The organism is Phycisphaerales bacterium (assembly GCA_040217175.1).
In the GTDB taxonomy this organism is placed as follows: domain Bacteria; phylum Planctomycetota; class Phycisphaerae; order Phycisphaerales; family UBA1924; genus JAHCJI01.
Genome location: JAVJNT010000002.1, coordinates 1,547,095 through 1,604,765, shown reverse-complemented (window position 1 = coordinate 1,604,765; position 57,671 = coordinate 1,547,095). Strand labels below are relative to the sequence as shown.

48 protein-coding genes and 1 pseudogene (2 of these 49 only partly in view) are annotated in these 57,671 nt (G+C 69.4%); 20 read left to right on the top strand and 29 right to left on the bottom strand.

Annotated features, from left to right (window positions below):
• The 6 genes from RIA68_14070 to RIA68_14045 form a co-directional block, all read right to left on the bottom strand.
• Positions 1–1,547 carry the 5' portion of a GC-type dockerin domain-anchored protein gene (locus RIA68_14070; protein MEQ8318568.1) on the bottom strand. The gene continues 742 nt to the left of window position 1, outside the view, so only the first 1,547 of its 2,289 coding nucleotides appear in the window; its start codon is at positions 1,545–1,547; the stop codon falls past the left edge of the window.
• 142 nt (positions 1,548–1,689) lie between these two features.
• Positions 1,690–3,024 (bottom strand): GC-type dockerin domain-anchored protein, encoded by a 1,335-nt coding sequence (locus RIA68_14065; GenBank protein ID MEQ8318567.1) that lies wholly within the window; start codon positions 3,022–3,024, stop codon positions 1,690–1,692.
• Positions 3,025–3,167: 143 nt separating this feature from the next.
• Complete coding sequence (locus tag RIA68_14060; GenBank protein ID MEQ8318566.1) at positions 3,168–4,046, bottom strand: PhzF family phenazine biosynthesis protein; 879 nt, start codon at positions 4,044–4,046, stop codon at positions 3,168–3,170.
• A gap of 30 nt (positions 4,047–4,076) precedes the next feature.
• Complete coding sequence (locus tag RIA68_14055) at positions 4,077–4,622, bottom strand: DinB family protein (GenBank protein ID MEQ8318565.1); 546 nt, start codon at positions 4,620–4,622, stop codon at positions 4,077–4,079.
• 9 nt (positions 4,623–4,631) lie between these two features.
• On the bottom strand, positions 4,632–5,954 hold the full coding sequence (locus RIA68_14050) for an ABC transporter permease (protein ID MEQ8318564.1): 1,323 nt from the start codon (positions 5,952–5,954) through the stop codon (positions 4,632–4,634).
• 5 nt (positions 5,955–5,959) lie between these two features.
• Positions 5,960–6,823: an ABC transporter ATP-binding protein gene (locus tag RIA68_14045; GenBank protein MEQ8318563.1), complete on the bottom strand. Its 864-nt coding sequence runs from the start codon at positions 6,821–6,823 to the stop codon at positions 5,960–5,962.
• A 33-nt stretch (positions 6,824–6,856) separates the two neighbouring features.
• Between RIA68_14045 and kdsA the strand changes: the two genes are divergently transcribed.
• The 3 genes from kdsA (at position 6,857) to lgt (ending at position 10,051) form a co-directional block, all read left to right on the top strand.
• The gene (kdsA, locus tag RIA68_14040; protein ID MEQ8318562.1) at positions 6,857–7,762 is read left to right on the top strand and encodes a 3-deoxy-8-phosphooctulonate synthase; all 906 of its coding nucleotides are present in this window, start codon (positions 6,857–6,859) and stop codon (positions 7,760–7,762) included.
• A 57-nt stretch (positions 7,763–7,819) separates the two neighbouring features.
• Positions 7,820–8,500, top strand: coding sequence for a GC-type dockerin domain-anchored protein (locus RIA68_14035; GenBank protein ID MEQ8318561.1), 681 nt, complete (start codon positions 7,820–7,822; stop codon positions 8,498–8,500).
• Positions 8,501–8,830: 330 nt separating this feature from the next.
• Positions 8,831–10,051, top strand: coding sequence for a prolipoprotein diacylglyceryl transferase (gene lgt / locus RIA68_14030; protein MEQ8318560.1), 1,221 nt, complete (start codon positions 8,831–8,833; stop codon positions 10,049–10,051).
• Here lgt and RIA68_14025 read toward each other — a convergent pair.
• Complete coding sequence (locus RIA68_14025; GenBank protein MEQ8318559.1) at positions 9,947–10,966, bottom strand: DUF368 domain-containing protein; 1,020 nt, start codon at positions 10,964–10,966, stop codon at positions 9,947–9,949. The two genes, lgt and RIA68_14025, sit on opposite strands and share 105 nt — an antisense overlap.
• A gap of 75 nt (positions 10,967–11,041) precedes the next feature.
• Between RIA68_14025 and galE the strand changes: the two genes are divergently transcribed.
• From galE to RIA68_14005, 4 genes are read left to right on the top strand one after another with little or no spacing between them, the layout of a single operon-like run.
• Positions 11,042–12,058 (top strand): UDP-glucose 4-epimerase GalE, encoded by a 1,017-nt coding sequence (galE, locus tag RIA68_14020; GenBank protein MEQ8318558.1) that lies wholly within the window; start codon positions 11,042–11,044, stop codon positions 12,056–12,058.
• Positions 12,055–13,293 (top strand): prolyl oligopeptidase family serine peptidase, encoded by a 1,239-nt coding sequence (locus tag RIA68_14015; protein MEQ8318557.1) that lies wholly within the window; start codon positions 12,055–12,057, stop codon positions 13,291–13,293. The genes galE and RIA68_14015 overlap by 4 nt, the downstream gene beginning before the upstream one ends.
• A gap of 11 nt (positions 13,294–13,304) precedes the next feature.
• Positions 13,305–14,297, top strand: coding sequence for a hypothetical protein (locus tag RIA68_14010; GenBank protein ID MEQ8318556.1), 993 nt, complete (start codon positions 13,305–13,307; stop codon positions 14,295–14,297).
• The gene (locus tag RIA68_14005; GenBank protein ID MEQ8318555.1) at positions 14,287–16,641 is read left to right on the top strand and encodes a DUF255 domain-containing protein; all 2,355 of its coding nucleotides are present in this window, start codon (positions 14,287–14,289) and stop codon (positions 16,639–16,641) included. Before RIA68_14010 ends, RIA68_14005 begins: the two co-directional genes overlap by 11 nt.
• Here the strand turns inward: RIA68_14005 and RIA68_14000 are convergent.
• Together RIA68_14000 and RIA68_13995 are read right to left on the bottom strand one after the other, a co-directional pair.
• Entirely contained in the window at positions 16,638–17,468 is an 831-nt protein-coding gene (locus tag RIA68_14000) for a M48 family metalloprotease (GenBank protein MEQ8318554.1), read from the bottom strand. The two genes, RIA68_14005 and RIA68_14000, sit on opposite strands and share 4 nt — an antisense overlap.
• 80 nt (positions 17,469–17,548) lie before the next feature.
• A complete protein-coding gene (locus tag RIA68_13995) occupies positions 17,549–18,424 on the bottom strand; it encodes a sulfite exporter TauE/SafE family protein (GenBank protein MEQ8318553.1) in 876 nt (291 codons plus the stop codon).
• 285 nt (positions 18,425–18,709) lie between these two features.
• Between RIA68_13995 and RIA68_13990 the strand changes: the two genes are divergently transcribed.
• Positions 18,710–19,438 carry a 3D domain-containing protein gene (locus tag RIA68_13990; GenBank protein ID MEQ8318552.1) on the top strand — a complete coding sequence of 243 codons (729 nt, stop codon included), beginning with the start codon at positions 18,710–18,712 and terminating at the stop codon, positions 19,436–19,438.
• Between the two features lie 73 nt (positions 19,439–19,511).
• Here RIA68_13990 and floA read toward each other — a convergent pair whose 3' ends face one another.
• The 4 genes from floA to RIA68_13970 all read right to left on the bottom strand — a co-directional run bounded on the left by floA (position 19,512) and on the right by RIA68_13970 (position 23,657).
• On the bottom strand, positions 19,512–20,534 hold the full coding sequence (gene floA / locus RIA68_13985) for a flotillin-like protein FloA (GenBank protein ID MEQ8318551.1): 1,023 nt from the start codon (positions 20,532–20,534) through the stop codon (positions 19,512–19,514).
• Positions 20,535–20,672: 138 nt separating this feature from the next.
• Positions 20,673–21,173 carry an NfeD family protein gene (locus RIA68_13980; protein MEQ8318550.1) on the bottom strand — a complete coding sequence of 167 codons (501 nt, stop codon included), beginning with the start codon at positions 21,171–21,173 and terminating at the stop codon, positions 20,673–20,675.
• Complete coding sequence (locus RIA68_13975; protein ID MEQ8318549.1) at positions 21,173–23,053, bottom strand: NfeD family protein; 1,881 nt, start codon at positions 23,051–23,053, stop codon at positions 21,173–21,175. The genes RIA68_13980 and RIA68_13975 overlap by 1 nt, the downstream gene beginning before the upstream one ends.
• 46 nt (positions 23,054–23,099) lie before the next feature.
• Positions 23,100–23,657: an NUDIX domain-containing protein gene (locus tag RIA68_13970; protein ID MEQ8318548.1), complete on the bottom strand. Its 558-nt coding sequence runs from the start codon at positions 23,655–23,657 to the stop codon at positions 23,100–23,102.
• Positions 23,658–23,714: 57 nt separating this feature from the next.
• Between RIA68_13970 and RIA68_13965 the strand changes: the two genes are divergently transcribed.
• Positions 23,715–23,999, top strand: a complete 285-nt coding sequence (locus RIA68_13965; protein ID MEQ8318547.1) for a DUF427 domain-containing protein — start codon at positions 23,715–23,717, stop codon at positions 23,997–23,999.
• Between the two features lie 441 nt (positions 24,000–24,440).
• Here the strand turns inward: RIA68_13965 and RIA68_13960 are convergent, their stop codons facing one another.
• Positions 24,441–24,896: a hypothetical protein gene (locus RIA68_13960; protein ID MEQ8318546.1), complete on the bottom strand. Its 456-nt coding sequence runs from the start codon at positions 24,894–24,896 to the stop codon at positions 24,441–24,443.
• A gap of 210 nt (positions 24,897–25,106) precedes the next feature.
• Between RIA68_13960 and RIA68_13955 the strand changes: the two genes are divergently transcribed.
• Positions 25,107–25,619, top strand: coding sequence for a flavin reductase family protein (locus RIA68_13955; protein ID MEQ8318545.1), 513 nt, complete (start codon positions 25,107–25,109; stop codon positions 25,617–25,619).
• A gap of 3 nt (positions 25,620–25,622) precedes the next feature.
• Here RIA68_13955 and RIA68_13950 read toward each other — a convergent pair whose 3' ends face one another.
• The 3 genes and pseudogenes from RIA68_13950 to RIA68_13940 all read right to left on the bottom strand — a co-directional run bounded on the left by RIA68_13950 (position 25,623) and on the right by RIA68_13940 (position 27,351).
• Entirely contained in the window at positions 25,623–26,015 is a 393-nt protein-coding gene (locus tag RIA68_13950) for a PEGA domain-containing protein (GenBank protein MEQ8318544.1), read from the bottom strand.
• A gap of 86 nt (positions 26,016–26,101) precedes the next feature.
• Positions 26,102–26,818 (bottom strand): annotated as a pseudogene (lptB, locus tag RIA68_13945) (LPS export ABC transporter ATP-binding protein).
• Positions 26,819–26,865: 47 nt separating this feature from the next.
• Entirely contained in the window at positions 26,866–27,351 is a 486-nt protein-coding gene (locus tag RIA68_13940) for a DUF4870 domain-containing protein (protein MEQ8318543.1), read from the bottom strand.
• 147 nt (positions 27,352–27,498) lie between these two features.
• Here RIA68_13940 and RIA68_13935 point away from each other — a divergent pair, with 147 nt between their 5' ends.
• From RIA68_13935 to RIA68_13910, 6 genes are all read left to right on the top strand, one after another.
• The gene (locus tag RIA68_13935; protein ID MEQ8318542.1) at positions 27,499–28,329 is read left to right on the top strand and encodes a hypothetical protein; all 831 of its coding nucleotides are present in this window, start codon (positions 27,499–27,501) and stop codon (positions 28,327–28,329) included.
• Positions 28,326–30,356 carry a hypothetical protein gene (locus tag RIA68_13930; GenBank protein ID MEQ8318541.1) on the top strand — a complete coding sequence of 677 codons (2,031 nt, stop codon included), beginning with the start codon at positions 28,326–28,328 and terminating at the stop codon, positions 30,354–30,356. The genes RIA68_13935 and RIA68_13930 overlap by 4 nt, the downstream gene beginning before the upstream one ends.
• Before the next feature lie 12 nt (positions 30,357–30,368).
• Entirely contained in the window at positions 30,369–31,424 is a 1,056-nt protein-coding gene (locus RIA68_13925; GenBank protein MEQ8318540.1) for a lysylphosphatidylglycerol synthase domain-containing protein, read from the top strand.
• 9 nt (positions 31,425–31,433) lie between these two features.
• Positions 31,434–33,137, top strand: coding sequence for an NAD+ synthase (locus RIA68_13920; GenBank protein ID MEQ8318539.1), 1,704 nt, complete (start codon positions 31,434–31,436; stop codon positions 33,135–33,137).
• Between the two features lie 9 nt (positions 33,138–33,146).
• Positions 33,147–33,989: a 3-methyl-2-oxobutanoate hydroxymethyltransferase gene (gene panB, locus RIA68_13915; protein MEQ8318538.1), complete on the top strand. Its 843-nt coding sequence runs from the start codon at positions 33,147–33,149 to the stop codon at positions 33,987–33,989.
• Between the two features lie 96 nt (positions 33,990–34,085).
• Positions 34,086–35,501: a trypsin-like peptidase domain-containing protein gene (locus RIA68_13910; protein MEQ8318537.1), complete on the top strand. Its 1,416-nt coding sequence runs from the start codon at positions 34,086–34,088 to the stop codon at positions 35,499–35,501.
• Here the strand turns inward: RIA68_13910 and RIA68_13905 are convergent.
• The 7 genes from RIA68_13905 to RIA68_13875 form a co-directional block, all read right to left on the bottom strand.
• Positions 35,498–36,241: a YdjY domain-containing protein gene (locus RIA68_13905; GenBank protein ID MEQ8318536.1), complete on the bottom strand. Its 744-nt coding sequence runs from the start codon at positions 36,239–36,241 to the stop codon at positions 35,498–35,500. The genes RIA68_13910 and RIA68_13905 overlap by 4 nt on opposite strands.
• On the bottom strand, positions 36,207–37,538 hold the full coding sequence (murD, locus tag RIA68_13900; protein MEQ8318535.1) for a UDP-N-acetylmuramoyl-L-alanine--D-glutamate ligase: 1,332 nt from the start codon (positions 37,536–37,538) through the stop codon (positions 36,207–36,209). The genes RIA68_13905 and murD overlap by 35 nt, the downstream gene beginning before the upstream one ends.
• On the bottom strand, positions 37,538–38,422 hold the full coding sequence (locus tag RIA68_13895; GenBank protein MEQ8318534.1) for an aminotransferase class IV: 885 nt from the start codon (positions 38,420–38,422) through the stop codon (positions 37,538–37,540). Before RIA68_13895 ends, murD begins: the two co-directional genes overlap by 1 nt.
• Before the next feature lie 63 nt (positions 38,423–38,485).
• On the bottom strand, positions 38,486–40,813 hold the full coding sequence (gene priA, locus RIA68_13890) for a primosomal protein N' (protein ID MEQ8318533.1): 2,328 nt from the start codon (positions 40,811–40,813) through the stop codon (positions 38,486–38,488).
• A gap of 28 nt (positions 40,814–40,841) precedes the next feature.
• On the bottom strand, positions 40,842–43,619 hold the full coding sequence (locus RIA68_13885; protein ID MEQ8318532.1) for a M12 family metallo-peptidase: 2,778 nt from the start codon (positions 43,617–43,619) through the stop codon (positions 40,842–40,844).
• Positions 43,620–43,651: 32 nt separating this feature from the next.
• Positions 43,652–46,414 (bottom strand): M12 family metallo-peptidase, encoded by a 2,763-nt coding sequence (locus RIA68_13880; GenBank protein MEQ8318531.1) that lies wholly within the window; start codon positions 46,412–46,414, stop codon positions 43,652–43,654.
• Positions 46,415–46,509: 95 nt separating this feature from the next.
• Entirely contained in the window at positions 46,510–47,016 is a 507-nt protein-coding gene (locus RIA68_13875; GenBank protein ID MEQ8318530.1) for an MgtC/SapB family protein, read from the bottom strand.
• Positions 47,017–47,113: 97 nt separating this feature from the next.
• On the opposite strand from RIA68_13875, the gene carA reads away from it, so the two are divergent.
• Positions 47,114–48,313: a glutamine-hydrolyzing carbamoyl-phosphate synthase small subunit gene (carA, locus tag RIA68_13870; GenBank protein MEQ8318529.1), complete on the top strand. Its 1,200-nt coding sequence runs from the start codon at positions 47,114–47,116 to the stop codon at positions 48,311–48,313.
• Positions 48,314–48,316: 3 nt separating this feature from the next.
• Here the strand turns inward: carA and RIA68_13865 are convergent, their stop codons facing one another.
• Positions 48,317–49,303 carry a hypothetical protein gene (locus tag RIA68_13865; GenBank protein MEQ8318528.1) on the bottom strand — a complete coding sequence of 329 codons (987 nt, stop codon included), beginning with the start codon at positions 49,301–49,303 and terminating at the stop codon, positions 48,317–48,319.
• Positions 49,304–49,475: 172 nt separating this feature from the next.
• Between RIA68_13865 and RIA68_13860 the strand changes: the two genes are divergently transcribed.
• Positions 49,476–50,114 (top strand): hypothetical protein, encoded by a 639-nt coding sequence (locus RIA68_13860; GenBank protein MEQ8318527.1) that lies wholly within the window; start codon positions 49,476–49,478, stop codon positions 50,112–50,114.
• Between the two features lie 13 nt (positions 50,115–50,127).
• Here the strand turns inward: RIA68_13860 and RIA68_13855 are convergent, their stop codons facing one another.
• The 3 genes from RIA68_13855 to RIA68_13845 all read right to left on the bottom strand — a co-directional run bounded on the left by RIA68_13855 (position 50,128) and on the right by RIA68_13845 (position 53,868).
• Positions 50,128–51,258 carry a zinc metalloprotease gene (locus tag RIA68_13855; GenBank protein MEQ8318526.1) on the bottom strand — a complete coding sequence of 377 codons (1,131 nt, stop codon included), beginning with the start codon at positions 51,256–51,258 and terminating at the stop codon, positions 50,128–50,130.
• A gap of 131 nt (positions 51,259–51,389) precedes the next feature.
• On the bottom strand, positions 51,390–52,901 hold the full coding sequence (locus RIA68_13850) for a hypothetical protein (GenBank protein ID MEQ8318525.1): 1,512 nt from the start codon (positions 52,899–52,901) through the stop codon (positions 51,390–51,392).
• Positions 52,902–52,932: 31 nt separating this feature from the next.
• Positions 52,933–53,868: a phosphodiester glycosidase family protein gene (locus tag RIA68_13845; GenBank protein MEQ8318524.1), complete on the bottom strand. Its 936-nt coding sequence runs from the start codon at positions 53,866–53,868 to the stop codon at positions 52,933–52,935.
• A gap of 140 nt (positions 53,869–54,008) precedes the next feature.
• Here RIA68_13845 and uvrA point away from each other — a divergent pair, with 140 nt between their 5' ends.
• The gene (gene uvrA / locus RIA68_13840) at positions 54,009–57,122 is read left to right on the top strand and encodes an excinuclease ABC subunit UvrA (GenBank protein MEQ8318523.1); all 3,114 of its coding nucleotides are present in this window, start codon (positions 54,009–54,011) and stop codon (positions 57,120–57,122) included.
• A 20-nt stretch (positions 57,123–57,142) separates the two neighbouring features.
• Here the strand turns inward: uvrA and RIA68_13835 are convergent, their stop codons facing one another.
• Positions 57,143–57,475 carry a hypothetical protein gene (locus RIA68_13835; GenBank protein MEQ8318522.1) on the bottom strand — a complete coding sequence of 111 codons (333 nt, stop codon included), beginning with the start codon at positions 57,473–57,475 and terminating at the stop codon, positions 57,143–57,145.
• Positions 57,476–57,613: 138 nt separating this feature from the next.
• On the opposite strand from RIA68_13835, the gene RIA68_13830 reads away from it, so the two are divergent.
• Positions 57,614–57,671, top strand: partial view of an ABC transporter permease gene (locus RIA68_13830; GenBank protein MEQ8318521.1) — the start only. Its footprint extends 1,268 nt past the window's final position; 58 of the gene's 1,326 nt are visible here — the first part of the coding sequence; the start codon lies at positions 57,614–57,616; its stop codon lies off the right edge, out of view.

Here is a 57,671-nt window from a genome sequence, read left to right as displayed (position 1 = left end):
TCGCCGGTGACGTCGGTGGCGTAGATGGAGCCTCCCGACTGCACGCCACCGGTGTTGATGGCCTTGAAGGGAACGCCGATCCGCGAGACAACGTCATCGCCGACCACTCTTGGATCGGTGCTTGCGTCGCCGATGAAGACCGAAGGCGTGCGCTCCAGCGCGTCGAACGCGATACCCGTCGAGCCGGTAGTGAGAATGCTCACGCTAAGCGGAGGCTCGGGGGAAATCGTGACCGATGCCGGCTGGATCCAGATCTCGTCGCCTCGAAGGCCCGCCCCGCCTCCGGAGGGTCGCACCATGCTGAAGCCGATCGATCCCCCGTAGTCCCAGCTCTTTGTCACGCCGGTCTCGAAGTTTTCTCCCGCGCAGGAAAACCGGGCGAAGAAATTGAACATCTTTTTGAGCCACTTCCACTCCCGACCATCGCCCGGGTCGGTGAACAGCACCGAACCCGATGTCTGGTCTTCGAGCGTACCGACGAAGTTTCCTTCATGGAACACGAGCACGTTGAACAGGTCGAGGTCCGGGTTGTCCGAGATCACCTCGAGCACTGCTTCGTTGGGTGTAGCCGGGTTGTTGCGGAACACGAGACGATCCGTCGTCGTCGCTCCATGAAACGCGATCTCGACCGTTGGATCGACCTCGTCGCCGGTCGACAGCACCCGGAAACTCGCCGCACCGCCCATCGTGAGATCGCCCAGCTCGATCGACAGCCCCCCATCGCCGTACGCGATGACCTCGTCGCTTTCGGTGCTCACCACCACGTCCCCGATGGGCGTGATCGCGAACCCGCCCAGCGTCGGAAGCCCGAACCCCGACTCGGTACCCAGCGACATCGCCACATGGCTGTCGGGGAAGCCGATGCTCGCGAGTTCGAGGAATTCCGTCTCGATCCCGCACAGCGGCGCGCGCAAGTACGTCGGCGCCGACTGACCAAGACCGTTGAATCCGAGAGACAGCAACGCATCGTCACCGCCAGCGCTCGCCCGTCGCGAGGGCGTATCTAGCTCGACCGTGAATGCCGTGCCCTCGGGCACGAACACGTCGGGTAGCTCGGCCGTGAAGAACTCCCTGCGAGCCCCCGCCGGAACCAGCACCGTCTTCTCGGCCAGCACCGTGCGGCCCGCGTAAGGATCGGTCGGGCTGCCCGCGACGATCCGTACGTGGCACGGCCACTCGCCGCCCGTGTTGCGGGTCACGCCGAACGTCACGCACGAGATGGTCAGGTCGTGGGACGCGATAAAGCCGCGCGCGATCTGGGTATCAACGTTCGACGAAAGATCGCCGCACCACACGGCCGAGCCGTCCTCGATCACGTCGGGTTCGGTCGACTGGGTCAGCACCTGGGTGCCGCACTGCGCGTTCGCGTGCTGACCGGCCACCATGATGACCGACGCACCCGCAAGCACGCCCACCGGGCATGCCGACCCTGCAAGGGCGACGAACGCCCCCATCGCCACGCCGCCACGCCGGGCATGGCGTCCGATCGCTCGATCCACGAATGAGCCGGTTCCCCGGCTCGCCGACAGGTTCGTTGCCTTCTTCACGTGAAAACTCCCGAGTAGTCCATCCTCCGGCGGTGCGGACTGCACTGCCTCTCACGAAGGACTTGCCGGCTCGGGAGCGGATCTAACGGGTTGGTCGAAGATTTTTCTGGCGGGCCCTGGGCGCTCTCGTGGCGGGCGTTTCCTACTCGCACCCCGCATCGAACTCGTTCTGGAACGCAAGGAAATCGAACAGCGTCAGATCGCCGTCGCCGTCGAAGTCGGCGGCCGGGTCGCCGGCATCGAACAGGTTCTGGAATGCCAGGAAGTCGAACAGCGTGAGCTCGCCGTCACCGTCGAGGTCGGCGCGGCAGTCGTCGCCGCCGGGCTGCCACACGACGAAGCCGTCGGGCTGGCTGCCCGGGGTCATCACGATGTCACCGATCTGCGTGATGTCGCCCGTGTCCTCGATGCGGAAGCTGTAGATGCCGCTCATGCCGTCGAACACCGTCGAGTTGTCCGTGACGAACAGGAAGTTGCCCGCCGGCAGCGCCAGCGTGCCGACCGTGCCGAGCGTGCCCTGGCTGCCCACGTCGAACGACACGCCCAGCGCCGTCAGCGCCCCCGTCTCGCTGTCGGTCGAGAAGCCCTGCACCGTCGCGTCGCGGCCGTGGCCGGCGTACACGAACCGGTTGTCGGGGCTCACCGTCACCCAAGCGGGCGAGTCGCCCGGGCTGGCGAACGGCGCACCGGGCATGAAGCTCAGGTCGCCCCCCGGCCCCACGCGGAAGCCAAGCACGTCGCTACCCGTGCCGCTGATGCCACCGCCGGCGTACAGCCACTCGCCGTTGGGCGCCAGCCACATGTCCAGCGCAAAGTTCGGCGCGGTGAACACGAAGCCAACCTCCGCAAGCGCGCCAGCCGCGTCGACCTCGTACGCCGTCACGTTGGCCGAGCCGCCGCCGAAGTCCGAGTCCTGCACGAAGAGACGCCGCCGCTCGTGGTCGGCCTCGATGTTCGTGATGAACGTGCCTTCGGCGGTGATGTCGGTCTGCACGAGCGAGCCGGTCATGGGCGAGGCCCCCGGCGTATACCGGTAGACGCGGGCGAACGAGTCGCCCAGGCTCGACTCGGCCACCGCGATGTACTCGTCGTCGATCCACGCCATCCCCAGCGGCGCGTTGGGCACGCTGAAGGTATCCAGGATCTGCATCGTGCCGTCGACGTCGATCTCGATGATCGTGAGCTGCTCGGGGTCGAGCGCCGTCGCGTGGCCCGTCGCCAGGAACCGGCCGCCGGCCGAGAGCGCGATGCCCTCGATGTTCGTGCCCGGCAGCGAGCCCGAACCCGCCGGCCGCTCGTCGATGACGAGATAGTCAACCTGCACCAGTGCGCCCGAGGCATCAGGCTGCAGGCTGGTGACGGCGCCGAGCAAGTTGCCGTTGTTGCCGACGAAGACCGTCGGGTCGGCGGCCTGGCCAAGCGCGGCCGAGCCGCAGGCGAGCAGGAGCGAAACAGTCGAGAGGCGTCCGGTGGGCATGGGTCGAGTCTCCTTGGATGGGGTCACGCTACAGCGTACCCAGGCGCGTGGAATCGGCCGCCCAACGTCAGCCGAATACCGCTCCAAGATTCTTGTTCGTTCCCGGATTTACCGCTATCGGACGTCGAACGTCGCGGCGACGACTACCCGACCGCCTCAGCCACGTCCGCGGGCTCGCCCACCGGCGCGATGATCTCCCCCACGCTGTACGTCACGGCCTTGCCCGCCAGCAGGACACGCTCGCCCTGGTCGGTGGTCGCCACGTCGCAGCGCAGCTCGCCCCCGCGCTTGGAGACCTGCCGCGCAGCAAGCCGGCTCTTGCCGAGCCGCTTCGCCCAGTACGGCGCGAGCGCGCAATGCGCACTGCCGGTCACCGGGTCCTCGTCGACGCCCGCCCGAGGAGCAAAGAACCGGGACACGAAGTCGTGGCTCGCGCCCGGCGCCGTCGCGATCACGCCGTGGGCCTCGATCGCCGCCAGCTTCTTCATGTCGGGCTCGAGCTCGTGCACGTCCCGCTTGGTGTCGTACACCGCGATGTACAGCGGGTGAGCGTCGTCTCCCACGCCGATGTTCTCCGTCGTACGCAGCAGCTCCGCCGGGCTAGCGCCGAGCGCCTCCACGATCGCCGCGTGCCCATCACAAGCCACCGTCCGCCGCGCCGGGAAGTCCATCACGATCAGGTCGTCGTCGTTCTGTTTCTCGTGCCACACGGTCAAGGGCCCGCTCAGGCTCTCGAACGTCAGCCGCTCCACGACCTCGTCGAGATGGTTCCACAGCACGTGCGCCGCCGCCAGCGTCGCATGGCCGCACAGGGGCACCTCGACGGTCGGCGTGAACCAACGCAGCCGCCGATCTGCTTCGTCGTCGCTCGCCGGCCCCACGAACACCGTCTCGCTCAGGTTCTGCTCGGCGGCCACCCGCTTCATGACCGCTTCGCTCGGCCATTGCTCGATGGGCACGACCACGGCCGGATTGCCGCCGAACACGCTGGCAGTAAAGGCATCGACGTGGAAGATCTTCATGCGGGCCTCCTCTCGTTCGTCTCTTGCAGGCTAGCGCTTCCCGAGCACCGGCTCGAACCCCAGCCCCCGCCGCAGGTCGACGACCTGGCCGCAGTGCGTGGCGATGTGGAACCCCATCCGCAACGCCAGGTCCGAGACCGTCGTGTGCCCGGCGCCCCAGGGCGTCTGCCGCGCAAGCGCCGCCGCATCGGCCTTTCGCAATTCCGCCGCCAGCCGCTGGTGCGCCCCGTGCATGATCTCGACCGAGCGCGACAGCGTCGGGTAGCGGTCGGGGTCGTCGGTCGGGACCGAACCGAACGACACGCTCTCCGTCGCGACGCGCTGCGCATCGCCCCGTTCGCCCACCACGAACGCGTCGGGCGGCAGTTCGCCCGGCTCGTTCATCCCGAGCACGCGGTCCACGCATCGGTGGGCCGTGAGCGCCAGGTGCCCGAGCGTCCACGCCGCATGGTTGGGCATGGCGGGAGCCTGCCTCGTTCGATTCCCTTCGTCGAAGCCAACGAGGAAGCGCTCGAAGAGCGCCTCGCACTGCAACACGTTGTGGGCCAGGAACTCACCGGGTGCCGGTTGCGTCATGCCTCGATCCTACCTGTTCTCTCGCTTGGCGAACACCACGGCACCGACCGCAAAGGCGCTCGCTCCGATGCCCGCGAGCATTCCCACTGGCAGCAGCATCTCCGAGACGCTGAGCCCACGCCAGAGCCCGCCCTCGATCGCCAGGATGCCCCACTTCACCGGGCTCACGTGCCCGATCTCCCGCAGCCACGGCGGCATGAACGCGAGCGGGATCGCCCCGCCCCCGATCATCGCGAGCACCAGCAGGCACGCCCAGCCGATGCCGCTCGCGGCTGCCTCGGTCCGCGCGATCACCGAGAGCAGCATCATCACGCCCACGAAGCACATCGCCACCGCCAGCACGCCGACCACCAGCGTTCCGGGCGCTACCGGGCGCACGCCGAAGGCGATCCACGCCACCGCCAGCATCGCCGCGCACACGGCCAGCGTCGTCGCCAGGCACGCAACCGCCTTGCCCAGCACGATGTGCCACCGGCCGATGGGCGCCACACGCAGCCGCGTCAGCGTGCCACCGGTCCGCTCGCCCACGAGCGACACGCCGAACACCGCCGCGCAGCCCATGACGCCCCAGAGCATCGCCTGCGGAAAGCTGATCGCAAACGAGCTGACCACCGCCGCGTCGGCGCCCGCCGTAACCTCGACCTCGTCGATGTCGACGATGTTGAAGCCACCGCCCGCATCCTCGCCTCCAACTTCGTCACCACCTTCGCCAATTTCGGCGGGCGACTGCGCGATCGCACCCTCGGCCGCGCTCAGCAACGCTTGGACCGCAAGCCGCTGCGCCGGATCCATGCCTTCGGCCTCCGCCAGCACGGAGCGCGCTTCGCGCACCATCTCCCTCGACCGTTCGGGGTCGAGCATGGCCTCGCCGAATTGCTCGAACACCGCCTGCGTGGCAATGCCAGTGAGCATCGCCCGCGTGCCGCGGCCGCTCGGCCCGCTGCCGACCTCGATGCGCATTGGCGAGCCGCCAAACGGCATGGTCGCCGCCTCGCCGAAGCCCTCGGGAAACACGAAGTACGCCTCGACCGCCCCCGTGCGCACCAGCTCGCGCGCCTCGTCCGCCGTCTCGGCGTCCACTGGCGCAAGCTGGCCGTCCGCGCTTAGCCGGGCGATGACCCCGCGCGAGTCGCCCGAGTCATCGAGATCGACGATGGCCACGTCGAGCGCCTGCGGCCCATCGCCCGCCGCCGACCCACTGAACACCGCCCCAAAGAGGATGCCGAACAGCAGCGGGAATACCAGCGTGAAGAAGAGCGCCACGCGGTCGCGCGACAGCAGCCGGACGTCCTTGGCCGCCAGCACCAGCACGACACGCACGCCCGACGCCACGCCCCTCAATGCCGGTGCTCCCGCCCGGTCAGGCTCAGGAACACGGCCTCGAGATCGGGCTTCTCGATCCGCAGCTCGGCGATCGTCGGTCCTTTCTCGGCGATCAGTCGCGACAACTCGTCCAGCGGCGTGCTCGTCGCGGTGCGCTCCTCGTCCTGCCCGTGGCGACGCACCACCACCATGCTCGGCCCACCGTGCGTCTCGATGAGCTCGCCCACCGTGCCCAGCGCCAGCAGCCGCCCGTGGTCGACGATCGCCACGCGGTCGCACAGCCTCGCGGCCTCTTCCATGTAGTGCGTGCTGAAGAGCACCGTGACGCCCGCGTCCTTGAGCCGGGCAACGATGTCGAAGATGGCGTTGCGAGACTGCGGATCGACGCCCGCCGTCGGCTCGTCGAGCAGCACGAGCTTCGGCTCGCCCACCAGCGCGGCGGCCAGGTTCAGTCGCCGCTTCATGCCGCCCGAAAAGCCCGACACGCGATGGTGGGCCCGGTCCGCCAGCCCGATGCCGTCGAGCAGTTCGCCCGCGCGGCGCTTGGCGTCGTGGCGGCCCAGTCCGTGCAGCCGCGCGAACAACACCAGGTTCTCGCGAGCCGTCATGGCCTCGTACAGCGCGATCTCCTGCGGCGCCACGCCGATGAGCATCCGCATCCGCGGGTCGGCCGGGCTGCCGAGGCCAGTTCCTTCGCCCAGCGTGACCGTTCCGGCGTCGGGGTGCAGCAGGCCGACGGCCATGCCGATCGTCGTCGTCTTGCCCGCGCCATTGGGCCCCAGCAGGCCCATGACCTCCCCGGCGGCAACGTCCAGCGACAGGCCATCCACCGCGGTGACGCGGCCGAAGCGCTTGCGGACGTCGGTGAGGCGGAGCACGGGCCAGTGTACGGGCAGGCCGTACCATCCGCGATGGCATCCGGACAAGCCCCCCACGCCCCCCACTCGACCCCTTGCGTCGTACCAAACCCGCACGGCCCGCCGATCCCCGTCGGCCCCGACCACCCGCTCCTGGTCATCGCCGGGCCGTGCACGCTGGAGTCCAAGGACCTCGGCCTGGCCGTCGGCAGCGCGTTGAAGCAGGCCTGCGACGCGGCGGGCCTTCCGTACGTCTTCAAGGCCAGCTTCGACAAGGCCAACCGCTCGAGCGCCGGCTCGCCGCGCGGCCCGGGCATCGACGAGGGCCTGCGGTGGCTCGCCGACATCGGCGCCGAGCTCGGCTGCCCGGTCACCACAGACGTCCACCTGCCCGAGCAGGCGGCCCCTGTCGCCGAAGTCGCCGGCATCATCCAGATCCCCGCGTTCCTGTGCCGCCAGAGCGACCTGCTCGAAGCGGCCGCCCGCGCCGCGACGCCCAAGGGCGCCGTCGTCAACGTCAAGAAGGGCCAGTTCTTGAGCCCCAGGGAGATGATGGGCCCGATCAAGAAGCTCCACGAGGCCGGCTGCGACAACGCCATGCTCACCGAGCGCGGCACCTTCTTTGGGTACCACCGCCTCGTCAACGACTTCGTCGGCATCGGCGACATGATGGCGCTCGACCGCTCGGCGTTCAGTGGTCTCGGCCCCGCGCCCGTCTGCTTCGACGCCACGCACAGCACGCAGCTTCCCGGCTCGGGCGAGCAGACCGGCGGCCGCCCCGAACGCAGCGGCATGCTCGCGCTGGCCGCCGTCGCCGCGGGCGTGCACGCGCTGTTCATCGAGAGCCACCCCGACCCGGAGCACGCCTGGAGCGACGGCGCCACCCAGCTCACGCCCGACGCCGCCGCCTCGGTCATCGCCCGCTGCGCACGGCTCCGTGTGGCCATGTCGGAAGATTGACGTTGAGATTCGCGGACGCCGCGGTATGCTGGAGCCAGGCACGAGGAGGTCCCCGCCATGCGCACCGCCGCGTCGATCGCAATCCTGGCCGCAACCAGCGCCGCCGTGGCCCAGGGCTCGCCCTACTTCATCGAGATCCGCGTCGATCCGCCGGTGATCGAGCCGGGGGAGACCGCGCTCGTGTCCATGCTCGGCGCGTTCGATCCGGATGCGTACTACGCCATCGGCACGATCCGCAATACGCTGCTCATGAGTGATGGCAGCGAGGGAATGGCGGACTTCGTCGGCTACGGCTGGCGCATCGCCTGCACCCAGCCCTACGTAGCTCCTTCAGGCGTCAAGGGGCCATGCATCGGCCAGTATTCGTCGGCCGGCTCGGGCATCTACGCCGACCCGGCGAACCCCATCCTGTACTTCACCGCCGAGTTTACCGCGAGCGCCCACATGGACCCGGTCGTCGAGCTCACGAGCGCGACCACGCACTTCAGTTGCATCTTCGAACGCAGCTCGCCGTCGAGAGAGAGTCGCTTGGACGACCTGATCGAGGGCAGCGCCACCATCACCATCGTCGCCTGCCGCGCCGACATCAACGAAGACGGCGTGCTCGACATCTTCGACTTCCTCGCCTTCTTCAACGCCTTCGACGCGGGCGAGGCCATCGCCGACTTCGACTTCGACGGCGAGCTGACCGTGTTCGACTTCCTGGCGTTCCAGAACCGGTTCGACGCGGGCTGCTGAGGGGGATCGGGGCCGCGTTGCCCGCAGCGCGTACCGCGATGACCGGACCGAGGACCGCGTTGCCCGGGGCGCGCACCGCGATGCACGGCTCGGGTACCGCGGTGCGCGGGCCAGGTATCGCGGTGCACGGCCCGAGCACCGCGGTAACAGGCCCGTGCACCGCGGTGACAGGCCCGTGTACCGCGTGCGCAAGAGCATGCACCGCGGTGCATGGAGCTGAGTCACCGGGTTCTCGGACTAAAGTCAGGCATTCTTCCGTTCAAACACCGATCAGAGGGCCCGCTCCGCCGCCCGGGCCGGGCCGGGCCCGATCGCCTCTACACTCCGCCCATGACGCCCGCCTCCGCCGCCTGGCTGCCCCTCTGGCTGCACGACCTCGACCCCGTCGCGCTGCGGCTGGGCCCGGCGACCATCTACTGGTACGGCGTCTCCTACGTGCTGGGCTTCGCCCTGGCCTACGTCCTGCTCCGCCTCGCCGCCCGGCGGGGGCTGACGCCCATCCCCGGGGCGGCGATCGGCGACGTCGTGCTCTTCGGCGGCATCGGCGGGGTGATCGGTGGAAGAGTCGGCTACCTGCTGCTGTACCAGCCGTCGCTGCTGGCCGAGTTCTCGGGGAGCTTCCCCTGGTGGGCGGCCCTGAACATCGCGCGCGGGGGCATGGCCAGCCACGGCGGCATGGTCGGCGTGGTGCTCGGGCTCATGCTGCTGGGCCGGCTGCTCCGCAAGCGCGCCGCCAAGGAAGACCTCCCCGAGCTCGCGCGCGTGCCGACGCTGCACCTCGTTGACCTCGCCTGCGCCGCCGCGCCCATCGGCCTGGTGTGCGGGCGGCTGGCCAACTTCGTGAATGGTGAACTGCTTGGCAAGGTCGTCGCCAGCCCGCCGTACGAGGACGGCGGCGCGCTTCCGTGGTGGAGCGTGCAGTTCCCCCAGGAGATCCTCTCGCGCGCGGGCACGGGCGAGGTGAGCGACCGGCAGATGCAGATGGCCGCCGAGGCCGTGGGCATGAGCTACCTCGAGCTGCTCAACCCCGAGGGCATGCAGCGCTTCGAGCTTGCCTACCAGAACATGCTGGCCGACCTGCGCGGTGGTGGGGGCGGCGGCCCGGCCGCCCAGCAGGCGAGCAACTTCATGCAGGGCTTCCTCAACGCCCGCCACCCCAGCCAGCTCTACCAGGCCCTGGCCGAAGGCCCGCTGCTGCTCGTCGCCCTGCTGGTCGTGTGGGCGAAGCCGCGACTCGCCGGCGTCGTGACGGCGTGGCTGATGATCCTCTACGGCCTGGGCCGCATCGCGACGGAGTTCTATCGCCTGCCCGACACGCAGTTCGCCGTCGCACGCCCGCTGGGCCTCAGCCGCGGGCAATGGCTGAGCGTCGCGCTGGTCGTCGGCGGCTTCGGGTTGCTGGGTTTCGTCGTCGCACGCGCGAAGAAGAAGCACAAGCTCGGCGAGTCAGTCCCGCGCTTCGGCGGCTGGCTCGCGCCGGCGTTCGCCGCGACGCCCCAATCGAGCCACGCCCATCGTGGCCGCGCAGCCGACGACGACCAGCCCAAATGACGCGGCGATCTGAACGACCCCAGGCGTGAACGCCCGCGTCGGCCAGTCCTCGCGCTCCACGTCGCCCACGGTCTGCTCGGTCAGCACGACGCCCTTGATCGTGTCGCCCGGCTTCGGCTCGACCGCCTCGCGGAACGGATACAGCCCCGCCGGCGCGCCGATGAGCAGCCCCAGCAGCACCGCCAGCGTCGCCTTTTCATACCGGTGCAGCAGCCAGCGGAGCGCGTTGCTCACCACGACGATGCCGACGAGCACGCCCACGCCGACGGGGATGACGGTTGCCAGCGCCGACACGTCGCCGCGGGCCAGGTCCTTGACCGCCGTCACGACGGCCTCGTACTGGCCGAGCAACAAGAGCAGGTACGCCCCGCTCACGCCCGGCAGCACCATCGCCGCCGCGCCGGCCGCGCCGGCGATGCCGAGCATGAGCCAATTCGACCGGGCCGGCCCGCCCGCGCCCGCCTGGGTCTCCTGCACGAACACGACGGTGAGCATCAAGGCCAGCCCCAGCACCATGAACACGATCAGACGCGGCGTGAGCGGGCGGACCAGCACGTACAGCGACGGCACGCCCCCGATCGTCAGCCCGATGAAGAGCGCATACATCGCCCACCGCGCGTGCTCGAGTCCGGAGGCGACCGGCCGTGCTCCCAGCACGACGGCGGCCCCCGCGCCGACGACGATGATCGCGAGCGTCACGATCGTGGCCATCGAAAGCCGCAGCCGCGTCGCGTCGCTCACGGCGTCGACGAAGCGTCGGTACACCCCCACGGCCACCAGCATCGTGCCCCCGCTGATGCCCGGCACCAGGTTCGCCAGCCCCATGAGCGCCCCGCCCACCAGCAGCCGCAGGGCGGGCAGGCGGGCCGCGGGCGTGTTGCCGTCGTTGGGGGTCGCCGATGAGTCGTCGTTCATGCTGAGCTTCGCGGAGGCCGAGCGCAATCGGGCTCTACCATCGGCCCGACGACGAAGTCGACGATAGGAGGCACGATGGCGATTCTGGTGACCGGGGCGGCGGGGTACATTGGCTCCCACGCGGTGCAGCGACTCCTGAAGGACGGGCAGACCGTCGTCGGGCTGGACAACATGCAGCGCGGCAACCGCGGCGCCGTGCGGGCCCTGGAAGAACTCGGCGGGAAGCAATTCTCGTTCGAGGAAGGCGATACCACCGACCGCAGCCACCTCGAACGCCTGATGATGCACCACCACGTCGACGCGGTGCTGCACTTTGCCGCCCTCAGCCTGGTGGGCGAGAGCGTCATCCGCCCGCTCGAGTACCACCGCAACAACAGCCTCGTGCCCCTTCTGGAAGCGGCGCGCGATGCACGCGTCAAGCGACTGGTCTTCTCCAGCACCTGCGCCGTCTATGGCCAGCCCCCGAGCATGCCCGTCACCGAGGACGCCCCCTTCGCCCCGGTCAGCCCCTACGGCGCCAGCAAGCTGCACGGCGAGCGCGTGCTCGAAGACTTCCTCGAGGCCCGCATGCGGCAGAAGTCGCCGTTCGCCTTCGCCGCCTTGCGGTACTTCAACGTCGCCGGCTGCGACCGCACGGGCGTGCTGGGCGAAGACCACGACCCCCACAGCCACATCATTCCCATCGTGCTCGAGGTCGCCCTGGGCAAGCGCGACTCGATCACCATCTTCGGCGACGACTACGACACGCCCGACGGTACGTGCATCCGCGACTACATCCACGTCGAGGACCTCGTCGACGCGCACGTCCGCGTGCTCGGCGCCCTCGAGGACGGCCAGGCCCGCCGATACAACCTGGGCATCGGCAAGGGCTACTCGGTGAAGGACATCGTCGAGAGCTGCCGCCGCGTGACAGGCCACGCCATCCCCGCCGAGATCGGCCCCCGCCGCCCGGGCGACCCGCCCGCCCTCTACGCCGACCCGGCCAAGGTGCAGCAGGAACTGGGCTGGAAGGCCGAAATCACCGACCTGGACGCCATCATCGAGTCGGCCTGGAAATGGATGAAGGCCAACCCCGAAGGATACGGATCATGAGCCGCCTGCTTGCAGTCCTCGCCATTCTTGCATCCGCTGCCGCAGCGCTGTCGAAGCCAGATCCGGACGTCGCAACCCTCGCGCCATCGTGGCCCGCCCGCGCGTTCGAACAGGAGCTTGGTGCCAAGGGCATCGTCATCCCGCTGGGTGGCGATCCGCGTCGTTACCAGTCGTTCCAGGTCGGCTTCTTCATGGATCGCCCGATCGTGCCCGGTGCAAGGGAGCACGCCGCCGCGTTGCTGGAGCGCGTCGGCGACGCAGCAAGAGGCGTGTCGGCCAGCGACGTCGAGCCCGAGCAGCGTAACGCGCTCGTGTTCGAGATCTCGCCCGCCCAAGCCGCCGCGCAGCCCGAGGGCGGCGTCCACACCATCGCCTTCGTTTCGCTGCGGCCGGACTCGTTCGGACTCGAGCGCACCTGGATGGCCTGCGAGCCCGCCACCACCGAAGAGGTGCGCGGCATCGCGGTCATCATCCCCGGCACTTTCGGCTACCCACCCGAGCTCTACGAGAAGTGGTCGCAGGACCTGCGCAGCCGCGGCTGGAGCGTACTACGCCTGCTCAGCCAGCCGTCGCGCTTCACCGAGCAGATCATGATCAACGTCGCGGCCGGCGATGGCGCCGCGGAAGGCCGCGCCTTCGCCGCCCATGCCGACGACCGCACCGCCGAGTGCGCCTTCGCCATCGAAGCGGGCGTTGCGCACATGATCGCACGCGACGGCCGGCTGGAAGGCACACCGCGCGCCATCCTGGGCTTCAGCGGCGGGGCCATCCTGCTGCCCGCCGTCGTCGCGCGCAATCCCGGGGCCTACGAGACCGCCGTCCTCGTCGCCGGCGGGGCCAACGCCGCGAGCATCAGCATCGACAGCACCTTCATGAAGCAGTTCATCCGATCGGTCTTCTTCGATTTCGAAGACGCAGCCGATCGCGCCGACTTCGAGCACGCCTACCTGCGGCACGCCTCGCTCGACGGCTACCACGCCGCCGCGCAGTTCGACGGCGATACGCGGGTGCTCGTCGTCGACGGCTCCTTCGACAAGGCCGTGCCCTTCGCCAGCAGCACGCTCATGATCGAACGCTTCGAAGACAGCGGGATCACCCCCGTCCGACGCACGTATCCCACCAACCACGTCATGCTCTTCATGTCCTTGAGCGAGATGATCGGCCAGGTCAACGAGTGGGTCGACGGCGGCGAACTCGGCCTGCCGCCGGGGGAGGAAGCGAAGGACTCGCCCTAAGATCCGGCGTCATGGACGCACTGGTCAGCCCATACCACTTCACCACGCGCGAGGCCCCCGTCATGACCGCCGTGCTGCTGGCAGACCAGGTCTATACGCTGCTGCCCTCGCCCCAGGGCGTGAGCCCCACCGCCGCCCGCTCGGCCGCCGACCGCGTGCCCGAGTACCTCGACATGATCCGCAGCTGGCGCTGGAGCCAGCCGCTCTGGGAGGCCGGCGTCGTACTGCCCTCGGTCGACGAGCTCGCCCACCCCGCCGCCGAGATGGCCAGCGCCTGGAAGCGCCTGACGACCGACCCCGCCTGCGCCTCGCTCGGCCCGCTCATGCGGCTCGATCTCTTCGGCGACGAGGACGACTACCTCCAGGCCGTCGCCCGAGACGTGCTACGGGCCGGCCCCGATCCAGGCGTCAGCGTGCCCGTCATGCTGGGCCTCGACCGCTATGCGGCGCGCCACGCGCTGACGGTCGTGCGCCCCGAGCCCAGCAGCGTGGTGCAGAAGGCCGAGCAGCGCCTGAGCAAGCAGCGCGACCGCCTGGCGCTCGTGATGCCCGTGCTCTTGCAGGCCGACGCCGACAGCATCGTCATCGCCCGCGACATGCTCGAGCCCGAGCTCGAGGCCCTGCGCGCCGCGATGGACGCCGTCGTCGAGGGCCTCAACACCACGCCGATGCGCCATCCTGGCCCCGGGCCGGAGCGCGAGGCCTGGTGCACCCGGGCCCGCGAGGCCGCCGCCCGGTACGCGGACGCGTTCGACGAGCACCTGCCCGAGATCGTCGCCTGCCAGGACGAGGACGCGCCCGCCCTCATGCGCGGCCTGGTCAGCATCACCCTGAGCACGCTGCCCGTCGACGTCGTCCTCCACGCCAGCACGATGGCCACCGAACGCCTGGGCACGCGGGCTCGCGGCGCGCGCTCGCCGGGCGAGCTCGCCCCCGTCGACGAGCTCGCCAACGCGAACGTGTCGTCGATGGTCGTCCGCGTGATGAGCAAAGATGCCGCCTGAGACCAGAGAAGCCAACGCACTCGTCCACGAGCACAGCCCCTACCTGCTGCAGCACGCGCACAACCCCGTGCCGTGGATGCCCTGGGGCGACGCCGCCTTCGAAGAAGCCCGCCGCCGCGACGTGCCCATCTTCCTGAGCATCGGCTACGCCACCTGCTACTGGTGCCACGTGATGGAGCGCGAGAGCTTCGAAGACCACGCCGTCGCGCAGGCCATGGCCGAACGCTTCGTGTGCGTCAAGGTCGACCGCGAAGAACGCCCCGACATCGACGAGGCCTACATGGCCGCTACGCAGATCATGACCGGCAGCGGTGGATGGCCCATGAGCGTCTTCCTCGAGCCATCGGCGGGCAAGCCCTTCTGGGCCGGCACCTACTTCCCGCCCCAGCCCATGCACGGCCGCCCGAGCTTCCTCGACGTGCTCCAGGGCGTGTCGCAGGCCTGGCGTGAGCAGCGCGACGAAGTCATGGAGCAGGCCGGCAGGCTCGCCGATGCCGTCAGCGACGGCCTGAGCGCCGCAGCCGGCGAACGCATCGACGTCGGCCCGCAGGCGATCGCCCAGGCCGTGCGCACGCTGCTGACGATGGTCGACCGGACCAACGGTGGCTTCGGCGGCGCGCCCAAGTTTCCCCAGCCGGTGTACCTCGACCTGCTGCTCACCGCGCGCGACGCGGTCGACGACGAGACGCGCCGGGCAACGGACGTCGCGCTCCGCCATGCCCTCGACCGCATGATGGTCGGCGGCATCCACGACCACGCCGGCGGAGGCTTCCACCGATACGCCGTCGACGCGAACTGGACGGTGCCGCATTTCGAGAAGATGCTGTATGACAACGCGCAGCTCCTGACCGCATATGCGAGAGCCTCGCGCACCTTTGACGACGCCGGCTATGCCCACGCCGCCCGACGCATCGTCGGGTGGACCGAGCGCGAGATGCGACTCGAAAGCGGCGGCCTTGCCAGCGCGCTCGATGCCGAGGTCGATGGTCGCGAGGGCCTGAACTACCTCTGGACCGCCGAGCAGGTGCACGCCGCGATTTCCGAGGACGACGCCGAACTGGCCGTCTCCCTTTACGGCCTCGACCGCGGCCCAAACTTCCAGGACCCCCACCATCGCGACGCCCCGCCTGCCAGCGTGCTCCGCCTAGACGACCGCCTCGAAAAGCACGCCAGCGAGCACGATCTCGACGCCGCCGACCTCCGCGAGCGCCTCGACCACATCAACAAATCGCTCCTCGAGGCCCGCGACCAGCGCAAGGCGCCGCTGCGGGACGACAAGTGCCTGGCCGCCTGGAACGCGATGATGCTGCACGCCTACGCCTCGGCGGCCGTCGACTTGCAGGACGCCGCGCTGCTCGAGCACGCCGACCGGACCGCCGCGTTCCTGCGCGAGCACATGGTCGCCAACGACGGCCTTCCGGTCCGGAGCTGGCGCGACGGCGATCGATCCGACGCCGGCTTCCTCGAAGACGCCGCCTGGTGCATCGGCGGGCTTGCCGAGCTCGCCCGCGCCCGCATCGTGCTTGGTATGGGCGATCCGCAAGAGTTGATCGCGCAAGCGGTCGCGATGCTCGAAGCCACGATCGAAACGTTCGGCGACCCCGACCAGCCCGGCGTCCTCTACGACACCCGCGCGGCCGAGTTGTTCGTCCGCGGCCGCAGCACCTACGACGGCGCCACGCCCTGCGCCCACTCCGTGCTGCTCAACGCCCTGGCCACCTTGCACGAGATCGCCCCCGAGAGCGGCGCGTTGGACCACGCGGCCGACATCCTCCGCGCCATCTCGCCCGCGATCGCGGATTCACCCCTCGGCACCGCGAACTCCACCGCCGCCTTGCTCCGCTTCATGCGGCAGGACCACGCCTTCGCCGAGCGCGTCATCGACGCCGAGCTGGAACGCCTCCGCTCCATGCCCGAACCCGTCGACGATTCGTTCACGCCCGTCGAGATCTACGCCAGCGGCGACCGCGTCACGCTCGGCCCCGACCTGCCGGCCCAGTTCCATTTGGTGGTTCGCATCATGCCGGGCTGGCACGTCTACGCCGCCGAACCGGGCAACGCCGACCTGCCGCCCCTGCGGGTGGGCGTCCGCGGCGGCTCGGGCGTGCGTGTGTACGCCGACTATCCCAAGGGCACGCCCTGGTCGCACGACGAGGCCGTGCTCGTGCACGATGGGGAGATCGAGTTCCCCGTCGCGCTCGAGCTCGAGGGCGAGTGGTCGGGCCGCCCCATCCTCGTCGTCAGCTACCAGGCGTGCGACGACCAGCGCTGCCTGCCCATCCGCACCGTCGAGCTCGACGTCGCGATCGACCGCCAGGGCGAGGGCGAACTCGGCGTCGACTAGCGGGCCTTCATCAGCGCCGCCACGCGCTTCTCGGTGGGCGGGTGCGTCGCGAACAGGTCGCTCAGCGTCTTGCCGCCCGTGAGCGGCTCGATGATGAACAGGTTGTTCTGCGCCGGGTTCGGGTTGTGCATCGGGATGCGCTTGGCATACGTCTCGAGCTTGCGCAGCGCTCCGATGAGCCCATCGGGCGAGCCAGCGATTTTTGCGCCATCCGCGTCGGCCACGAATTCGCGCGACCGGCTGATCATCGAGCGAATGATCGCGGCACCCACGGCACCGGCCAGCACGGCCACGATCGCCAGCAGCGGGTTGCCGCCCTGCCGATTCCCGCCGAACAGGAAGAGGCCGTACGCCAGCATGCCCATGAGGCCGCCCACCGTCGCGGCGATGGTGCTGATGAGCGTGTCGCGGTTCTTCACGTGCGCCAACTCGTGGGCCATCACGCCTTCCAACTCATCTCGAGACAGCAACTGCAAGGCGCCCTCGGTCACCGCGACCGCCGCGTGCTTCGGGCTGCGGCCCGTGGCGAACGCGTTGGGCGCCTGGTGCGGGCAGACGTAGACCTTGGGCATCGGCAGGCCCCCTCGCTGCCTCAGCTCATCGACCATCTCGTAGAGCTTCCCGCCCGTGACCTCGCGGCCGCGCATCGACTTGATCGCGATCGTTCCCGAGAAGAAGAACGCCACGAAGTTCATCACGACGGCGATGACGACGGCCGGCAGGATCGCGTTCGGCCCGCCCAGCGCGTAACCCACGCCGATCACCAGGCCCATCAGGGCGCCCAGTAACAAAACGGTCTTGGCGTTGTTCACGAAACCAATCGACATGGCACGCAACTCCTTTGCACGGGACGAACCGAGAATCCTTCCTGCTTGTTCATGCATTCGGCGGGCCGGTAAGGGATTTCTCACTCAGGCCCTGACGCGGCATCCTCGAGGGCCCGCGGGGCATCGACCGGCTTGGCTTGCTCGCCTCCCTGACGCTTGCTCCACGCGTCGGCCGCCATTCTGGCAGCGACCACCAGCAGCGCCAGCGACACCACCAATCGCACGGCTTGCAGTGGTAGCTTGTGCGTGAGCGTCGCCCCCAATCGCGCGCCGAAGAACGCCGTGGGCGAGATGGCCGCGGCGATGATGAGCGCGTCTACGACGCTTCGGCCATGCTCGGGCAGCGTCGCCAGCTTGAGCGACGCCCCCACGATCGCCGTCAGCACCATCACCGCCGAACTCGTGGCGATGGCGTTCTTGATGGGCATCTTGCAGAAGACCTGCAGCATGGGCACCATCAGCACGCCCCCGCCGATGCCCAGCAGCCCGGCGACCATGCCGGTCGCGATGCCGATGACCGTCAGACGAACGGCGTGCACGCCCTTGGCGTCAAGCTCGGGCTCGTCGCTCTTCTTGAAAAAGCGGTAGATCGTCATGAGCGCGTACGCCGCGATGAATCCCGCCAGGATCTTGCGCAGCGTCAGGCCCTCGATCTGGTTCGAGATCAGGACGCCCGCGACGATCGAGATCGCCATCGCCGGCAAGATGACACGCAGGGCGCCGTAGTGGATCGCCTTGGCCTTCTTGTGCCGCAGCGCTGCGGGGAAGCTCACCACCGCGTTGACCACCATGGCCGAGGCCATGAACAGGTGGTGGGCGCTGTCGGGGTCGGGGTCGGCCACGAACAGGGCCAGCGCGGGCAGCATGATCATCGATCCGCCGATGCCCGCGAGCCCGCCCAGCACGCCGGCGAAGGCCCCGATAACCAGGCAGATCACGATCTCGGTAGGGGTCATGCGGGCCAACGGTAGGGAAAAAGGCCCGCCGCGGATGCCCGTGGCTCGCATTCGGGCCGAGCCGGGGCACTTTGCCTTCAGCCGCGGACGCGGAATGCCGACCTCGTCCGAGAACGGGAACTGACCGTTGGCTGACCGGATCGCCGGTGGACCCTATCGTGGGCCAGCACGCGAGCCGGTCGGTCCCCAGGGGGTGGTGCCCCAGGGACCGCAAGTGAAGATCGGGTGGAGCCTCGGGGCGTGGTGGCCCCGTTCGCCCGGTCGGCCGGCAAGCGGAGACCGGTGGTGGTCTTGAAAAACGAAGACATGAACGTGCGCGTCGAGCGCGAGGCGGGGGCCTGCGTGGCCCCGATCCAGGACATGACCGCCCTCGTCGCGCCCTCGCGCGGCCGGCGGCCCTCAGCGGGCTTCCTCTGGCTGGGCGGTGCGGTCCTGACCGTGGCCACGGCCATCATCGCCAAGCAGCTCGGCCCGGTCAGCCCGATGGCCTCGATCACGCCGCCGCAAGCGGCGACGGTGGAGGCTCCGGAGGTGCAAGTCGAAGCCCAGGCGCCGGCCGTCCAGCCCGCCGCGCTCGCGACCCCCGCCTTCGCGTCGCTGGCCGGCGAAGTCGAGCCCGATACCAGCCTGCGCTGGTTCAACGGCCGGCCCGTCCGCCCGGCCCGCACCATCACGATGAAGGTCACGGCCTACTCGGCCGACGCGGCCTCGTGCTATCCCTTCGCCGACGGCCAGACCGCGACGCTGCACTCGGTCGACGCCAACGGCGGGTTCCTTGTCGCCGCCGACACCGACCTGCTGCCCTTCGGCACCATGCTCAGCATCGACGGCTACAACGACGGCAAGGTCGTGCCGGTCCTCGACCGCGGCGGGGCCATCAAGGGCAACCGCCTCGACCTGCTCTTTCCCAGCCACGAGGCGGCCCTCCAGTGGGGCGTCAAGACCCTCGACGTGGTGATCTGGGAGTACGCCGACGGCAAGCCCGCCATCGACCCCCGCAAGCAGCGGTCGTAGGCACGCCAAACGTAGAATGAAAAACGCCCACGGATTCCGCGTGGGCGTCTCGCCTTTACCTCGATGACTTACATCAATCGTTGCCTTGGCGATCCTTGGCGTTGTCCTCGCCCGCTATCGAGCCGCGCATCGAGGTGTCGGCCTGGATGTTCTGCATGCGGTAATAGTCCATCACGCCCAGGTTGCCGCCGCGGAAGGCCTCGGCCATCGCCTTGGGCACCTCCGCCTCGGCCAGCACGACCAGCGCCCGGTTCTTCTGCTCCTCGGCGCGGAACTCCTGCTCGGCCGCCACGGCCATCGCGCGGCGCTTCTCGGCCTCGGCCTGGGCACGCTTCTTGTCGGCCTCGGCCTGGTCGGTCTGCAGGCGGGCGCCGATGTTCTCGCCCACGTCGATGTCGGCGATGTCGATCGAGAGGATTTCGAACGCCGTGCCCGCGTCGAGCCCGCGCTGCATCACCACCTTCGAGATGTTGTCGGGGTTCTCGAGCACGGCCTTGTGGTCCAGGGCCGAGCCGATGGTCGTCACGATGCCCTCGCCCACGCGGGCGATGATCGTCTCTTCGGTCGCACCACCAACGAGGCGGGCCAGGTTGGTCCGCACCGTCACGCGGGCCTTGGCCTTGAGCTGGATGCCGTCCTGGGCGACGGCGTCGATGGTCGGCCGCGGCTGGTTGGGGCCCGGGCAATCGATGACCTTGGGGTTCACGCTGGTGTTCACGGCGTCGAGGATGTCGCGGCCGGCCAGGTCGATCGCCGTCGCCACGCCCCACGGCAGCTCGATCTTCGCGTTGCTCGCAGCGATCATCGCGCTAATCACGTTTGGCACGCGGCCGCCCGCGAGGTAGTGGGTCTCGAGCTCATCGGTCGAGATGTTCAGCTTCGCCTTCACCGCGCGGATGCGGCTGAAGACGATCACGTTCATGTCGACCTTCCGCAGCCACATGCCGATCAGCGCACCGAAGCTGACCTTGGCCTCCGAGACAAACGCCTGGATCCACAGCTTGATGAAGCGGCCGAGGATCGCCACGATGACGATCACGATGATCAGCAGGACGACGCCGATCGCGATCCAGACACCCGGGGGAATACTGCCCATTCCTGACACCTCCTGGAGCCGGCTGGGGCCCTCGTGGCCCGCGCCGACGGATGAGGGCGGACTATAAGCCCATGCCCGGCCGCTGCAAGCGGGGCATCACGAACGCGGGGCCTCCCCTTCGATGTCGCTGGCTGGTCCTTACGCCTGGATCTGGCGGACCTTGAGCTGGATGCCGTCGGCCGAGATGACCTTTACGCGCGAGCCGCCGGGGATGTAGCCGCTCTCGGCGACGGCGTCGTGCCGCTGGCCCTCGATCTTGACCACGCCGATGGGCCGCAGGTCGGTCTGGGCCATGCCCTCCTGGCCGACGAGCGCGATGCGCAGCGCGTGCGAGGCGTTGGACGCGTCGCCGGACGGGTCGTCCGGGTCGGGATTGCTGAGAATGAGTCCCTTGCCGATGGGCGTGTACGGCAGGACCTTGAACCCGAAGTACGTCGCCGTCGGCGCGATGACCAGGACGCCCAGCATGCCCGTGATGCCCCACGCGGTCTCGTAGCTCCACAAGCAGACCACGCCGGCGATCGCCACCACGAGCGCCACGATGCCGATGATGCCCGCGCTGGGCACGAAGAACTCCAGCAGCCCCAGGAAGGCCGAGATGCCCAGCAGCAGCAGTCCCCATACCAGCAGCGGATCCATCAGGCGTCCTCCCGGCCATCGTCGACGCCGTCTTCATCGGCATCTTCGGGGGACGACTCCGGCTCGGGGGCCCGCTCGACGACCACGCTGAACGCCGTCGCCTCGATGACGCGGACGCGCTCTCCGCTTTCGATGATCGGCCCCACCGATACGACGTCGACCAGGTCCTCACCGAACTTGGCCCGGCCGGAGGGACGCAGCACGCCCACGGCCTCGCCGATGGCTCCGACGGTCAGCGTGGTCGAGGCCGTTGTCGACGTCGGGACCATCGCGTCGAAGAACGACGGTGCATCATCGTCGTCGGCGGGAACGCTCTTGAGGATCAGCCTGTTGAGTCCCGGGATGCTTCCGAGATTTCGCGCAATCAAGAAGATGATGACGCCCGCCGTCGCCAGCGAAAGCAGAAGAACGACCACGCCCGTGAGCAACTCGCCCTGGGTCTGGAAGCTGCTGCCGCCGGTGAACGTGCCGAGCAGCCCGACGAAGACCAAGACGGCGCCGATCACCCCAGGCACCCCGAGCCCCGGCACGACGAACACCTCGACGAGCACCAGCACCGCGCCCAGGCCCAGCGCGACGAACTCCCACCAGCCCGCCATGCCGACCATGGCCGCCGGCGCAAGCAGACCGACCAGTGCCAGCAGGCCGATGGCGCCGAACACGCCCAGCCCCGGGCTAGCCATCTCGATGAAGAAGCCCACGACGACGCACACGAGGAGGAGGCCCTGGATCAGCGGATTCGACAGGAAGCGTGCGATGACGAACCAGAAGTTCTCCTCGTATCGCTGCAAGGACGTCGCACCGAAGTAGGCCCGCAGGTCCGCATCGCTCTGCACCACGCGGTTGGCCACGTCGTATCGCACGAGCTGGTCGCTGGTCATGGTGACCGGGGCCCGGCCGTCCGTCACGTAGGCCACCACCCGCCAACCGCCCCGATCCGCCTCGCTGAGCGTCGGACGCGTCGTCGGCACCGCGAGCCCCTGGCTCACGCTTGTCTCGGGCTTTTCTTCGAGAGCAGCTAGCCCGGGCGATGCCGGCCGGAAAGCGGTCGCGTCGCCCGGCTCGACCGACCCGGGAGCCTGCGCCTCGTCGGCTCGCGCCGTCTTGGTGAGCCCGGTGCCCGCCGACGGAATCTGGGGCGTGCGCACTTCCGGCGGTTCGCCGAAGAGCAGGCGATACTCGGCAAGGTCAACGAACATCCGCTCGCCCGCGGGCTGACCCTCCGGGCCGGGACGCGTGCGCTCGATCATCCAGAGCTCGACGCCCAGCGACACGAAGCCCTGGACGAGCTTCTCGTCGTAGCCGTTCCGCCGGGCCGAATCGACGAGGTCGACGAGCAGCGGCGCGAGGATCTTCTGCTTCTGATCCTCGCTCATCTGCTGCAATCCGAAGAGCTGCGACACCTGGATCGGGATGGCGTCGCCCAGCGTCCCCGGATCAGCCGTCACGATCTCGTCGCAGGCCATCGCGATGATCGCGCCGCCGCTGAACGCGGTGTAGTTCACCCAGGCGACGATCGTCGGTACCTGGCTCGTCTTGAGCAGGTTGCTGATCTCGAGCACCGCGCCGACCTCGCCGCCGGGCGTGTCGAGCTCGATCACCACCGCCTGCGCGCCGTCGTCCTCGGCCCGCTGCAGGCGCTGCTCGAGGCTCTTCATCGTGAACCGGTCGATCGCCGTTCGGATCGGGAGCACGATGACTTCCTGGGCCTGCCTCGACGCGGGCACCGAGGCCGTTGGTGCGGGGCCGGCTTCGCTGCCGGCCCCGTCCTGGGCCACGCCAGCCTCGACGACCACGAGGCACGTCGCGATCAGCGAAAGCACGACCAGCCGGAAGGCCCGCCAGGGATGGAAGGAGGTTGTTCGCAGCGGATTGGTCATGCGTGGAAGTATATTGCGATCGAACGGGGCGCCCGCCATGGTCACCTTACGTTTGGGAAGCCCGACCGGTTTGTTCCACCGACCATGCCAGCCGATCATCGCGGCAGTCGATGTGCACCGCGAACAGGCCCGGCAGGCCCGGCCGGTGGGCGTCCGGACGCGCCAGGTGCTCGTGGTCATGGTCATCCACCAGGGGCCAGATGACCGAGCGATCGGTCTCGGGCAGCGGGAGGTCCGAAAGCTGTCCGGGCTCGAACCACCGCAGCCGGCCCTCGCTGATGTCCTGCTCTGGCACCTCGACCGGCCCTAGCACGCGGAAGTAGAACATCAGCCAGTGGCCCTTGCCTTCGAACGCACGCTCGCTCACGAGCCCCTGCAGGTGCAGCCGCTCGATGGGCACGTCGATGCCGGCCTCTTCCTGGATCTCTCGCCGGGCGCACTGGTGGGGAGATTCACCGAGCGCCGTATCGAGCTTCCCGCCGATCGGCGAGCACAGGCCTTGATTGGGCGACTTGCGACGTTCGATCAGCAGGACGCGGCCCCGGCGGTCACGGAGATCGCAGAGGCACGCGAGTCGATACGGTAACGCGTCGTGGTCGGGCATCGGGGCCGGAAGGCTAGCCGGTCCTGCGTCCGAACGGAGGCGCTCAGGAGAAACGTCATGGCGCGAGCAGTGTTCAACGGGACCGTGGTGGCCGAGTCGGACAAGACCGAAGTCGTCGAGGGCAACCACTACTTTCCGCCCGATTCGATCAAGCGTGAGTACTTCCAGGACAACGCCCTGACCACCAACTGCCCCTGGAAGGGGGAGGCCAGGTACTACGACGTCGTAGTCGACGGCAAGACCGCCGAGCACGCCGCGTGGTACTACCCCGAAGCAAAGCCCCAGGCCAAGAACTTCGAGGGCTACGTGGCGTTCTGGCGCGGGGTTGAGGTCGAGGGCTGATCCCATCCGAGCCCGGAGCTTCCGAGCCCAAAATGAGATCCGCCCCGGGTGGTGCCGGGGCGGATCGAGTGGCTCGCAGCATGATGGTGGTGGTGGGAACTGCCGCGGAGCCGGTGGTGTCCTGGGTGAGCCGTCGGGATCGCCCCGAGGGCCCTTCGAGCAAGAGCGGAATCGACGATCGAGGGGGACCACGCCGGGGCTCGTCCATGAGCCCCTCGCACGACTGCGTGTGTCACCCGCTGCCTTGCGGGCCCCTCGAAATGCGCTCGCCGCCGATCAGGACGGGTCGCGCCGCGAAGCGTCAGCCGTGGCCGGCGCCCCTCTCTCTCCGACTTCCGATGGCATCCATTGGCTGGACGCCGTGATTCGCCTTGACCCGAGCCCCGGCTGCCTCGCGTCCTGCGAAGCGGCTGAAGGCCCGTGTCTCGTCCAGGGTTGCGATCACTTCGAATCGACCTTTCGGACCAGGTTGGGCAAGTCGGCGAAGCGCCTTGCTCGATCCGCTTGCCAACCGTCCTGGTCGTGGATCTCCAGCCGGTTCCGCACGCCGACGACCACTACCGCACGCCCGAGCCCGGTCATCTCCAGGTGCTCCTTGGGCAGCATGATCCGGCCTTGGCCGTCGACCGTCAGCATCTCGGCCAGGCCATACAGCGTGGCCTCGAGCTCGCCCTCGTCCTCGTTGGGCGTCAGGCTCTCGGCGCTGAGCTGCGCGAGCCGCTCGAACGTCTTGGCCGGATACAGCCTCAGGATGCCGTTGGGCCAGGGCACGCAATACCACTGGTCGCCCTGCTCCTCGGGGTCCCACTGGTTCCGATGCTTCTTGGGTAGCGAAAGACGCAGCTTGGCGTCGATGCTGTGCTCGGCATGTCCGGTGAAGAGCATCGATAGGGGCACTCACGGAGGGCATTACGTGGGATTATGACCCACTTCACCCCACAATGCAACACAATCTGTGCCCGATTTCGGCGATTCTTCACAATTCGATCCAATCAATCTCCGAATATGGTAGATCTGATCGGGTTGTGTTCACAAGTGACGTGCTGGGGATCCGCAACGGCCCGATATCCGTACACTCGGGCCCGACCCCCAACTCCGGGAGATCGCGTGACCGAGACGAATTTCGATCCCGCTCGGCAGCGGCTCATCGCCGAAGCCTGTGACCGACTGCCGACCGGCCTCTACTTGCTCTTGGCCCGCCACGACGGCGATCGGGCCGGCATCCTCGCCCTTGGCGTGCACCTGTGCGCGACCGAGCCGCTGCTCGTCTGCGTGCCCGTGCGTCGCGGCCACCGCATCGAGCCGCTCATCCGCGACTCGAGGACCTTCGCGATCTCGAGCGTGTCACCCGAGGACCGCATCATGCGGCGACGCTTCGAGCGCTATCCCTCGGCCGAGGAGTACCACGATCCGTTCGACGCGCTCTCGGTGGTGACGCTGGAAACCGGCGCGCCAATCCTTGAGTCGAGCGCGCTTGCCTTCGACTGCGAGGTGGTTCGGCACGTGGACATGGACGCCGATCACGAGCTGTACATCGGTCGCGTGGTGGCCGCGCGGCTGAACGGCGACGCGCCAGCGACGACGCGGCCCTCGGAGATCGGCCAGCTCCATCTCGACTGACGCCTACGCGCCCGGTTCGACGGCCCGACGCATCTGCTCGCCGCGCTCGATCAGCGCGCCGGCCGCGTCCTGCTCGACCGACACGGGCTCGAGCTCGTAGTGCCACTTCACCCGGGTCTCGATCGGGAAGGGCAGCAGCACGAAGTCGATGGGCGGGTACTCGTACCACGGCGCGTTTGCCCAGGGCGCGGCGCTCAGCGGCTGGTAGCCGTCCTTGCGGAGGCGCAGGTCGTACTGGCCGTAGTAGCGAAAGCCGACCTCCAGCGGCGTCGCCCCGACCTCGACGCCATTGAGCGTAACGAGGGCCCCGGGCGGCTCGCTGGTCACCACGATCGTGCGCGAGGTGCAGCCGGCGAGGAACGCCAGTGCGATGACCACAGCCGTGCGCGCGATCACGGCCTTGGCTCCGTCGAGGTGCCGCCGCCCGGCCGGCGACGCCGGCGGATCGAGGGCGGCGCGTCGGGCGTATCGAACTCGTCGCCGCGGAACAGCCCGCCCAGGTAGGTCTGGCGGACGAGCTCGTTCTTGATGAGCGGGCCCGGGGCGCCCTCGGCGAAAACCTTGCCGTCATTGATGATGTACGCCCGGTCGCAGACCTTCAGCGTCTGGTGGACGTTGTGGTCGGTGATGAGGCACGCGATGCCCGCGTCGCGCAGCATGCGGATCTCCTGCTGCAGGTCTTCGACGGCGATGGGGTCGACCCCGCTGAAGGGCTCGTCGAGCAGGATGATCCGTGGGTTGGTGACCAGGGCCCGCGCGATCTCGAGCTTGCGACGCTCGCCGCCCGAGCAGGTCCGCGCCTTCTCCTTGGCCTTCTTGGTCAGGCCGAAGCGGTCGAGCAGCTCGGCGGCCTTTTGCTTGCGCTCGCTGCGAGAGAGCGACAGCGTCTCGAGGATGGCCAGCAGGTTTTGCTCGCACGTGAGCCGCTGGAAGACGCTGGGCTCCTGGCTGAGGTAGCCCATGCCCAGGCGAGCCCGCTTGTACATGGGCAGGGGCGCCACGTCCTGGCCGTCGAAGTGCACGTTGCCCTCGTCAGCGGCGAGCATGCCGATGGTCATGCGGAAGCTGGTGGTCTTGCCCGCGCCATTTCGGCCCAGCAGGCCCACGATCTCGGCCCGACCGACGGAAAAGCTGACGCCGCGCACGACCTCGCGCCCGTTGAAGCTCTTGTGCAGGTTGGTCGCTTCGAGCAGGGGCACGCCGGCCAGAGTTTAGCCGCACCCCGGGCCCAGCCCGTCCAACTGGGTCAGGCCGCGCTGGCGGCGGCCCGCTCCTCGGCGGACTTCATGAACCGGAAGCACATCGGGTAGCGGTAGTAGCGACCCTTCGCCCCGGCGATGCTGGCCTGGATCGTGCCGACGAGGCCCAGGACGATCAGGGCGGGCATGAACACGACCAGGCCCGCGCCGAACGTCACGATGCCCACCGCGATGGTGCCCACCGTCCAATAGAGCGTGTAGCTCAGGGCGAAGTTGAACATCTCCCGCCCGTGGTCGGCCACGAACGGACGGTTCTTGCCCGGCACGTGCATCACGTACAGCCCCCAGGCGATGGCCAGCGGCGCGATGGCACCCGTGGTGACGACGGCCGCCAGCAGCGGACCCAGGTGCGTCCAAAGCCCCCACTGGCAGTCTTCGTCGGAAGCCATGGGCTCGACGTATTCCTTGCCGTCGGTCGCGGGCGGGTTGTCGTCGGTCTTTCCGATGTTCATGGCGAAGGCTGCGGCGTACATGGGGCGGCTCCGGGACCGGCTCCGGTGGTCTCGCCGGGGCGGGGGCTTCGGGGGAGGACTCTCGATTGTTGGGCGGGGCCGCCGCCGGGTTTCAGGGCCCCGGGCCCATTACAAAGCCCGGGGGGCCGAGAACCCGAAGAATGGGCCGTGCGAGGATTCTTCGCTGGCTGGCTCTGGTTCTGCGTTCTCATGGGCTGCGGCTGCGCGATGAAGCCCGAGACGGTGAGCCGCTGGCCCGACGCCTCGGGCCGGGTCGAGTCGACGCCGGGCCGCGGACTGGTCGCCGTGAGCGTCGCCGTCGACCCGGTGCTCGCCCCGTTGGCGCGGCGGCTCGAGCCGCTGTATGAGGGCGCGAGGCCCGGCGTCGATCTCTTGCTCTATGAGGGAGCTCGAACGGCCCGAATGGACCAAGCCGACTGGCTGGCCATGCGGCTCGACCGCGGGGCCGAGGCCGACGCCTACCTGAGCGAGAGCGTGCACCAGGTCGCCGACCTGACGCGGACGCCCATGGGCGAGGGACCCTGGCTCGGCAACACCCTGGCGGTCGTGGTGGCCAAGGGCTCGACCCTCGATCGCCGCGAACTGGCCCAGGGGCGGGCCCCGGTGCACGTGGCCCTCGAGCGGACGGCCCTGGGCCGCTGGACGCGGGCGTCGCTGCGCGAGAGCGGCCTGTGGGGCGAGGTCGCGCTGGCTTCGGGCAACTTCGATGGCGGCGAGATGATCGTCGAGCGCGTCTCGTACTTCGCGAAGCGATCGCCGCCCGAGCAGTCGTTCGGCGTGGTCTTCGGCAGCGACGCCGACGCGAGCCGCGTGCGCATTGTGGGCTACCTCGACCAGCCGCGCGGCGACGCAACGGTCCACCACGCCGCGTGGTTTACCGATGCCGGCGCGGAATTCGTGCAGTGGCTGGTGCAGGACGGCGACGCGCTGCGGACGGCGGCCCGCATGGGCTTCGTCGTACCCGAGGACGGGCGGTGAGCTCGAAGCAGCTGGCGGGGCTGCTCGTGGTGGCGCTGCTTGTGGCCGTCGCGAGCGTTTCGGCGATCGGCGTGGTGTCGTGGCCGGCGACGATCGTCGCCGTCGCGAGCGTGTGGGCCACGGCGGGCGTGCTGGCCGGGGCGTACCTGGCGGGGGCGTGGGGATGGGGCTCCCTGGCGTTGCGATGGATGGAAGACCGGACGGCGGCGGCCTGGCTCGCGCCGGCGGTCGGGCTGGGCATCTTGCTGGCGATCAGCCATGCGATGGGCATGCTCGGGGCGTTCGAGCTGTTCGGGGCAGGCGGGCGGCGGTTCGTCGCGGGCGGGCCGGTGGTGCTGGGGTTGGTGCTGCTGGCCGCCGACCTACTGAAGCGCCGCGGCGACGACGGCGCGAGCGTGCATCCTGCGGCGCTGGCGCTCGTGCCGGGCGTCGCGGTGCTGGTGGTGGCGTCGGCCAGCCCGCCCGGGTGGCTGTGGGCCACCGAGGGGCTGGGCTACGACACGCGGAGCTACCACGCCCAGCTCCCGGCCGAGTGGCTGGCCGGCGGCCGGCTGGGGCCGCTCGAGCACAACGTGTACTCGCACCTGCCGGGATACGTGGAGGCGGCGTTCTACCACCTCGCGGCCATCGCGGGCGAGCACCCGGCGGCGGGCTCGGGCGTGGGGCTCATGGCCTTCCAGTGCCTGAGCGCGGTCGTGCTGCTGCTGGCGGTCGTACTCGTCGGGCGCGCCTGCTGGCTGGTCATCCCGCAGGATCACGCCTCGCGCGCGGGCGTCGCGACGTGCGTGGCCGCCATCGTGCTCGCGACGCCTTGGATGGTCGTGACGGGGAGCCTGGCGTACAACGAGCCGGCGGTGCTGGCCCTCGGAGCGGGAGCGTTGCTGGCGACGCTCTCGACCGGCTCGAACATGGTCCGGTGGGCGCTCGCGGCTTTTCTCGTCGGATCGGCCTGCGCGGCCAAGCCCACGGCATTGTTCATGGTCGGGCCGGTCGTCGGCGCGGTACTCGTCGTGACCACGCCCGTGCGCGCGTGGTGGAAGTGCGGCGGGCTCGGCGTGCTCGTGGGCATCGCGACGCTGCTGCCCTGGCTCGTGCGGAACGGAATCGCGACGGGCAACCCGGTGTTCCCGCAGCTCGCTGGCGTGCTGGGCGAAGGCCACTGGACCGCCGAGCAGCACTCTCGATGGGCCCGCGGGCACGCCTTCGACGGCACGATGGTTGATCGCGTGAAGTTGATGTTCCTGCCCGATCCGAACGGACCATTCCCCGGCGGGTCGTCGATGCGCGGACTCTTGCATCCGCACTGGGGCGTGTTCGCCGCGGCGTGCGTGCTCGCTGCGGTCATCGCGCCGTTCGTGCGCCGGCACCGGGTGGTCTTCGCGCTCGCGGTCGGGCTGGGCTTGCAGTTGCTCGCGTGGCTAGCGCTGACGCACATCCAGAGCCGGTTCCTCGTGCCGATCGTGCTGGCGGGCGGGCCGCTCGTCGCGGTCGTGCTCGCGCGGTTCGGGAGGGCGGGGTTGTGGGCGGCCGTGGCCTTCGCGGTCGTGCAGTCGGGCTGGCTGGCGTGGTCGTACTCGAAGGAAGGCCAGGGGCAGCCGGGCATCTTCATCGCGCCCGGGCCGGCGTGGTTCACGGGCGAGCTCGAGCCCGAGGCCTCGCCCCACGGCGTGGTGAACTTCCGCCTGCCCGAGGGCTCGGGCCGGGTGCTGCTGATCGGAGACGGCGCGCCGCTCTACTACCTGGGCGATCCCGCGTACGCGACGACGTGGGACGCGGGGCTGCTCGTACGGGTCGTGCGAGACCACCCCGACGATCCGGCGGCGCAGGCGCGGGCGCTGAAGGACGCCGACGTCCGTTGGCTCGTCATCGACGAGATGGAGCTGAGCCGGCTGCGCGACTCGGGCTGGCTCGATCCGGTGCTCACCCCCCGCGCCGTCGGCGAGCTTGCCTCGCGGGGGACGCCTTCGGGCTACTGGCCCGGCCCCGGGCCGCTGGGGCGTATCCTGATCGACCTCGGTCCGCCGTAACGCCCGCCGCGCATGGATGACGACGCACAGCAATCGCAAGAGTCAGCCTTGCCCCCGAGGTCCGGGACCCGGATCGCGTTGCAGGTGGCGGGCTTCCTCATCGGCATTGCGCTGCTGGGCTGGTGCGTGCGGCTGGCGCTGAGCGAGGAGAATCGCGAATCTCTCAAGCAACTGGCCGACGCACCGCCGGGCGCACTGGCGTCGCTCATCGGCCTGAGCGTCGTGGGCGTGGTCGCCAACGGATTGATCTTCTGGGCGGCGCTCCGGCCGGTCCGTCGGATCGCGCCGCTGGACGTCATCGCCACGAACGCGCTCGCAACGTTCCTGGCGAACCTGCCGTTCAAGATTGGACTGCTGGCGCGCATCGCGATCCACAATCACCGCGACAAGGTACCGATGGCGATGATCTTCGGATGGTTTGGCGCGGTGACGGCGACGCTGCTGCTCGTGAGCGCGTCGCTCATCGCGGCCGGCCTGCTGCGCGGCGTACTGGGTGCGTGGACGGTGCCGCTGGCCTTGGCGCTGATGGTCGTGCTGTCGGTTGTCACCGTGTTCGTTGCCAAGCGGCTGAGCGGCAAGCGCGGGCACCGCCGGCTGGCCCGGCTCATCGGCCGCGTCGGCGGCAGGCGCGCCCTGAAGCTCGCACGCACGCAGGTCATCCGCGAGCTGCACATGGGACTGGACATGCTTGCGAGCGGACGGTGGATCGCGGTGGTCGTCTTGATGCGCGGCGTCGATTTCGCCGCGCAGGCGTGGCGATGGGTCGTGGCCGGTGAGCTGGTGGGCGCCGACGTCTCCCCCACCGACGGGCTGCTCATCTCGGGCGGGCACTTCCTGGCCGGGGCGCTCTCGCCCGTGGGCATGCTGGGCTTCCGAGAGGGCGCGGCGATGGGCACGGCCGAGCTGCTGGGGCTCGACGCGCGGGGCTTCGCGCCCATTGCGTTGCTGACGGCCGGGGCCGAGCTCGTCGTCGTCATCGCCGGCGCGGGGCTGGCCATCGCCTGGCTGCGGCTCGATCGGGTGCTGAGAGCCCGATTGGGCCGCACGACCACCCCACGGGGGGCGTAGCCTCGGCAGATGCGCGTCGCCCTGGCCCCCGTTAACCCGACGATCGGCGACCTTCCGGGCAACGCCGCGCTGATCGAGCGGGCCGTGCGTACATCGGGCGATGTTGATCTGGTGGTGCTGCCCGAGCTGGCGGTGTGCGGGTATCCGCCGCGAGACTTACTGTACGAGCGTGGATTCGTCGCGGCGTGCTACGAGCGGGCGATGTCGCTGGCGTCGCTGAGCGCCTCGGGGCCGACCATCGTCGTCGGGTGCCCGATCCATATCGGCCAGGGCGTGCGCAACGGGCTGCTGGTGTTCCAAGAAGGCAAGCTCGCGGCCACGTACGCCAAGCGTTTGCTGCCAACATACGACGTGTTCGACGAGGACCGCTACTTCGTGGCGGGCGACGCGACCTGCGTCGTTGAGGTTGGTGGCGAGCGTGTGGGGCTTGCGATCTGCGAAGACCTGTGGATGGGCGACGACGCCGGCCAGCACTGGCGGTACCAGGACAAGGCCGACCCGGTGGCGGCCCTCGCCGCGGCAGGGGCGAGCGTGATCGTCGCGCCGTCGGCCAGCCCGTTCGTTGAGGGCAAGCACGAGCGGCACCTCGCGCTGGTCGGCGAGCACGCGAAGCGGCACGGCCTGTGGGTGCTGGGCGTGAACCAGTCGGGCGCCAACGACGACCTGATCTTCGACGGGCACGCGATCGCGTTCGACCCAACCGGCACGCTCCGGGCGGCCGGTCCGCGGATGGGCAATGGACCGACGATCGTCGAGCTCTCCGAGGGCGCTCCCGAGGCGCACGATTCGATGATTGAGGCGGGTCGGGACGTTGCGCTGGGCGAGGCGCTAGCCGTGGGCGTGCGCGACTACGTCCGCAAGACCGGCTTCGGGCGCGTGCTCATTGGGCTGAGCGGCGGCATCGATTCGGCCGTCGCGTGCGCCGTGTCCGTCCGGGCGCTCGGGCCCGACAACGTGCTCGGGGTCGCGATGCCCGGGCCGTACTCGTCGGACCATGCGCTCGCCGACGCCAAGGCGCTGGCGGCGAACTTGGGCGTGGAGCTCGTGGAGCTGCCGATCGCCGCGCCGATGGAGGGCTTCCGCTCGGCCGTCGACGGCGTGTTCGAGCGCCTGGGCGAGCCAGCGCTGGGTGCGGCCCAGCCCGACGTGACAGAACAGAACCTTCAGAGCCGGATCCGCGGCACGTCGATCATGACGCTGAGCAATCGTCTGAACGCGCTCGTCGTGACCACCGGGAACAAGACGGAGCTTGCCGTGGGTTACTGCACGCTCTACGGCGACATGAACGGCGCGATCGCGCCGCTGGCCGACCTGCCGAAGATGCGCGTGTATGAGCTTGCGCGCGCGATGAACGCCAAGCCGGACGCGTTCGGATTCGATCGGCCGCCGATTCCTGAGAGCACGATCAGCAAGCCGCCGAGCGCCGAACTGGCGCCCGACCAGCGCGACGACGACACGCTCCCGCCGTACGACCTGCTGGACGAGATCGTGGTGATGCGCGTCGAGCAGCGGCTGGGCGTTGCCGAGATCGCGGCGGAGACCGGATGCGACGAGGGCACGGTGCGGCGCATGTGCCGGCTGATCGCGATCCACGAGTACAAGCGGCGGCAGTATGGGGTGGCGCTGAAGATGACCCCCGTGGCGTTCGGACCCGGGCGGCGGATGCCCATCGCCCAGGCGTGGATGGGCGAGCCCCGTCGAGAGGCTCCCTAGGATGGTCGCGTGAGCACGGTGGGTTCGATCATCGAGGGCGCTTCGCAGCGAAAGCCCGTCACGCTTGCCACGCTTGGCCGCATGGCGAGGCAGGACGAGCCCTTTGCCTGCCTGACGTGCTACGACGCGTCGATGGCGCAGCTGCTCGAGCAGGCGGGCGTCCATCTCCTGCTGGTCGGCGATACGGCGGCCGAGGTCATTCTCGGACTTCCGCGGACGATCGACATGCCGTTCGAGGTCTTGCTTGCACTGACGGCGGCCGTCAAGCGCGGCGCGCCGGGCACGGTCGTCATGGGCGACATGCCCTTCATGACCTACCAGGCCAGCCCCGACGCCGCGATCGAGAACGCGGGGCGGTTCCTCGTCGAGGGCAAGGCCGACGTCGTCAAGCTGGAAGCGGACGAGACGTTTGCCCCGCTGGTGAAGCGGATGGCCTCGGCTGGCATCCCGGTGTGCGCGCACGTGGGCAGCAAGCCCCAGCACGTGGCGCTCACGAGCGGCTACAAGGCCCAGGGCCGGACCCGGGAGGACGCCGACCGCGTGCTGCGCGACGCAAAGGCGCTCGAGGACGCGGGGGCGGCGATGCTGCTGGTCGAGGCGGTACCCAACGAGGTTGCCGACGAAATGGTCGCACGATCCAGGGTGCCGGTAATCGGCATCGGAGCGGGCCAGGGCTGCCACGGGCAGGTGGTTGTCCTGCACGACGTTATGGGTCTCCTTGAGAAAACTCCGGGCTTGGCCCAGCCGGTGGCGAACCTCGGGCCAGTCATCCGCGAAGCGGCTATGCAATGGGTGCGTCGGGTAGCCGAAAGAAACTTCGGCGGAAAGACGTTCGGCATGCGTGACGGCTGAGGCCGGCGCTGCCGGGCTCCGGCCCGGGCGGCATCTTGGTGGTTCACGCGTCGGCAGCCGCTGATGGCGTGTTCCCGGACGGTTGGGAGGCAACCTATGCGACGATTCATCACCCTTGGCCCCGCCGCGGTGGTGCTACTGACGGCGCTCGCAGCGCTGCTGGCGGCGCCCGAGATCATGCAGCGGACCGAGGCCAAGCAGGCCGAGGCGCAGGTGACGCTCGCGCGGCAGGTCCTGGGCGAGGACGACATCCTCGAGCGCATCAACCGCGCGACGCGGGCGATCGCCCGATCGGTCGAGCCCGGCGTGGTGCACCTGATGTCGGCCACCCGGTTCCGGTCCGGGGCCGCGGGCTCGGGCTGGGTGTACGACGATGAGGGCCACATCCTGACCAACGCGCACGTCGTTGGCGGCTCGGACGTCGTCCGCGTCCAGCTCTACACGGGCCGCACGATGGATGCCGACGTCGTCGGTGTGGACGTCTTCACCGACATTGCGGTGCTCAAGGCCGAAGATCCGACGGGCTTGGTGGCATTGCCCCGCGCAACGGGCGAGATGCCCCAGCAGGGCGACCGCGTGTTCGCGTTCGGCTCGCCGTTCAACTTCAAGTTCTCGATGAGCGAAGGCATCGTCAGTGGTCTCGGCCGCGATCCCAACACCGGTGCCGCTGGCAGCGCGTTCACGAACTTCATCCAGACCGACGCGGCGGTGAACCCGGGCAACTCGGGCGGCCCCCTCATCGACGTGCGTGGGCGCGTGATCGGCATGAACGTGGCCATCGCGACGGGGCGTTCGGGCGACTCGCTCGCGAACCCGAGCGAGGGGCAGAGCGCGGGCATCAGCTTTGCGATCCCGCTATCGACGATCGAGTCGATTGCCGATCAGCTCATCGAGACCGGTGAAGTGGCTCGGGGCCGGCTCGGCATCGCGTTCGGCGGAGGATTCCGCGGGCAGCGAGAGATCGTCGACGCCGGCGTCTCCCGCGGGATCGGCGTCGTCGTGGGCCAGGTGACCAGCGGCGGGCCGGCCGAACGAGCCGGCATCCAGGACAACGACGTGATCGAGAGCATCGGCGGTCACCCGGTGCCGACCCCCGACATCTTGCGCGCCGTTGTGAACACCATGCGGCCGGGCAAGGAAGTGTCGGTACGGGTGTGGCGCGATGGCCTCCCCATCGACGCGACCGTCGTACTCGACGAGCTCGACTCGATCAACGCCATCGGCCGACCGGTGCAGCTGATGCTCGACGAGGTGCTGGGCCTGGACATCCGCCTGGACAACCAGGGGCTCGTGTACGTGCAGCGGACCGCGGACGACTCGCCCGCTCAGCGGGCTGGACTCGAGCGAAACCAGCAGATCGTGGAGATCGATGGCACGACCATCGATAGCTACACCGAGTTCCTCGATGCCATGGCCGCCTCGCGCGTTTCGCTGGGCCGACGCATGACCGTGCTCGTGCGAGATCCGGGCGAGGAAGCAACCCGCGAAATCTCTATCCGCGTTCGGCCCTAGCCGGGCGAAGCTTCTGCGGTGATCCGGATCGTCACGAGATCTCCGAACTCGGGGGTACGCTCGGGGTGAGCGATCCATCGCGGTTCTTCGATGAATGAGTCGGGGCTCATGGCTCTCCGCAGGGCAACTAGTTCGCTCCCGAACGTGTGGAAGCCGACAACGAGGCCCTCGGCGTCGGCCACGTAGCGGTCCCCTTCGAAGAGTGAGCCGGCGAATACCCAGTTAGCTTTCGCATCAAACGATTCGCCCGTGTCGGCGTGGACGATGTAGTCGGTGATTGGCGCGCCGGGAGGCGGCTCGTCGCGCTCGCGGTAGGTCACGCGCACCGGAGCGCCGGTGGCAGGGTTCATGATGGCGCGCGTGCCGTCCCACGAGACGCTGCCTGGGGCGCCGGGCTCCAGGGCCAGCGTGACGAGGGCGGCGTGGATCGTGCTGGGGCGGACGCTGGTGACGATGAGGGCCTCGTGGTCCTTGCCGCTGGTGGGCGTGACGGCGATGCACTCGAGGTAGCGGACGAGCGTGTAGCCGGTGCGGTCCCGCTCGCGCACATCGATGGGCACGAAGCCGTCGAGCTCGATCCATCGCTCGCCGCGGTTGAGCCGCAGCCCCTCGGCGAGCGTGATCGTCTCGGCCGGCTCGGTCTTCGGCGGCGGGACTTCGGTTCGAACCGGAGCGGGCTCGGACACGGGCGTGGGCGGCGTGGGATCAGTCGGCTTGGGTGGGCTGCACGCGCTGAGCATCAGCAGCGATCCAGCGATGCACCAGATCGACGAACGCCGCGCCGCGGGCCTCGTAGTTGGTGAACTGGTCCCACGACGCACAGCCGGGGCTGAGCAGCACGGCGTGGCCCGGCTCGCACCGCCCCACCGCCGCCTCGAATGCCCGCTCGAGCGTGCCATCGTGGGTCACCCTTCCGCCGGCCGCTCGGTCGCGGATGCTCGGGCCGGTCGCCCCGATGGTATGGAGCGAGCCGAGCGTGCGCGTGAGGTCGGCGATGGGCGCGAGATCGACGCCCTTGTCGGCGCCGCCGGCGACGAGGTGGATCCGCTCGCGCGGCGTGCGGTCGGCGAGCGCGTCGACGGCCAGCGCCGTGGCCTCGGGCGTCGTGCACTTGCTGTCGTTGTAGAACGAGACGCCGGCGTGGCTCGCGACGAGCTGCAGGCGGTGCGGCAGGCCCGGGAACGTGGCGATGGCGTCGGCGAGGCCCGCGCGGTCGTAGTCGATGCCGTGGCGGTCGAGGGTGGCGGTCGCGGCGGCGAGCGCCATGGCGGCGTTGGTGCGATTGTGCGAGCCGGGCAGGGCGAGCGAGGGCAGGTCATCGATGGGGCGCACACGCGTGGCGGTCGCCAGTTCGGGCCAGCGATCGCACAGCAGCAGGTCACCCGGCCGCTGCTGCTCGGCGATGGCGCGCTTGGCGGCCTCGTAGTGCTCGAAGGTCTCGTGCCAGTCGAGGTGGTTGGGCGAGAGGTTGGTCAGGACGGCGGTGCCCGGAGACCAGCCGCGCTGACCGAGCCAGTGGAGCATGAAGCTGGAGAGCTCGAGGACGATGAAGTCTGTGGGTTGGATGTTGGCTTCGAGGAGCGAGCCGCCGATGTTGCCGCCGAGGTGGACGCGTCGGCCCGTCGCTTCCAGAGCCCGTGCGATCATGGCGCTCGTCGTGCTCTTGCCGGCGGTGCCGGTGACGCCGATGACGCGCGTGCGTTCGGGCAGGCGGTCGATCACCAGGCCGATCTCGGTGGTGATGGGCACGCCGGCGCTGGTGGCGGCGTTCAGGTATGGATTCGCCCAGGGCCGGGCGACGGCCGGGCTGGCGACGACGAGGTCGGCACTCGTGAAGTCGCGCTGGTCGTGGCCGCCGAGGCACGTGCGCACGCCTTCGGGCAGTTGGGCGACCTGTTCGGCGAGCGCTTCGGCATCGGCCATGTCGGTGACCAGCACGCTGGCGCCCTGGGCGTGCAGCCACTTCGCGACGCCCAGCCCGCCGCCGAATCGGCCCAGGCCCATGACGGTGACGCGCTTGCCCTCAAGCGACGGCATCAGCCGACCGCGACGGCTTCTTTGGCGGTCCGTCGGGCGGTTTCGACCTGGCTCCGGCAATCGTCCATCACCAGGTCGAGCAGGCGCTGGGCCCGGGGGCCGGGGGTGCCGTCGCCGACGGGCTTGCCGTCGATCTCGAGGGCGCTCGTGACGATGCTGGTGGTGCCCACGAGCATGACCTCGTCGGCGCGCAACAGCTCGTCGACGCCCACGGGCCGCTCGACGATGCCAGGATCGAGCGCGAGGCAGCGGGCCCGCGTGGCGCCCTCGAGGATCGAGGCGCTATCGAGTGAGGGCGTCGCCAGCCCGCCGTCGACCGAGACGATGATGTTGCTCGCGCAGGCCTCGGTGAGCAGGCCGTCCTTGTGCATGGCCACTTCCTGGGCGCCCTGGGCCTGGGCGTCGTAGGCGGCCAGCACGTTGCCCAGCAGGCTGATGCTCTTGAGGTGGCCGCGGCTCCAGCGGCGGTCCTCGACGAGGGCCAGCGTGGTGGTCGGCGGCTTCTGGTAGTGGTCCATGGCCGGCTGGGGCGTGGAAAAGGCGAAGACCGTGGGCTCGCCCTGGGTGGTCATGGTCCGGGCCCGCACGGGCTCGCCGGGCGGGGGCGTGCCGCGGGTGACCTGGACGTACATGAACGCGTCGGCCAGCTCGTTGCGGCGGCAGAGCTCCAGGCAGATGCCCGGCAGTTCGCGCGGGTCCCAGTGCACGCGGCCCTCGGCCAGGCCGGCGGCCATGCGAGTGACGTGCCGCTCGGGGCAGATCACGGTGTTCTCGAAGACGCGGACGCCCTCGTAGACGCCGTCGCCGAAGAGGAAGCCGCGGTCGAAGACGCTGATATGGGCGTCGGCCGCGGGGAGAAACTGGCCGTTGAAGTAAACGATCACGGGGAAGAGTATCGACGCGCGGACTGGAAGAGATTCAGACTTCGCCGACAGGATTGCCCGGCGCTACCAGATGCTGACCGGATCGACGTCGATGGCCACGTTGGCATCGCTGACCAGGCCGTGCTGGGCGCGGATCTTGAGCAGGCCGTCCCGCAGGATGGCGGCGCTGGCGGCGTAGACCTCCAGGCCGACGCGGTACTCGTCGTGGGCCCGCTCCAGCGGGGCCGGGGCGGGGCCCTCGATCCGGGCCCGGTCCTCGAAGGCCTCGGCCAGCAGGCCGGCGATCTCGAAGGCCCGGGCCTCGGCCTTGGCGTACTGGCGGTCTCGCGCGACGATCCAGGCAGCTCTGGTGAAGGGTGGCAGGTGGGCCTGGTGCCTGACCTCGAGCTCGTCCGTGGCGAACCGCTCGTAGTCGTGGCTCGCCGCCGCCTGGATGCTGGGCAGGTCGGGGCTCAGCGTCTGGACGATGACGCGTCCGGGCTTGTCGCCCCGGCCGGCGCGGCCGGCGACCTGGCTGACGAGTTGGAACGTCCGCTCCTGGCAGCGCCAGTCGGCGATGCCCAGGGCCGTGTCGGCGTCGACCACGCCGACGAGGCGGATGTTGGGGAAGTCGAGGCCCTTGGCGATCATCTGCGTGCCCAGGAGGACGCGGATGGAGCCGTCGGCGATGCGGCCGAGCACGCGCTGGTAGTCGGCGGCGCGGCTCATGGTGTCGCCGTCCATGCGGGCCATCTCGGAATCGTCCAGACCCATCCGCTCGGCGAGTTCGTCCTCCAATCTCTGGGTGCCGCGGCCGAGAAGGATGGTCTTCTTGCCGCAGGCCGGGCAGCTCTTGGGCAGGGTCTGCTCGGCCAGGCAGTGGTGGCAGCGGACCAGGCCCCTCTTGCTCAGCACACCCTTGCGGTGGAAGACCATGGCGGCCGAGCACGAGTCGCACGTGAGCGTCCAGCCGCACATGGCGTCGGGGCAGGCGACCACGCGCGCGAAGCCTCGGCGGTTGAGGAGCATGACGGCCTGGCCGCCGGCGTTGAGCGTGTCGCGCAGGGCGCTTTCTAAGGTTGGCCCGAGCAGCTCCATGCGCTCGCCGCGTTCGCGGCTCTTCTTGCGTTCCTCGGCCAGGTCGACGACCTCGACGCGCGGGAGGCCGGCCGACCCCGGCGCGCGCGTGGGCATGCGCCAGAGGGTGGAGCGGCCGAGCTGGGCGTTGCGCCAGCTCTCGAGGCTCGGGGTTGCCGAGCCGAGCAGCACCGGGCAGCCTTCGATCTGCGCCCGCTTGATGGCGGCGTCGCGGCCGTGGTAGCGCGGGGCCTGGTCCTGCTTGTAGTCGCTGGCGTGCTCTTCGTCGACGACGATCAGGCCCACGCTCGTCAATGGCGCGAAGAGGGCCGACCGCGGGCCGACGACGACGCGGGCGATGCCCCGTGATACCGCGTCCCAGGCGCGGTGGCGCTGGCCGGCGCTCTGGCCCGAGTGCAGCACCGCGACGCCGCGCTCCCCCAGCGTCGGCGCAAAGCGGGCGATGAACCTGGACGAGAGCTGGGGCGTGAGAGCGATCTCCGGGACGAGCACGATGCCGCTCTTGCCCGACGCCAGCACGCGCTCGAGCAGCCGGAGGTAGACCTCGGTCTTGCCCGAGCCGGTGACGCCGAAGAGCAGGTGGGTAGCGAAGGCGTCGAGGTCGATGCCGTCGATCACGGCCCGCTGCTCGGGCGTGGGGTCGGGGGCGGGGCCGGCGTCGACCGCCAGCGGCGTGGCATCGTCGGTGCGCGCGACGACATCGGTGAGGGTGATTTCCTCGAGCAGGCCCATCGAAACGAGGCGGCGGATAGGCCCGGCGTTCTTGAGGCCGAGGCGGTGGACGAGGTCGCGTTCTTCGATGGGCCATGTGTCGGCGTCGAGTTCGCGCACGCCTTCGAGGGCCTTCCTGGTTGCCGGCGGGAGCTTGGCGTCGGTGTCGGTGCCCGTGGGACGCAGGGCCGTGCGCTGCTTGCGCCCAACCGCCTTCTTCACGGCCGCCGGCAGCATCGCGGCCAGGGTCATGCCCAGGGGGCAGGCGTAGTAGGCGCTGATCCAGCGGCCGAGCTCGAGCACGCCCTCGGGCAGCTTGGCCTCGCTGACGGCGAGCAGGCGGCGGACCTTGTGGGGATCGAAGCCGTCGAGCAGCTCGGCACCACCCACGCCGACGATGACGCCGCGCGTGGGCGCACCGCCCCGGCCGCCACGCCCGAGGGGCGCCATGCAGGCGCGTCCGATCATGGCGGTCGCGTCCTCGGCGCTCTCGGCGGGCGGCGCGTACGTCAGCGTCTTGCCGTCGATCGATCGCTCGAGCGCGACGGCGAGGAACGGGCCGGTGGGCGGAGGCGAATCGTCCTTGAAGAGGCCTTGGGGCACGAACGAGGGTATGGGCGGGCGTCGATGGCTAGGGGCAGCCGATGTCGAACGCTCGCTGGAAGCACAGGAAGTCGAAGATGTCCAGCGAGCCGTCGCCGTTGCAGTCGGCCTTGGCGTCGCCCGCGGCGAAGGCGTTCTGGAAGCAGAGGAAGTCGAGCAGGTCGATCGAGCCCGAGCCGTCGCAGTCGGCCGGGCAGGTGGCCTCGCACGAGTCGGGGATGCCGTTGAGGTTTCGATCGAGCGGGCCGGGCACGAAGTCGAAGCCCTTGGGGTGGTCGAGCTGCGAATCGATGCCCTGGACGTACGCGCGGACGAGCTTGCCGCTGCGCCCGTCGTACTGGAAGATGTGCGGCCTGGTCAGGTGCAGGCCCGCGGTCGTCGGGCCGGGCGAGCCCGAGGCGGGCGGGGGCAGGCGAGGGTGCGCGTTGGCGCTGCTGACGAAGACGCTGCCGTCGGGGCCCTGACGCAGGCCCCACGGGTCGCGGAGCTTGCCTCGGAAGTCGCCCTCGTTGAAGACGCCGACGAAGTCGCCCGTATCGGGGTCGAACTCGAGGACGTTGTGCTCTTCGCCGCTCGCGACGAGCAAGCGCCATCCCGGGCCCAACTCGACGGGTCTTGGGATAAACAGGATGCCTCGGCCGTGGTGCAGGCCGGCGGCGCCATGCTCGACGACGGTGCGGACGAAGGCGCCGGTCCGGCCGTCGAACTCGAGGACGCCGGCGTGGTCGGTGTTGACGAAGAGGTTGTCGTCGGGGCCGATGGTGATGCCGTAGGGCGCCATCAGGCCGCCGGACATGGGCTCGACAAACACGCCGAGAAACGCGCCCGTGTCGGCGTCGTAGCGGAGGACGCTGTTGCCGTCGCGGTCGGCCACGAGCAGGTCGCCCTCGGGCGAGATGGCCAGGGCCGTGGGATAGACGAGCCCGCCGCTGCCGGGCTCGACCAGCCAACGCATCCAGGTGCCCGCGCGGTCGAACTCGGCCACGCCGCCGAAGCCGGCGTCGGTGACCAGTACGCGGCGGTCGAGCGAGACGAGGACGTCGATGGGGTCTTGGAGGCGATTCTGGCGGCTCTCGGCCCGCAGCACGCCGCTGCCGAAGTGGTACTCCTTGATCTTCGCATCGCCCGAGGACACGGCCCAGATGTTGTGGGCATGGTCGATGGCGTCGATGTCCATGATGCCGTCGCCGTCGCAGTCCTGCGTCTCGTCGAGGACGCCGTCGCGGTCGATGTCGCGGGCCATGTCGTCGTAGATGTTGGTCCAGTCGGCCACGCCGTCGCCGTCGCGATCGGCCTGGCACTCGTCGGGGATGCCGTCGCCGTTTCGATCGAGGCTGTTGGCGGCGATGTCCAGGTCGTCGGGCAGGCCGTTGCCGTTGCAGTCCGGCTCGCATTCGTCGGGGATTCCGTTGCCGTTGGCGTCGTTGCTCGTGCCCGAATCGATGTCGATGCTGTCGAGCACGCCGTTGGCGTTGCAGTCCTCACACTCGTCAGGCACGCCGTTGGCATTCGCGTCGAGGCTGGCGCCCGCGTCGATGTCGAGTAGATCGTCGATGCCGTTTCCGTTGCAGTCGAAGGGCAGGCGGTCGGGCACGCAGCCCGCGATGACCTCGCGGATGCGCGTGTGGAAGTGCGGATCGGTCAGCTTGGTGCCACCGCTGAAGGTCTGAGAGCAGTAGCTCAGCAGCGTGCCGCGGCGTGGACGCGTCGCCGGATCATCGCACTGGTCGACGCCGTAGTTGTGGGGATGGAGCGCGCCGAGGTTGTGCCCGACCTCGTGGGCGGCGATGCGGACGTCCTGGTTCAGTACGCTGCCGGTGATGGGGCCGTCGAATTCGCCCGTGGCGTATGCGACCCAGGACGCCCTTGCGCACACGCGAGCCGCGCCGCCGGCGCTGGCGAACTTGGAGCCGCTCATCAGCTGGCCGATGTCGTACTGCGGTGCGTCGGACAGGTCGGGGAACGTGGCGCTGATGCCGTACGGGTCGTCGGGCGTGGTCCAGAGTCGCAGGTAGATCAGGTCGAGCCGAACGCCCACGTCGCGGACGGTGAGGTCGCTGACCATCGCGTAGGCCTGGGTCAGGTAGACGAGCGCGGCCCGCTCGTTCTCGAAGAGCTCGAAGAACTCGTAGTCGCTGTCGACCGCGAGCCGGGCGCGGCGGACGCCGCCCGTGGGTGCGGGCACGGACGGCGTCCACGCGCCGGTGTTGGGCGCGTCGGGCTGGATGCCCGCGTGCGTACCGCACAGCACGGGCGATGTCTGGCGGTCCGTCGTGCGGTTTGCCCGATACACCACGGCCTGGCCCTGCCCGAGCGCGACGCCGCCCGCGGCCGGATCGCCGCCTTTGGAGCTGATGCCGTAGGTCGGCCGGCCCGCGCCGAGCTCGATGCGGCCGACGATCGAACTTTCGGCGATGCTGAGGAAGACGTGCGAGCCGTGCAGGCCTTCGACGTGGCCCCGCCAGAAGGTGATGGACCCGTCGTCCAGGCTCGCCTCGCGTTCGCCCGCGTGATCGACGACCAGGATCTTGGCGCCGGGCGCAACGATGCGGAACGGCTCGAGCACGAGATCGACGCGCTCGCCGTCGGCCAGCGGCACGCCGGCCACGCGGGTCGTTAGGCTCCGTTCCCAGGCGTCCTGCCATCGCGTGGCATCGAGCGAGAGGATGTGGTCCCGTGTTCCGCTCTGGATCGTCGCGTCGACCTCGAGCGCCGGTTGCAATGCCGGCCGGGCCAGGCACGCCGCCGCGGTGGTCGCGAAGGCAGCCAGGATTCGACTCGGACGGATTCGGGCCTGCTGGGGCATTTCTGATGACTCCGGAGCTGGGAAGCGCGGGATTACTGGCAGCCGCTCGCGAACGCGTTCTGGAAGCACAGGAAATCGAACACGTCGATCACGCCGTCGCCCGTGCAGTCGGCGATCGGATCGCCGGCCTCGAACGCGACGCCGAAGCAGAGGAAGTCGAAGACTGTGAGCGCTCCGTCGCCGTCGCAGTCGGCGATGCAGAGGTCTTCGCACTCGTCGGGCACGCCGTTGCGGTTGCGGTCCTGGCTCGTGCCGTCGGCGACGTCGCAGGCGTCTGGGATTCGATTGAGGTTGCAATCGAGGCCGTCGCCGGGGACGAAGTCGAATCCGGTGGGCGTCGTCGTGTCGGCGTCGACGCCAGCGATGAGCGCGATAAAGATCGAGCCCGTCGTTGCGTCGAACGCGAGGACGGCGGGCGGGAACAGCAGCGGCGACGAACCCGCGGAGGCGCGATGGATGCTCGCGTATACGTAGCCATCGGGGCCAAGGCGCAGGGCCCACGGATCGGCGAGCCGCCCGCGCCACGTTCCGACGCTGAACTGGCCGACGAAGTCGCCCGTCGTCGCGTCGAACTCCATGATGGCGTCGGTCTCCATGTCGGCCACGAGGAACCGCCACGTTCCGGGCTCGATGCCGGGGATAAAGAGCACGCCGCGGCTCTCGCCGATGCCGCCGGCGCCGGGCTCCACGAACTGACGGGCGAAGGCACCCGACACCGCGTCGAATTCGAGGACGCCCGCGGCATCGGTCCCGACGAACAGGTTGCCGTCCGGGCCTCGGGTCAGGGCGTACGGCGCCTCGAGCCCGCCCGTGCCCGGCGCGACGAAATCTCCGAGTGACTCGCCGGTCTGCGCGTCATAACGACGCACGGCATTCCCGTCGCGGTCCGCGACGAGCAGATCGCCATCCTCATCGATCATGAGCGCCGTGGGATAGACCAGGCCCCCAGAACCAGCAGGAACGAGATCTCGCGCGAACGATCCTTCGACATCGAACTCGACCACGCGGGCGTCGGCGCCGCTGGCGACCAGCACGCGGCGGTCGGGCGTGATCAAGACGTCCATTGGTTCGCTCAGCAGGCCGTCTGCCGATGAACCACGGAGCACGCCCGTCTGGAAGTGGTGCTCGCTGATGGCGTTCCGCATGAGGTCGGCGGTCCACGTGTTGTGGGCGTGGTCGATCGCGACGACGTCGGGCACGCCGTCGGCGTCGCAGTCCTGGCATTCGTCAAGCACGGCATCCCGGTCGAGATCGCGGGACATGTCGTCGAAGACGTCGACCCAGTCGAACACGCCGTTGCCGTCGCAGTCGGCCTGGCACTCGTCGGGAATGGCGTCGGCGTTGGCGTCCTGGCTGGTGCCGTCGGCGATGTCCAGGTCATCGGGCAGGCCGTTGCCGTTGCAGTCCGGCTCGCATTCGTCGGGGATGCCGTTCGCGTTGGCGTCCATGCTCAGGCCCGAACCGATGTCGATGCTGTCGAGTACGCCGTTGCCGTTGCAGTCTTCGCACTCGTCGGGAATGCCGTTGGCGTTGGCGTCCGTACTGCGGCCCGACGCGATGTCTTCGGCGTCGTCGATGGAGTTCTGGTTGCAGTCAAGAGGGAGCCGGGCCGCGGTGCATTGGCGGATTCGTTCGCGCAGGCCCGTGTGGAAGTGCATGTCCTTCAGCGCGGCGCCGCCGCTGAACGTCGTGGTGCAGTAGCTCATGATCGTGCCGCGGCGGGGCTGAGAGGCGACGCTGTCGCACTCGTCGAGGCCGTAGTCGTGGGTGTGTCGCGCGCCCAGGCTGTGCCCCAATTCGTGGAGGACAACGCTGATGTCGTGGTTGAACACGCTGGGCTTCGTGGGATCGGGAAACCTGCCGATGCCGTAGCCAACCCAGGAAGCGGTCGCGCAGATGCCGTAGGCAAGCCCGCCGTACGGAGCATCCTTTCTTCCGGACATCAGTTGCGACACGTCGTGTTCGATGCCGCTTGGAATCGCTGGCCGCCCGACGCCGCCGGAATAGGGGTTGTCGGGCGTGGTCCACACGCGCAGGAACACGAGATCGATGCGGACGGAGGCGTCGCGGATGAATACGTCGCTGGCGGCGCCGTACATCTGGACCAAGTAGGTCAACGCCGCACGCTCGTCTTCGAACAGTTCGAACATCGCGTAGTCGGCATCGACCGCGAGCCTTGCCATCCGAAGGCCGTTGATCGCCGGGCCGAACGGCGTGCCAAGCGTCGAGCCGGGTCCGTTGCCGCTTCTTGACTCTTCTCGCATTGATGGCCCGATCGGCATGATCCCGACGCCGCACGCGAGGGGAGCGCGTCCCTCGGCGAGGCTGCCACGAGCTCGGAACACGACCACCTCGCCCGCCCCAAGCTCGACGCCACCGGCCTCGGGGTCGCCGCCTCTCGAGCTGATGGCGTACGTCGGCCGGCCCGCGCCGAGTTCGATGCGGCCGATGGTCGAGCCCTCGGCGATCGACAGGAACACGTGCGAGCCGGGGTAGCCCTCGACCACGCCGCGCCAGAAGGAGATCGCGGTGGGGTCGAAGCCCGCCTCGTGCTCGCCTGCTCCATCGGCGATGACGATGCGAGCGTCGGGCCCGCACAGGGCGAAGGGCTCGAGGTCGAGCCGGACCACCGAGCCGCCGGGAAGCGGCAGGCGGTCGGGCCGGTCTGCGTCGAGCGTGACCACGAGCGGACCTTCGTGCAGGCCCTCGCTCGGTTCGGAGAGGTTCTGGCCGTTCGCCGAGCCTAGCAGACCAACGCCGGTGGCCGCGAGAACGGCCACGATTCGATGCCACATGGCGTGCCTCCCCTGCGAGCCGTTGGTCGCCCGCCATCTCCAATGTACCACTGGAGCGTCGAAACGTGACGCCGATTTCGTCTCGCGACGGCGAATCACTCGTCTTTGGGATCGTCCGCGTCCTCGTCGGCAACGCCCTGGACGGCCTTGTCGACCGCCTGGGCGAGCAAGACGAGCAGGCACAGCAGCGCGATCGTCATGGCGATCGGCACGAGAGCCAGGCCCGCCGCCGCTCCGGCGGCGGCGATCGCCCACAGCCCCGCGGCGGTGGTCAGGCCGTGCACCTTGCCGCCAGACTGGATGATCGCCCCGGCTCCGAGGAAGCCGACGCCGCCGACGATGGCCGACACGATGCGCGTGGCGTGGCCGGCGGTCGACTCTGCGGTCTGCAGCAAGTACTCGAAGAGCTCGGTCGAGATGAGCGCGAAGCCGGCGGCGCCCAGCGAGACCATCGCATGGGTGCGAAGGCCCGCGAAGTGCCCGCGCGCTTCACGCTCGAAGCCGGCGACGGCCCCAAAGAGCATCGCCAGCACGAGCCGCGCCGGGCCCTGGTACCAGGCTTCGGGCGACTGCATGGGTGGTCCGAAGATGGTCTCGAGCATGAGGGAGTCTATAGGCGGCAGCCCGGCGACCCTATCATCGCGTGTCCGTCGCTCATCCCGCCGTCTTGGCCGTCCATCGAGGAGTGCCCGCCCGATCATGTCAAGCACGCAGACCTCGTCCGGTGTCTCGAACGCCTTGCGACCGAAGCCCAGGGCACGCCTGGCGCTCGCCGACGGATCCGTCTTCTCGGGCGCGGGCTTCGGCGACACCGGTGATCGCGTCACCACCGGCGAGATCGTCTTCAACACCGCCATGGCGGGCTACCAGGAGTCGCTGACCGATCCGAGCTATCGCGGACAGATCCTGGTCCAGACCTTTCCGCTGATCGGCAACACCGGCGCGAACGACGTCGACATGGAGAGCCCGCGCATCCAGGCGGCCGGGCTCGTCGTGCGGGAACTCGCGAAGCGACACAGCAACTACCGCTCGACCATGACGCTGGGCGACTTCCTCGAGCGTCACGGCATCCTGGGCATCACGGGCATCGACACGCGGGCGCTGACGCGCCGCATCCGCGCAGGCGGGGCCATGGGCGCCGCGATGACGGCCGATGATTCGATCGGCGACGCAGAACTCGTCAGGATGGCGCGGGGCGTGGGCTCGATGGCCGGGCAGAACCTGGCCGCCGACGTCAGCCCGCGATCGACGGTGCGTGTCGAGCCGGGGCACCGGCTCTGGCGGCTGAAGCCCGCGAAGCAGGGTGGCAAGACCTACAAGGTCGTCGCGCTCGACTGCGGCGCGAAGCGTGCGATCTACGACCAGCTCCTCAGCCGCGGCTGCGAGGTGGTCGCGGTGCCGTTCGATACGCCGGCCGAGGCGCTCCTGGAGATCTTGGAGCAGGAGAAGGCCGACGGGCTCTTCATCAGCAACGGGCCGGGCGACCCCGCGGCGGTCGAGGCAACGATCGCGGCGCTGCGGGACGTGCTCGAGGAGCGGGCGACGCTGCCGACCTTTGGCATCTGCCTGGGCAATCAGCTTCTCGCGCTCGCCGTCGGCGCCAAGACCTACAAGCTCAAGTTCGGGCACCGCGGCGCGAACCAGCCGGTACTCCACGCGACGACCGGGCACGTGGAGATCACCAGCCAGAACCACGGCTTTGCGGTCGATGCCCAGTCGCTCGCGGCGGTCGGCGGCGAGGTGACGCACACGCACCTGAACGACCAGACCGTCGCCGGCTTCCGGCTCAAGGGCCGTCCCGTGTTCGCCGTGCAGCACCACCCCGAGGCGAGCCCCGGGCCGCACGAGAGCGACTACCTGTTCGATGCGTTCGTCGAGGCGATGGCCTCGCAGAAGTAGGGCTTACGGCCCGCCCTCGGGCTCGGCCTCTTCGGCGTCTACCGCTTCCTCGGCAGGCTGGACGGGCTCGGGCTTCGTGATCGGCTCGCCGCCCTCGAGGTATCGCTGGAACGCGTCGACGACGTCGACACCGAGCCCCGCGCGACGGGCTTGCTCGAGGCGTTCTTCGTGCGTGCGGTTGGGCAGTTCGGCCTGGGTGACGGCGATGGCCGCGAGCCAGGCTGACGCGGTGCGCTGCACGCTGGCGTAGCGCTGCACGTCTCGCTGGACGCGGCGCCAAGCGGCGAGCGAGTCGATGGTGTCTCGACCGAGCGGCTCGAACGCCAACTCCGGATCGCCCCGGTACGCGCGCCCGATGACGGCGATGCCCAGCTCCGTCTGGCCGTCGAGCACCAGCGCGACGCCGAGCAGTCTCTCGGCCCGGCGGTCGCCCTCGTTTACCAGCACGTGCTCGGTCAGGAAGCGAACCGCTTGCTCGGAATTGCCCGCGACCAGCGCCGCACGGCCGAGTTCGCGCGGGCTCACGCGGTCGGCGTCGGTGATCTCGATGGGCTCGGCCGGATCGACCTCGTTCGTTTGCACGCCGGTGCGGTCGATGATGATCACCGTGGGGCTCTGCACGACCTGGCGGCGGGTCGGCTCGTAGAACGGGTCGTAGCCGCGGTAGCGGTAGTAGCCGCCGTTGTAGACGATGAACGGCGAGCGGCCGACGTGGATGATGTCGTGGGACCGGCGGTGGATTTGGCCGTGGAATCCACCGTGTCCTTGGAAGATCGAGTGGCCGTACGAGTGCCCGTACCGCGGGGCCACGTTCGAAGGCCCGACGAAGGGCGACGGCTGCCCGATGTTGCGGTTGGCCTGCGATTCGGCGATCATGCGCAGGGCGTGCTGGCCGGCATCCCGGCGGGGGCTCTGGGCGCGGACGCCCTGCTGGGCAAGGGCCGAGCCGCTCAGGGCGAGCAGGGTGACGGTGGTGATCAGGGCGCGCATCGTGTGCCTTCCTTGGGTGTCTGCTTCGGGCCAGAGGGCTATACCACCCGACCGAGCGTTCGGCTGCATTCCGGCCGGTTGGAGTACGCAACGCTCGAGCGCGGGTTTTCCTTCCCGTTCGATCTTCCCGCCCACCGTCAGATGCGCGGTTCGGCCGCAAGGAACGCAGCCCATGGGACCGAACACACCCCGCATCACCTGCCTGCTCTGCATCTTGGCCTGCGGCCTGCTCGCTGCGTGCGGTGTCGGGCCCGATCGCGTGCGGATCGAGAGCATCCGCAACGAGGGCGAGGCGGCGACCCTCACGCATCGGCCCACGATCGTGGCGTATCGCAGTTCGGGTGATACCGACGCGGAGATCCTCGCGACGGACCTGGCGATCGACGACCTGGACCCCGCCCGCGGCTTCGAGGGCGTGCGCGGGCAGATCACGCGGGTGCGGATGTTCGCCGTGCCGGTGGCGGGCAAGACCTCGCTCTCGAGCGCCGCGGGCAACACGGTCATCCAGCACCTCATCATCAACGACGGCGCGCTCGCGGTGTATGGGGGATCGGGCCTTCTACGGCCAAACGCCAGGCCCGGGGCCAGTGCCCTGGGTGGCGTCCTCACCGGCGGCACGCTTCGGCTGACGCGCTCGACGCCGGGCATCGTCGATCCATTGGGCACCGCGAGCATCGATCTGGGGCTGACCGCAACGCTCGACGCGCCGCTGGCGTCGATCATCGCCGCCCGCCTGGACCAGGCCATCGAAGCAACGAGGCCGGTCCGACCCGAGGAGGTCGAACCGGCCAGAGGGCGAAGCACGCCTTGAGTGTTCGAGCGTCTCAGCAGCCGCCGGCGAACTGGGACTGGAACTCGAGGAAGTCGAAGATGGTCAGCTCGCCATCGCCGTCGAAGTCGGCGGCCAGGTCGCCGGTGCCGAACAGGTTCTGGAACGTGAGGAAGTCGAAGACGTCGAGCTCGCCGAAGGGCTCGGCCAGGTCGGCGGGCGAGCAGCCCATGGATGCGGCCTCGTACACGTCGGGGCGGTAGTTCTCGAGCGTGCAACGCATGCGCCGGGCCTGGATGGGCGTGAACTTGTTCATGCAGCGGTCGTCGGAGTAGTCCATGTAGTTGTCAAAGGGCGAGGGCAGGCCGCAGCTGCTGCGCGAGCTCGGACAGCCAAACGTCGGGCTGCTCTGGCCGTTGGTATCGCAGATGAGGTCGCCCGTCCGGTCGCAGGAGCTCGTCGAGCCGCAGCTGCCGTCGAACGTGTGGTAGAGGCCCAGGTAGTGGCCGACCTCGTGCGTCAGGGTGCGGCCCAGGTTGAAGGGCACCAGCGGAGCGCCACGACCGAAGGCCGAGTGCAGTACGACGACGCGGTCCTCGGGAAGGCCGACGATGCCGCCCTGGGGCAGGTTGGGCACGTAGCCGAGCGCGCCCGAGGCGTTGTTGGTGTACACGTTCATGTAGCGGTTGGTGTCCCAGGCGAGCGTGTCCCAGTACCGGCCGCGGTCGTTGAACCACGTGTTATTGGTGGTGCGCGTGATGCCAGTGGTCGGGTTGCCGTCGGGGTCTTCGGTCGCCAGGTAGAACTCGATGCCGACGTCGGTGCCGGGGGCTCCGAGCGTGCCGGCGAGGGCGCGGAAGTCTTCGTTGAGGATATCGATCTGCGAAGTGACGCGGGCGTCGCTCAACGCGCCGGTGCCGTCGGTCCGCTGGATGACGTGCACGACCACGGGGATGCGGTAGACGCCCGTGCTCGGGTCGTACGCGGCGTCGGGGTTCGTGCGCGAGAGCGAGCAATCGCTCGGGTTATCGATGCCCGGCAGCAGACGCGGGTCGGGCGTCAGGCAGCGGGTGTGGTCCTGCCGAAAGTAATCGGCGAACGGGTGCAACTCCTGGGCGTGAGCCGGAGCAACGGCTGAAATGGCAGCAGCGCAGGCGATGCCCGCGAGAACGGTACGGCGTGGCATGGTGGACCTCCCCAGTCCTGTGTCAGAAGCACCGAAGCCGGGCAGGCCGCAGCGCGGAATGGGGACGTATACGCCGCCGAGCCCGGCGTGTTTCGCCCAAGCGCGACGCCCGAGGCCCGGTAAGCGCGACGCTATCGCTCGGATAGGGCCTCGATGGCCTGGCGAGAGGCCGCGGCTTGTTGCTCGAGGAACTCCGCCGGGAAGAGGTACAGAGGAAGTGCGGACGCGCCGTCCTGACCGGTCGGCACGCCAAGGAGTGGGCCGGCAAACGGTACTCGTTTATCGTTCTCGATCGAACTCTCGATCAGGAAGGGTCGGTCGAGCGGGGCGTGGATCAGGATGCCGGCCTCCGAACCCCGAAGGTCTCGGAGGCGGACGGTCGGATCTCCCAGGTAGACGTACGAGCCGTGCGTTCGCACCCACTCGGCGTCGGGCTCGGACGCCACGAGCGCGGGTGATTCGTCGGCGCGGACGAGGAACACCCGGGACGGCTCTCGCTCGTAGACGCCCCAGAGGCCTCGCAGGTGCGGCACGAGCTCGCCGAGCTCGCCGGGCAGGTAGCCGTCGTTGGCCTTGGCATAGCTGGCAATGGCGATGCTCAGGGCCCGCAGGTCGTGCATCGCGTCGTCGAGGGGCGGCAGCGGCGTGCCATCGCGGATGGCGTCGTACAGCGCGCGCGAGTCCCGCCGGCGGGCTTCGAGGACTTCGCGATCGACCAGGTCCGCCCGCGTGTCGACCATCGCGAAGGCCAGCCGGCGTACGTGCTCGCGCAGCCGGCGGTCGGGCGTGCGCACCCAGGCATCGGACGTGGCCGAGAGCAGCACGGTGAACGCCGGATTCGGGACGCGCCACAGATTGGCCCCGTGGGCGTCGCTCGTCCACGTGCTGTTGGCGTTGATCCACTCGCTGCGTTCCTCGTCGCTCTCGAACTCGGGGATGAACGTGGTCTCTCGCGCCCGGGGCGAGAGGTAGATCTTCAAGAGGTCGGCGTCGTCCTGCTCGTCGGCAAGCCGCTCGAGGTACGCCATCGTCGACGCCCAGTCGGGTGGCGCGAGCCCGTCGTGCCGGGCGGCGTACGACTGCATGGCCTGGGCCAGGCGCGCGGCGTCACGCTCGACCTGGCGGTACATCGGCAGCGGCGCACCGTCGCGTACGGCCGCGAGCGTCTTGCGAGACTCTTCGACCAGCCAGCGGGCCTCGGCCAGCGAGACCATCTCGACGTGGCTGTCGAGAAACGCCACCGGAACGAGCGCGCCGTCCGGGTTGTCGGGCGTGGGCTCGACCGCAAAGGCCTGATCGAACGACCGATGCGCGATCGCGATGTCGCCCCAGTCGGGCACCTCGCTGGGCGAGACGCCGGCGAGCCCGATGTACTCGTGCGCGCCGCCCTCGGAGACGAGCGAGGCGCCATCTTCGCTCGGCTGGCCGTGCCTCTCGGCGAGCACCCCGAGATCGAAGAGCGCCTTGACGTCGCCCGGCATGGTGCTCTGGTCGAAGCTGTACGTCGTGACCGCCATGGCGAGGTTGCGCAGGTCGACCATCGAACGCATGCGAGCCTGCTGGTCGGCCGGCTGGTCTTGCCGGGCGAGGCAGGCCGCGGCAGCGAGCAGGACGATCGTGAGGACGTGGCCGAGTCGCGGCATGCGAAAGCCTCCTTGGATTGGACCGCACGTGTTACCGTGGGTCGCCGCCCTCGGGTTGCAGCGGCAGTGCCCGCAGCCCGAGATTCGAGCCCACGACGCGCTCGAAGCCAGCGCTCGGGCTGTTGGCGAGTTGGCTCGCCCCGTCGGCGTCGCGGATGATCATGGTGGTCGAGCCGCCGCCGTCGACGTTGAGGGCCATCGTGGCGCCGAGGTGGAACATGATGGCGGCTGCCTCGGCCAGCGACGCGCCGGTGCTGTAGCCGGGCTGGCGGCCGTCGATGGTGGCGAGATAGAGCGTCCCGTAGTCCTTGCTCAAGCCGACGAGCGTGCGCGGGTGGCGGATCGTCGCAAAGTCGTCGCCGCCTTCCACCACTCGACCGCCATCGAGGATCGTTCGGCCCGCGATCGCATGCGTCGGCGTGAAGCCTTCGAGTTGGTCGAGCTGGGTCGATGTAAGCATGACGGCGTCGATGCCGCCGTCCTGGTGCACGCCCGCTTCGAAGATGATGATGTCTCGCTGTCTCTCGGTCGATGCCGGGCTGACCAACTCGCCCTGGGCGATCGACAGGCCGGTCAGGTCCTTGGGCTCGCCCGGGATGATGTTGCAGCACGGGCCGAAGAAGTGGGTGTTGATCGCCACGTCGAGCCCGCGCTCTTCGAGGAACGCCCGCGTGGTCTGGCCGTTGGTCTCGAGCGGTGCTCCGCCGTTGCCGGGCGTGGTGAACAGCTCGAGCCCCTCGGCGGCGGCATCGATCTTGAGGGCCGAGACGACGAGCGGACGGGGCTTGTCGTTGGCGAGTTCGGCGAACTCGATGCCCTGAAAGATCGCACGCCACTTCGGAGGATCGGCGAAGAAGGGCTGCGTCGGCTCGGCGACCGGGTCCGAGGCCGGCTGCTTCGGCTGGGCCGAGCAGGCGACCATCGCGAGCGAGGCGAGCAGGAGCAGGATCGGGCGGATGGGTCGCATTCGGTCCTCCGGTCGGGCGAAATGTACGTGGCTGCAGGATGACCCGCCCGGCGGAGATTTCCGGTGTTCGCTCGGTGTTCGGGCGCGCTATCGTGGGAGTCCGGCTCGCCGAAAACCGGCGGGCGGGCAACGAGAACGAGATGAGCACGGAAGCAGCGATCATGGCGTCGTCGTCCAAGGCAGAAAAGAAGGGTGAGATCGAGCCCAAGCCGCCCCGTGGCGGGCGGAAGCGGCGCGGGGCCGTCGCGGCCGCCCCGCCCACGATCGATGGCCCGGCCATCCGCGTGAAGGGCGCTCGCGAGCACAACCTCAAGTCCATCGACGTCACCATTCCGCGTGACAAGCTCGTGGTCATCACCGGGCTGAGCGGCAGCGGTAAGAGCAGCCTGGCGTTCGACACGATCTTCGCCGAGGGGCAGCGAAAGTACATGGAAAGCCTGTCGGCCTACGCCCGGCAGTTCCTCGACCAGCTCAAGAAGCCCGACATCGACGAGATCGAGGGCATCCCCCCCACCATCGCCATCGAGCAGCGGAGCGCCGCCCACAACCCGCGCTCGACCGTTGCGACGACCACTGAAATCTACGACTACCTGCGATTGCTCTTTGCCCGGTGCGGCACGCCCTACTCGTGGCGCCCGACCAAGACCAAGCGCGACGGAACGGTCACGGCGCGTAGCGGCAAGCAGATCAGCGCCACCAGCGCGACGCAGATCGTCGACGCCGTGCTCCGCTTTGGCGAGGACACGAGGCTGATGGTGCTTGCCCCGGTCTTGCGCGGCAAGAAGGGCTTCCACCGCGACGTGCTGGAGCGCTTGCAGGGCATGGGCTGGCAGCGGGCCCGCGTCGACGGCGCGGTCGTTGATCTCAGAGACGTCCTCAAAGAACCCAGCGACAACCCGCTCGATCTGGAGCGATACGCAAAGCACGACATTGATGCCGTGGTCGACCGCATCGTCATCCGCGAGGACGTGCGGCAGCGGCTGGCCGAGTCGATCGAGGCGGCGTTGCAGGTGGGCATGGGCTCGGTCGTCATCACCGTCGAGGAGAACGGCCAGTGGGTCGACCACAGCTTCAGCGCAAAGCTGGCCGACCCCGACGACCCGGCGTACGCGCTCGACGAGCTCGAGCCGCGGGTGTTCAGCTTCAACTCGCCCTTCGGCGCATGCGCCACGTGCCTGGGGCTGGGGCACATCCTCGAGTTTGACGAGGAACTGGTCGCGCCCGACGGCGAGCGCGGCATCCTCAGCGGCGGCATTGCGCCGTGGAAAAAGAGCGGGCCGGGCGGCATGGTCTACCCCAAGCGGCTGCGCTGGTTCTGCCGGAGGTTCGGCGTGGCCCAGGGCTCGTCGCTCAACGACCTGAGCGACGAGGTGTACGGCATCCTGATGCACGGAACGAGCCCGGACCAGGAAGAGGCCTACAGCGCACACTGGGCCGGCGTGCTCACGATGCTCCAGGACTGGTTCACCAAGACCGAGTCGAGCTGGGTGAAGGACCACCTGCACGGCTTCCAGAGCGAGCGGACGTGCCCGACGTGCTGCGGCGATCGGCTGCGCATCGAGGCCTTGCACGTGTGCATCAAGAGCAAGCACAAGGCCGACAAGGGCCGCGCGGGCTCGCCAACGGTCATCGGCCGCCCCAAGAGCGACGGCACGATGCTCAACATCAGCGAGCTGAGCCGCCTGACGATCGACGACGCGATGGCGTTCGTCGAGGGGCTCGAGCTGAGCGAGGAGGGGCTCGCGATCGCCGAGCCGATCATCCGCGAGGTGGGCAACCGGCTGCGGTTCCTGCAGAGCGTGGGGCTCGATTACCTCTCGCTCGACCGCCGAACCGCGACGCTTTCGGGCGGTGAGGCCCAGCGCATCAGGCTGGCCACGCAGGTGGGCAGCGGGCTGGTCGGCGCGTGCTACGTGCTCGACGAGCCGACCATCGGCCTGCACCAGCGCGACAACGACCGGCTCATCCGCACGCTGCGCCACCTGACGGACATCGGCAACACCGTGCTCGTTGTCGAGCACGACGAGGACATGATTCGATCGGCCGACCACGTGCTGGACATCGGCCCCGGGCCGGGCGTGCACGGCGGCCGCGTCGTCGCGCAGGGCACGGTGAAGGACGTGTGCGCCACGCCGGGCTCGCTGACGGGCGAGTACCTGTCGGGTAAGCGAAAGATCGATGTTCCCGCGGAACGCCGCACGATGGACCCGAAGAAGGCCGTCGTGGTGAAGGGCGCCAAGGAGAACAACCTCAAGGGCATCGACGCGGCCTTCCCGGTCGAGGGCATCATCTGCGTGACGGGTGTGTCGGGCAGCGGCAAGAGCACGCTGGTCAACGACATCCTGCTCAAGAGCCTGAAGCGCGAGATCACCGGCACGCGCGTGAAGCCGGGCCAGCACGCCCGCGTCAACGGCATGCAGCGCATCGACCGGGTGATCGAGGTCGACCAATCGCCCATCGGCCGCACGCCGCGCTCGAACCCGGCCACGTACACGGGCGTGTTCGACGACATCCGCAAGGTGTTCGCCAGCACGCGCGAGGCCAAGATGCGCGGCTACATGCCCGGCCGATTCAGCTTCAACGTGCCGGCCGACCGCGTGGGCAAGGCGGGCGCGGGCGGACGCTGCGAGGCGTGCCAGGGCCAGGGCGTCAAGAAGATCGAGATGCACTTCCTGCCCGACGTGTTCGTCCAATGCGAGGTGTGCAAGGGCAAGCGGTACAACCGCGAGACGCTCGAGGTGCTCTACAAGGGCAAGAACATCGCCGACGTGCTGGCCATGACCATCGAGGACGCGTGCGCGTTCTTCGACGCGCACGGCAAGATCCTGCGATTCGTCGAGTGCCTGCGTGACGTCGGGCTCGGCTACCTCACGCTGGGCCAGCCCAGCACCACGCTCTCGGGCGGCGAGGCCCAGCGCGTGAAGCTGGCGACCGAGCTCGGTAAGGGCACCCGCATCGACGGCACGCCCAGCACCGAGCACACCCTGTACGTGCTCGACGAGCCGACGACGGGCCTGCACTTCGAGGACATCAGCCGCCTGGTGAGCGTGTTCGATCGCCTGGCCGACGCGGGCAACACGCTGGTGGTCATCGAGCACAACCTCGACGTCATCAAGCGGGCCGACTGGATCGTCGACCTGGGCCCCGAGGGCGGCGACGGCGGCGGCACGATCGTGGCCGAGGGCCCGCCCGAGGCGGTGGCGAAGGTGAAGGCGAGCCACACGGGGCGGTATCTGAAGGACATGCTCAAGTAAGCCCGCCTCCGTGAGCCCGTTCAGGCAGGCGCTGCGCCGCCGCCCATCGGCCCCTCGCGGAGCAGGTCGTCGATCTCCGGCAGCCAGCGACGCGCCGTGGCGCAGTCGAATCGGGCGGGGAGCGAGGCGGGCGTATCGCCCGTGCCGAGTTGGCGGGTCAGCAGGCCCAGGAGTCGCTCGAGCAGGCGGCTGGGGGCGAGGGCGCCGCCGCACCAGTAGTCGTGGTCGTGCCAGCTCAGGCTGACGGCGTGCGTCGTGGAGCCGCCCCGGCCGGTGAGCGTGACCTCGTACAGCCACCCGCGCTCGGTCGCGGTCTCGATTCCGATGTCGATGGATCTGGCAGCCTGCGGCACGTCGATCGGTATCCCTTGTGAATCTGATTCCTCGGCCCGCGACGGACGCGGGGGCCACTACCATCCTGGTTCCTGGCCGCTGCCTATTCGTCCGCCGGCGGCCGTCGGCTCCACTTGGCCTCTATCGGGTGATTCCGCGTGACATTCCTGCTCGAAACCATCCGACTGGGCATCGCCAACCTCCGCTTGCACAAGC

Excerpts from the sequence above, each read along its gene's own strand:
- RIA68_13855 (MEQ8318526.1), bottom strand. The coding sequence starts at position 51,258 with ATGCCACGCCGTACCGTTCTCGCGGGCATCGCCTGCGCTGCTGCCATT.
- RIA68_13965 (MEQ8318547.1), top strand. The coding sequence starts at position 23,715 with ATGGCGCGAGCAGTGTTCAACGGGACCGTGGTGGCCGAGTCGGACAAG.
- RIA68_14010 (MEQ8318556.1), top strand. The coding sequence starts at position 13,305 with ATGGACGCACTGGTCAGCCCATACCACTTCACCACGCGCGAGGCCCCC.
- floA (MEQ8318551.1), bottom strand. The coding sequence starts at position 20,534 with ATGGGCAGTATTCCCCCGGGTGTCTGGATCGCGATCGGCGTCGTCCTG.
- RIA68_13975 (MEQ8318549.1), bottom strand. The coding sequence starts at position 23,053 with ATGACCAATCCGCTGCGAACAACCTCCTTCCATCCCTGGCGGGCCTTC.
- RIA68_13905 (MEQ8318536.1), bottom strand. The coding sequence starts at position 36,241 with ATGCTCAGCGCGTGCAGCCCACCCAAGCCGACTGATCCCACGCCGCCC.
- uvrA (MEQ8318523.1), top strand. The coding sequence starts at position 54,009 with ATGAGCACGGAAGCAGCGATCATGGCGTCGTCGTCCAAGGCAGAAAAG.
- RIA68_13880 (MEQ8318531.1), bottom strand. The coding sequence starts at position 46,414 with ATGTGGCATCGAATCGTGGCCGTTCTCGCGGCCACCGGCGTTGGTCTG.
- kdsA (MEQ8318562.1), top strand. The coding sequence starts at position 6,857 with ATGGCATCCGGACAAGCCCCCCACGCCCCCCACTCGACCCCTTGCGTC.
- RIA68_13910 (MEQ8318537.1), top strand. The coding sequence starts at position 34,086 with ATGCGACGATTCATCACCCTTGGCCCCGCCGCGGTGGTGCTACTGACG.
- RIA68_13845 (MEQ8318524.1), bottom strand. The coding sequence starts at position 53,868 with ATGCGACCCATCCGCCCGATCCTGCTCCTGCTCGCCTCGCTCGCGATG.
- RIA68_13875 (MEQ8318530.1), bottom strand. The coding sequence starts at position 47,016 with ATGCTCGAGACCATCTTCGGACCACCCATGCAGTCGCCCGAAGCCTGG.
- RIA68_14000 (MEQ8318554.1), bottom strand. The coding sequence starts at position 17,468 with ATGTCGATTGGTTTCGTGAACAACGCCAAGACCGTTTTGTTACTGGGC.
- carA (MEQ8318529.1), top strand. The coding sequence starts at position 47,114 with ATGTCAAGCACGCAGACCTCGTCCGGTGTCTCGAACGCCTTGCGACCG.
- RIA68_14035 (MEQ8318561.1), top strand. The coding sequence starts at position 7,820 with ATGCGCACCGCCGCGTCGATCGCAATCCTGGCCGCAACCAGCGCCGCC.
- murD (MEQ8318535.1), bottom strand. The coding sequence starts at position 37,538 with ATGCCGTCGCTTGAGGGCAAGCGCGTCACCGTCATGGGCCTGGGCCGA.
- RIA68_13970 (MEQ8318548.1), bottom strand. The coding sequence starts at position 23,657 with ATGCCCGACCACGACGCGTTACCGTATCGACTCGCGTGCCTCTGCGAT.
- lgt (MEQ8318560.1), top strand. The coding sequence starts at position 8,831 with ATGACGCCCGCCTCCGCCGCCTGGCTGCCCCTCTGGCTGCACGACCTC.
- RIA68_13995 (MEQ8318553.1), bottom strand. The coding sequence starts at position 18,424 with ATGACCCCTACCGAGATCGTGATCTGCCTGGTTATCGGGGCCTTCGCC.
- RIA68_13885 (MEQ8318532.1), bottom strand. The coding sequence starts at position 43,619 with ATGCCCCAGCAGGCCCGAATCCGTCCGAGTCGAATCCTGGCTGCCTTC.
- RIA68_13940 (MEQ8318543.1), bottom strand. The coding sequence starts at position 27,351 with ATGTACGCCGCAGCCTTCGCCATGAACATCGGAAAGACCGACGACAAC.
- RIA68_14025 (MEQ8318559.1), bottom strand. The coding sequence starts at position 10,966 with ATGAACGACGACTCATCGGCGACCCCCAACGACGGCAACACGCCCGCG.
- RIA68_14060 (MEQ8318566.1), bottom strand. The coding sequence starts at position 4,046 with ATGAAGATCTTCCACGTCGATGCCTTTACTGCCAGCGTGTTCGGCGGC.
- RIA68_13920 (MEQ8318539.1), top strand. The coding sequence starts at position 31,434 with ATGCGCGTCGCCCTGGCCCCCGTTAACCCGACGATCGGCGACCTTCCG.
- RIA68_14015 (MEQ8318557.1), top strand. The coding sequence starts at position 12,055 with ATGAGCCGCCTGCTTGCAGTCCTCGCCATTCTTGCATCCGCTGCCGCA.
- RIA68_14065 (MEQ8318567.1), bottom strand. The coding sequence starts at position 3,024 with ATGCCCACCGGACGCCTCTCGACTGTTTCGCTCCTGCTCGCCTGCGGC.
- RIA68_13980 (MEQ8318550.1), bottom strand. The coding sequence starts at position 21,173 with ATGGATCCGCTGCTGGTATGGGGACTGCTGCTGCTGGGCATCTCGGCC.
- RIA68_13850 (MEQ8318525.1), bottom strand. The coding sequence starts at position 52,901 with ATGCCGCGACTCGGCCACGTCCTCACGATCGTCCTGCTCGCTGCCGCG.
- RIA68_14005 (MEQ8318555.1), top strand. The coding sequence starts at position 14,287 with ATGCCGCCTGAGACCAGAGAAGCCAACGCACTCGTCCACGAGCACAGC.
- galE (MEQ8318558.1), top strand. The coding sequence starts at position 11,042 with ATGGCGATTCTGGTGACCGGGGCGGCGGGGTACATTGGCTCCCACGCG.
- RIA68_14055 (MEQ8318565.1), bottom strand. The coding sequence starts at position 4,622 with ATGACGCAACCGGCACCCGGTGAGTTCCTGGCCCACAACGTGTTGCAG.
- RIA68_13865 (MEQ8318528.1), bottom strand. The coding sequence starts at position 49,303 with ATGCGCGCCCTGATCACCACCGTCACCCTGCTCGCCCTGAGCGGCTCG.
- RIA68_13925 (MEQ8318540.1), top strand. The coding sequence starts at position 30,369 with ATGGATGACGACGCACAGCAATCGCAAGAGTCAGCCTTGCCCCCGAGG.
- RIA68_13860 (MEQ8318527.1), top strand. The coding sequence starts at position 49,476 with ATGGGACCGAACACACCCCGCATCACCTGCCTGCTCTGCATCTTGGCC.